Below are 56,142 nucleotides of genomic sequence, written 5' to 3'. Positions count from 1 at the left end.
TGTTGGTTCAACGCAACTTTTCGAGCATCTGGTAGTACCACATCCCCGCAGCCAGCATCGGGTTCCCGAGCAAATCGCCCATCGGTACACGAATGTGCTGGCAACCCGCAAACGTGTCGAACTGCTCCATCTGCCCGGTGATCGCGCGGCTCATGATTTCGCCCATGATGTGCGTGGTGGCGATGCCGTGGCCGGAGTAGCCCTGGCAGTACCAGACGTTGTCCGAGAGTTTGCCCAGTTGCGGGATGCGGTTGATGACGATGCCCATCGCGCAGCTCCACTGGTAATCGATCTGTACGCCTTTGAGCGCCGGGAAGGTTTGCTCGATGCACGGGCGCAGTTCGCCGGCGATGTCCCTTGAATCCTTGCCGCTGTAGTTGGCGCCGCCGCCGAACAGCAAGCGCCCGTCGGCGGTGAGGCGGTAGTAATCGAGAACAAAGCGGCAGTCGTAGACTGCGAGGTCTTCCGGGTTGATCTGTTTGGCCAGATCGCCGAGCGGCGCGGTGGTGACGATGCCGCCCATCGCCGGGAAAATCTTGCCCTTGAGCTTGCCCGGTTCGAGCTTGTGGTAGACGTCGCCGGCGAGCATGACTTGCTTGGCGTCGATCTGGCCGTGAGCGGTTCTTATACAAGGCTTGTCGCCATGAATGATCTCCAGCACTTCGCTGTTTTCGAAGATCAGCGCGCCGAGACTTTCCGCTGCCCGCGCTTCGCCGATGCACAGATTGAGCGGGTGCAGGTGCATGTTGCGAGTGTTCTTGATCGCGCCGTGATAGAGGTCGCTTTGCAGCAGGTCGCGCACCTGACTGCGATCAAGCAGGCTGACTTCATCGCCCAGTCCGCGCCGCACGGCTTCTTCGTAGTCGTTGCGCAGATCGGACATGTGGCTCGGCTTGTAGGCCGCGTGCAAATGACCGTGTTTGAGGTCGCACTGAATGGCGTATTTCGCCACGCGCTGCTTGATGATTTCGTGGCCGCGCCAACGCAGGTGCCAGATGAAATCGTCGACGTCATCGCCGAGTTTCGCGCGCATCTGTTTGCGCATCGCACCGTCGCCGGAGAGGCTGCCGGTGACTTGCCCGCCGTTACGCCCGGTGGCGCCCCAGCCGATTTTGTTGCTCTCGACAATGGCGACTTTCAGGCCTTTTTCGGCGAGCTCGACGGCGGTGGCGACACCCGTGAAGCCGCCACCGATGATCACCACATCGACGGAGTGCCGACCTTGCAGGGTCGGGTAGTCGGTGTCCTGGTTGAGGGTGGCGGTGTAATAGGAATTGCAGCGTTCGGTCATGTCAGTGTCCACAAATTTCAAGGTCGGTACGCGATCCCTTGTAGGAGTGAGCCTGCTCGCGAAAGCGGTGTGTCAGGCAAATCATTGTTAACTGACAGGTCGCTATCGCGAGCAGGCTCACTCCTACAGGGTTATGGGTGAGGCTTTAGGCTTCGGTCAGGTACCAACGCCAATCCTGCTCACCCACTTCAGCCATGAACTGCCGATATTCGGCGCGCTTCACCGCCAGATACACCCCAAGAAACTCCTGCCCCAAGGCATCCCGCGCCCATGCCGATTTCTCCAGCGCCTGCAACGACGTCAGCCAATCAGTCGGCAGCAATTCCTTCGCCTGCGCATAACCGTTGCCTTCAACCGGTGCGCCGGGATCAAGGTTTTCACTGATGCCGCGATGAATGCCGGCAAGGATCGCCGCCGCTGCCAGATACGGGTTGGCATCGGCGCCGCAAATGCGGTGTTCGATGTGGCGGGTATTTGCCGGGCCACCCGGTACGCGCAGGCTGACGGTGCGGTTGTCGACGCCCCAAGTCGGCGCCAACGGGGCGTAACTGTTGGCCTGAAAACGCCGGTACGAGTTGGCGTTCGGGCAGAACATCAGCAGCGTGTCGAGCAACGACGCGAGCATGCCGCCAATCGCCGTGCGCAGCAGCGGTGTGCCGGCCGGGTCTTCGGAAGCGAACAGATTGCGCCCCTCGGCATCCGCCAGACTGACGTGCATGTGCATGCCGGTGCCGGCCAGATCATCGAACGGTTTGGCCATGAACGTTGCTTGCATGCCGTGCTTGTGCGCGACCGCTTTGACCAGACGCTTGTAGCGCACCGCTTGATCCATCGCTTCCAGCGCATCGCCGTGTTCGAGGGTGATTTCCACCTGGCCCGGGGCGTATTCGGAGATCGCCGTGCGCGCCGGAATGCCGTGCAGTTTGCAGGCGCTGTAGAGGTCGGCGAGGAACGGTTCGATCTGTTCCAGTTCGCGTAAACCGTAGACCTGCGTGTGTCGCGGTCGCCCACCGTCGGCATCCAGTGCCGGTTGCGGACGACCGTTGTGATCGCGTTTGGCGTCGAGCAGATAGAACTCCAGCTCGCAGGCCATCACCGGGTGATAACCCTTGGCTTTGAGGCCGTCGATAACCTTGATCAGCAGGTGACGCGGGTCGGCGATGCTCGCTGGCATGCCTTCCTTCGGGTGCATGCTGACTTGCACGGCGGCGGTCGGAATCTGCCGCCACGGCAGGCGCACCAGGCTGCCTTCCAATGGATAAGCGCGGCAGTCGATATCGCCGACGTCCCAGACCAGACCGGAGTTTTCAACGTCTTCACCTTGCACGGTCAGACCGAGGATGGTGCTTGGCAGCGGCCGACCACTTTCGTAAACGGCGAGCAGTTCTTCACGGTGCAACAGCTTGCCGCGCGGCACTCCGTTGGCGTCGAGAATGAACAGCTCGATCATGTCGATATCAGGGTTTTGGTCGAGGAACAGGCGTGCGTCTTCAATCGCTGCGAATTTCATGGCAATCACTCAGAGTTGCGCCGCACAGGCGCGCAGATTCGGGCCAAGAGACAGTAATGGGCGAAAGCCCAGGTGTCCTGGCAGGGATATCGAAAGAGAAAAGGCCTACACGTTTTTCAGACGTGATCAGGCAGAAACGCAGACATCCGGCGGGCGTGCGGAGTGACGCAACTTGGAACGGCGCAGGGCCATGGGGAGATTGACGATACGATTCATGCGCGGCCCCTATGACAGAGGGCGCACACAGCGGAGACGTTCAACGATTTTAGTTGTTGTAGATACGTACTCATAACGCGTGTTTCCGTTGGCGGAAAACGTCGGAGACGGGACTGACCCGTCGACCGGTGTGCCCGGATAGTAAGGGGGAATCCGCGGGCGTGTAAACGATCAATGTGAAATATCTTGAACACCTGCTTCTGACAACCCCTCTTGTGCAGGTTTGCCAAAAACCCTGTGGTGAGGGGATTTATCCCCGACGGGTTGCGCAGCAGCCCCAAAAAATCTGGGCCTGCTGCGCAGTCCATCGGGGATAAATCCCCTCACCACAGGTTTTGTATTTGGCCTTGGGTCAGATGTGCACATCAGCCCTCAAGCATCTTCCGCGCTTCAGCAAAACACTTTTCAGCAATCGCCGAACGCGGTTCGGTCTTGCGCATCACCATCCCCAACGGTGCGAGCACGCTGGCGTCCGGCAGGGTCATGAACGACAGATGTTCAATCGGCTCCTCCATTCCGCTGTCCAGCGGCATGATTGCGCAGCAGAAACCCTGGTGAATCGCCTGTAACAACTGATAGGTCGAATCACTCTCCATGATCGGCTGCGGACTCAAGCCGCGACTGCGAAAACTCAGGTCGATGGATTTGCGGTAATGCATGCCGGTGGTGATCATGCCCAGCGGCAATTGCGCGGCTTCTTCCCAACTCATCTGAGTGCCTTCGAACTGGAAATGCCGGTTGTCGTAGAGCAATCCGACGCGGGTTTGACCGATCTCGAAAAACTCGAAATAGGCCGGATTGACGTGATCGAGATAGCACACGCCCAAGTCCAGCTGATTGTTGCCCAGACTGGCGATGATCTCGTCGGAGCTGAGCGAGGACAGGCTGAACTTCAACTCGGGATAAGACCCCGACAATCCCTGAATATAATCGACCGGATTGAAGCTGCTCAGCGGCACCAGGCCGAGGCGTAAACTGCCGACCAGTTGCCCGCGACAGGCCGCCGCTTCGGCGAACAAACCATCATGCGCCGCCAGCAACGTGCGGGCCCAGGCCAGTACGCGCTCGCCAGCCTCGGTGAACCCCTCAAAGCGCTGACCACGGTTGACCAGCACCAGATCCAGCTCCTCTTCGAGATTGCGCAGGCGCATCGACAGGGTCGGCTGAGTGATGTGGCAGCGGGCGGCGGCCTGACCGAAGTGACGGGTTTCGTCCAGTGCGATCAGGAATTTGAGTTGTTTGATGTCCACGACGGCACCTGCTCGATGGGATTTCTGGGTGGAGTATTGACGCAGATGCGTACCGCGCACCAAAGGTGCAGGGCGCGACGATCTCATTTGAGGGCGTATTCGTCCAATCGGAAGTGTTTAAAGGCTTATCGACCGCCGGCAAAGTGGCCGATGCGCAGCGTCTGGCGGACAGCGAACTCTTCAAAGCCCTGCAAAAAACACAACTGTAGGAGTGAGCCTGCTCGCGATAGCGGCAAGTCAGGCGACAACGATGTTGGCTGGCAATCCGCTTTCGCGAGCAGGCTTACTCCTACAAGGGTTTTGTGGTGCTCGTCTATATTGGGGGGGTGGGGAAATTTGGGGTCAGCTCAAGACATAGTCCACAGGCTTAAGCGCCGGCGGCATTTCTGCGCCGAGCTCCCAGAGAATATCGCGCTCCAGCGTGCGCACCAGCGCATCCGTGGGCAGATCGTTTTCATCGCGGCCAAAGGGGTCTTCCAGCTCATCGGCAATCGCATCGAGGCCGAAAAACGTGTAGCTGACAATCGCCGTGAACAGTGGCGTCAACCAGCCCAACGGTTCGGCCATGGCGAAGGGCAACAGGATGCAGAACAGATAAATCGTGCGATGCAGCAACAGCGTGTAGGGAAACGGCAGCGGCGTGGTTTTGATCCGGTCGCACACCGCCTGCGCTTGGGTCAGGCTGGTCAGGTGATTGGCGAGCAGCATGTAGCGCCACTCCGTCAGCCCACCGCTTTCATGCAGATCAGAGCACTGCTGGCCGACCGTTTGCAGAATTCGTCCGCTGTAATCGGGCGTCTGCGGATCCGGCTTGGGCATGACCCATTGGCTGCTGGCATCCGCTTCGCTTTCTTTGCGCAACCGGGCGTTCAGCGCATGGGCGAAGCCGCACAGATTAAGCAGCAACGGTTTGCGCTCGGCGGAGTCACGGATGACGTGGGTTTCGCGAATGATCGAGCGAATGTGCACGATCACCTCGCCCCACGCCTTGCGCGCTTCGTACCAGCGGTCATAACAGGCGTTGTTGCGAAAACTCATGAAGATCGACAGCGACAAACCGAGCAGCGTAAACGGCGTCGCGCTGACACTGGCGAAATAGCTCGGATGGAGGATTTCCACCAGCACAATGGCCGACGCCAACAGCGTGATCATCAGCGCGCGCAAGGCGATGCGTTTGGCGATCGAACCCTTGAGGGTGAACAGGATGGCAATGGGATGAATCTTGGGTCGGACGATCATGCTGTTCTGCCCTGGTTATGCATGGGGGCGTGGCGGATCAACGGGTTGTGCAGCGCTACGCCGATGAGTCTAGTTGGCTGCAATGGCGGCGCAGAGTAAGAGCGCCAGAAAGGCGCGTCCAATCAGTTTGAATGACCGCACGATTGATCAAATTGATGACCCCTGAACCCCCTGTAGGAGCAGAGCTTGCTCGCGAAGGCGTAAATACAGTCAATGCATATTTCGACTGGATAGACGCCTTCGCGAGCAAGCTCTGCTCCTACGGATTTTGCGGTGTTTGAGGACGCGGAGTTACTGCGCGCCGAACATGGCGGTCCAGTAGATGCCTGCGCTGCTTTTCGGGTCGGTGGCGTAGGCGGCGCCGAGTTCTTTGTATTGTGGGTTCATCAGGTTGGCGCAGTGGCCGGGGCTGGCGATCCAGCCGTCGACGACTTTGCGCACGGTGTCTTGCCCGGCGGCGATGTTTTCGCCGACCAGTTGACCGCTGTAACCGGCCAGTTCAGCGCGGTCGCCGGGGGTGCGGCCGTCGCGATCCTTATGGTCGAAATAATTGTTGTTGGCCATGTCGCGGCTGTGATCCTGGGAAATCGTGCCCAGCGCAGCATTCCAGGCCAACGGTGCGGCAGCGGCGAAGGCCTGACCACCGCACTGGCGCGGCTGACTGCGGGCGACGTTGAGTTGCTCCAGCAGTTTTTGCCCTTCACTTTGCGCATCGCCGAGTTTGGCCGACAACAGCGGTCGCGCCAGCACAATGCGCCAATCGCGATCGGCGCGGCTGACGCCGACATCAACGAACTGCGGGTCGAGCACCACCTGACAAAAACTTTCCTGAATCGCCTGCATCGCCGACGCCGCATCGCGCGGGCCATTCAGGGTAATCGCCTGCACATTGACCATCGGGTAACTGGCGCTGGCCATCGCTTGCTGCAAATCCACCGCGCCACTGGCCGGCAGGCGCAAGCGGGGCTCGGCCGACAGCGGCGGCAGCTCATTGGAGGCTTGCGAACCGCAGCGTTGCGGCTGGCTGCGGTAGCTGTTGATCGACTCGATCAGTTGCGATTCATCGCTGGCCAGCGCCGGGATGGCCAACACAACGCCAGCGGACAACGCGGCACAACGTAAAACGAATGGCATGAAGCGCATGGAAATCTCCCTTGAGCTGAATGCGCCCATGATGCGCGAAAGGCCCCCGGTGGGTGCAATGTCTTTTTCTTCATTCGACGGTTTTTTCTGCGCAACTTTGTCTGGCGTTTTGCCGTCTACACTCACCGAAGACCCCGGGAGCCGGGCGTCTCACCCACGCAACACGTTGCCCTTAGCGGGCGCTGCCGGAAGAACTGACATGGGATTGAAAGGCTTGGCTGGCTGTATGGTTTGCATCCTGTTGGCGGGCTCCGCATGGGCCACCGATCAGGCCCCGATCAAGGCGAAAGCTGAAGAAAAAGCGCAGGTGCTGGAGGAAAAAGCGGCGGACAAAGTCAGCAGCGCGCCGGCGCCGAAAGCCGAAGCGATTACCCCGACCGAAGCGCAAGCGGTCGACCCTGCCGGCGCTGCACCGCTGGATGATCCGCTGACCTGCCTGGCGCGCAGTATCTATTGGGAAGCCAAGGGCAAGGACACCCCGGAAATGGAAGCGGTGGCCAGCGTAGTGATGAATCGTCTCGGCCACGAAGGTTTTCCTGACACCGTATGCGCGGTGGTCAAGCAGGGTTCGGAAACCAAGAGCTGCCAGTTTTCCTGGTGGTGCGATGGCAAGGCGGATCAGGTCAAGGAGGACTCCGAATACGCGCTGGCCAAGGAAATCGCCGGCAAAGCGCTCAACCGTCAGCTCCCGGATCGCACCCGCGGCGCGCTGTACTTCCACGACCGCAACGTCCACCCGAGCTGGGCCAAGGAGTACCGCAAAACCGCCGAAACGAAAAAATTCCTCTTCTATAAACCGGCCGGTGGCGACGCGCGTTAGGCGCAGACCTGACGCACACAATCGCGCAACCAGCGGTGTGCCGGATCAGCGTCCATGCGCGGATGCCAAAGCATTGAGACGCTGATCGGCGGCATCTCGAAGGGCAGAGCGAAACTGTGCAGGCCGCTGCGCAGTTTGCTGGTGTGGCGCTCCGGAACGGTGGCGATCAAATCCGATTCGCGCACCAGCGTCAGCGCCGCCGAAAAACCGCCGAACGAGGTGACGATGTCCCGCGTCAGCCCGAGTGCGAGCAGCGCTTCGTCTACCGGGCCGCTGCTGCGCCCGCGTCGGGAAATCAGAATGTGCTCGCCACCGGCAAAACGCTTGCTGCTGACTTTTCCCGAACTCAAGGGATGCCCCTCACGCACCACACCGATCCAGTGATCCTGAAACAGAATGCGGCTGTGCAGCGTCGGGTCGGTGCTGTCGTCGATCACGCCGGTTTCAAGATCGACGCGGCCCTCGCGCAGCGGCGTGCTGTCCTTGTCGGCCTTCTGCACAAAGCGCAGGCGCACGCCGGGCGCTTCTTCAGCGATGCGTGCGAGCAGGGCGGCGGCGAAGGTTTCGACAAAACCGTCGGTGTTGCGCAGGGTAAAGGTGCGTTGCAATCGGCTCGGGTCGAGCACGTCGGCAGGGCGCAACACCGCCTCGGCTTCCTGCACCAGATGACTGACGCGTTCGCGCAACTCCAACGCACGCGGCGTCGGCACCAGACCGCGACCGGCCCGCACCAGCAGCGGATCGCCGGTGGTCTCGCGCAGACGGGCCAGGGCGCGACTCATCGCCGAAGGACTCAATCGCAGGCATTTGGCCGCGCGGGCGACGCTGCCTTCGCGCAGCAGCACGTCGAGGGTGATCAACAGGTTCAGATCGGGCGCAGACATGACATGGCGTTCCATGCAGGTATCGAGTGCAAAGCATGCGTCTTGTGCCTTGTATTGTCGAGGCACAGGCTATGCAGCATCACCTCTGCCAAGTGAGCGAAAGATGCCGCGAGAACCCCTGACCACTTCAGCCCGCTGGGCGCTGACCAGTCTGGCCCTGTCGATGTTGATGCCGTCGCTGGACACCAGCATTGCCAATGCCGGCTTACCGATACTTGCGACGGCGTTTGATGCGACGTTCCAACAGGTGCAGTGGATCGTTCTGGCTTACCTGCTGACAGTCACCACGCTGATTGTCAGCGTCGGGCGGCTGGGCGACGGCATCGGTCGGCGCCGATTGCTATTGATCGGCATCGGCATTTTCACCGCGGCCTCGTTGTGTTGTGCGTTGGCACCGGGACTGGGTTGGCTGATCGGCGCGCGAGCGGTGCAAGGCGTTGGCGCGGCGATCATGTTTGCCTTGACGGTCGCGTTGGTGGCCGATGCGGTGCCGAAGTCACGGGCGGGCAGTGCGATGGGTTTGTTGGCGACCATGTCAGCGACCGGCACCACCCTCGGGCCGTCGCTGGGCGGATTGTTGATGGCTCATCTCGGCTGGCATTCGATTTTTCTGCTCAACGTACCGCTGGGTTTGCTCAATGCGTGGTTGGTGTTCCGCTATCTGCCGGCAGATCGAGCGATCAGCACACGGGTTGCCTTTGATTATTTCGGCACCGGGGTGTTGGTGTTGACGCTGGCGGCTTATGCGCTGGCGATGACGCTGACAGGGCTGACCCTGCCGTTGTTGCTGGTCAGCGCGTGCGGCGCGGGGCTGTTTGTTTTTATCGAGATGAGGGTCAAGGCGCCGCTTATTCGCTTGTCGCTGTTTGCCGACCGGCGATTGAGCAGCAGCCTCTTGCTGACGTTACTGGTGACTACCGTGATGATGACCACATTGGTGGTTGGGCCGTTTTACTTGAGCCGGGGTTTGGGTTTGAGCAGCGCCATGGTTGGGCTGTTGTTGTCGGTCGGGCCGTTGTTGTCGGCGTTTGGCGGTGTGCCGGCCGGGCGTCTGGTGGATCGCTTTGGTGCGCGCCGGATCGTGCCGGGTGCGCTGCTGGGATTGGCTTGTGGTTGTGGACTATTGGCGTCGTTGCCGATGAGCCTTGGCGTGTTTGCGTACGTGTTGCCGATTGCGATGGTTGCGGTCAGCTATGCGTTGTTTCAGGCAGCCAATAACACCGGGTTGATGGCCGGCGTAAGTCAGGATCAGCGCGGAGTGGTCTCGGCGTTGCTGGGGCTGGCGCGTAATCTGGGATTGATCACCGGGGCGGCGGTGATGGGCGCGGTGTTTGCACTCGCGGCGGGGGATCCGACGGAGGCGCCGGCGACTGCAATCGCCAGTGGATTACACATCACCTTTGCGGTCGCCACGGCAATAGCGTTCATTGCATTGATCATAAGCCGAACGCAGTTCCCCTGTGGGAGCGAGCCTGCTCGCGAAGAGATTGGCACAATCAACATCTCCAGTGACTGACACATTGCCTTCGCGAGCAGGCTCGCTCCCACAGGGGAATGGCGGTGATCGTTAGTCTCGGGTTTGGCGAGCAGGGAAGAACAGTTCGAAACAGGTCACGCCATCCGCACTGCTGGCGCTGTACCGGCCCTGATGCAACTGCATAATCGTCGCAACAATCGACAGGCCTAATCCATTCGATTGTGCCGAACGCTCGCGCGATTGATCCACGCGATAAAAGCGCTCAAACAACCGCGCCAGATGCTCAGGCGCAATGGTCGCGCCGTGATTACGCACCCGCAGATAACTGCCCTCAGGCTCAGCAATGGCTTCAACCTGAAGCGTCGAATCCGCCGCACCGTACTTGATCGCATTCGCGCAAAGGTTCGCCAGCGCCCGCCGCAGCAACATCGGCTCGGCCCAGATCACACCGCTGCCACGCGCCTCAATGCACACGCCAACATCCGCCGCCAACCCTTCAAAATAATCAGCAATGCGCTGCATCTCGTCCGCCGCATCCAGTTCCTGACGCTGGCTCAGCGCACTCGCCGGATCAGTGCGCGCAAGAAACAGCATGTTGTCGAGCATCCGCGTCAGCCGTTCCAGCTCTTCGACATTGGAGGCGAGCAACTGCTGATAGGCTTCGATGCTGCGGTTCTGATGCAGGGCGACCTGGGTTTCGCCGAGCAGGTTATTGATCGGCGTGCGCAGTTCGTGAGCCATGTCGGTGGACACCTGGCTCAGTTGCGCAAAACCCTTGGCGAGGCGATCGAGCATGGCGTTGAACGCATCGATCATCGGCAGCAATTCCCGTGGCGCGCCCTGGCTGTCGAGGCGTTCGCCGAGATTGCCGACACCGATGCCATGAGCGTGTTTGGCCATTCGGCGCAATGGGAGCAAACCGCGATACACCAGCAAACAACCAATCACCGCGAGCAGCAGCGCCGCCAACGTCGCCAGGCCATAAACGCTCAAACGATAATTGGCGAGCATCGCCGTGCGTTCGCTCATCAGGCGTCCGGTTGTGACTTGCAGATTGCCCAGTTCACCAGAGTCGATCTCAGCCGCCACCGCCGAAAACGGTACGCCGTTAACGTTCGGCAGATGCTGTACATCGTTCAGCGTCATCGTGTGATTGATCGGCACCGCTGGCAATGTCGGCGTGGTCAGGTTGCCCGGATTGACCACCAGCAATGGCGGTTCACCCGGCGCGCCGATGGTCAGCAGTGCCTCGCGGTTGCCGAGCATGTTCTGGAACAGCGCCGGTTTGTTCTTGATCAGCTCGAGGGTGTTGCTGTCGTTAAGGAAGGTGCGCAACTGATCGACGCGGCTGACCAGCGAAATGTCGTCGCGGCGAATCAGCTGTTCTTCCAGCTCGCTGTACAACGCCGCGCCGAGCCCGGCCAGCGACGCGAAGGCGAGCAGGGCGAACACCAGCGCCAGGCGCAGGGTCAGGGAATACGCCCGGTTCGCGCTCATGGCTGCGTGTCGAAACGATAGCCGATGCCGCGCACGCTGTGGATCAGCTTGAGCTGGAACGGGTCATCGATTTTCGCCCGTAAGCGGCGTACGGCGACATCGACCACGTTGGTGTCGCTGTCGAAATTCATGTCCCACACCCGCGACGCGATCAGCGAACGGGCGAGCACTTGCCCGGTATGCGTGGCGAACAGTTGCAGCAGGGCGAACTCTTTATTGGTCAGGGTGATGCGCACTCCGCCGCGACTCACTCGGCGTTTGAGCACGTCGATTTGCAGGTCGGCGATTTGCAGTTGTTCATCTTCATGAATCGGCCCGCGCCGGGTCAGGGTGCGCAGACGCGCCACCAGTTCGGCGAAGGAAAACGGTTTGATCAGGTAATCGTCCGCGCCCAGTTCAAGGCCTTTGACGCGGTCGGCGATATCGTCGCGGGCAGTCAGGAACAGCACCGGCGTGTCGGCTTCCTTGCGCAGCCGGCGCAGGACTTCCCAGCCATCCATTTTCGGCATCATTACATCGAGCACGACCACGTCGAAGCTGTGTTCCAGCGCCAGGTGCAAACCGTCGGCGCCGTTGCGCGCCAGGCTTACGCTGTAGCCGAGTTCCTGCAAACCGTTGAGCAGGTAATTGCCGGCCTTGGGTTCGTCTTCGACAACCAGAATATTCATCGATCACTCTCAATGGTCATTGATGCAGCCGCTGCCTTGCACGTCATAGTTCAGCACATGTTCGCGGCCCTGATGGTCGAGGTAGTTGAGTTGCGCCGGAACCACACCGCAGGCCTGAGAAATATCGGTGCTGGAGAGTACTTTGTCGACATCCAGATTGACGTAGAAGGCGGATTTGTCATGGATGACGGCGGTGTCGGGCATGTTCGCGGCGAACACGGAGCCGGTGGCGAGGAGGGTGGTAAGGGCGAGCAGGAGGGTTTTCATGGTCAGTCACTCAGTGGTTGGTGTTGATCGGCGTTAGCGCCGGGACAACATCAGGCTACCGAGCGATCCGCACGGCAAACCGACAGCTGAATGACAAAGTTGTAATGAAACGAAGGTCTGTGCCTGACGCAAATCAAAATTGTGGGAGCGAGCTTGCTCGCGAATACGGTAGGTCAGTCACCAGATAGGTTGATTGTCCCACCGCATTCGCGAGCAAGCTCGCTCCCACAGAGTTTTGTGGTGCTTTGTTAGCTGGCGTGGGTGCTGAGGATGCTTGCCACCTGCTGCGGTTGGCAGTTGAGGTACGGCGAGGATTTCAGCCAACGCTGATCCGGGTACCAGGAAAACATGAACTGGCCATCCTTCAGTCGATCAATCACTTGCTTGGCAATCTGTGGCCGAACCGCCGGGCAACCCTGGCTGCGGCCGATGCGTCCTTGTTTCTTGCTCCACAACGGATTCACGTAACTGGCGGCGTGAATGACGATCGCGCGATCGCGGGCCATGTCATTGAAGCCCGGTTCCAGACCGTCCATGCGCAACGAATAACCGTGGGCGCCGCTGTAACTTTCCTGGGTGCGGAACAGACCGAGGCTGGATTGGTAACTGCCTTCACGGTTGGAAAACTGCGTGGCGAAGTTTTCGCCGGAATTGGAACCGTGCGCCACCAAGTCGCGTAGAACCAACTTCTGTTTGCTCAGGTCGAAAATCCACAAGCGGCGTTCTGTGGACGGTTGCGAATAATCGATGACGGCCAGATGGCGGGACGGCTTCGCCCCATTGTTGACCGCGCATTGCATGGCGCTTAATGCACCTTTCAGCGCCTGGGGATTGAGTTCTGGCGCGGCGTGGGCGAGGCTGTTGTAGAGAACCGGCGATGGTTTGCCGGCGGCAAAAACTGGACTGGTCACAGCGACAAGGGTCGCGGTGGACAGCAGAAGTCGGCGCAAAAACGTCAACATTTATAAAGTGTCCTCACTTGCTACTCATTTGGCACTTTGGCTCCTGACTCCCAGTCATAACCGCCACGCCCGAAGATCGAGCCTGACTGTTCAGCACACCTGTTGTAAGGTTGACCGTCATCTGGACGGCCATGGATTGGAGTAAAGCAGTTGTTCAAAAAGTACGCATGCTACTTGAGCATTTGTTTGCTCGCTGCGCCGTTTGTCGCTTGTGCCGATGAGCCGCTGCCGCCCTTGCAGACGCTGCCGACGCCACCGGCCGAGTTGCCGGTCGAACCGCAGAGTCCGTTGCAGGCTGTATTGATCAGTCTGCCGCAGGCCTGTCCGGCGATTGCTGCGCGGCTGAGCGTGGCGGCGTTGACCCAGTTGCAGGCGTTCTATGAACAGCAGGACTGGATGCCAGTGTGGGCCAGCGAATCCGGACGTTTGCAGGCTTTACAAGCGCAATTGCCGCTGTTGGCCGACGATGGCTTGAATCCAAAACGCTACCCAGTAGCGAGCATTGCTCCGCAGGACGGCGAACTCTGCGCCGACATCGACATCAGCCGCTACTACCTGCAAGCCCTGCAGGATCTGCATTACGGCAGCCTGTTGCAGTCGCACTTCGAACCGCTGTGGCATGCCGATGACACCCCGCGTGACCGTCAGGCGGAATTGTTGGCGATTGCCGTGCCGGGCATGCAGGACATTCCGGGCGCCTTCGATCGCGCGCGTCCACACCTCGCGCAATATCAGAGCCTGCGTCACCTCTACGCCGCACAACGTCTCAAGGCTTTGCCGCAGTGGCAATCGGTCGGTAATGGCCCGTTGCTGCGTCCAGACATGGAAGACAAACGCGTGCCGGAACTGGCGCAGCGTCTGTACAGCGAAGGCTATCTGGCCCACGCCGGCAGCACGCCGGGCAACGCTTACGAGGGTGTGCTGGTCGAGGCGGTGAAAAGTTTTCAGGCCAACCATTCGTTGCAGGCCGACGGCGTGGTCGGGCCGGGGACGATTGCCGAACTCAACATCAGCCCGCTGACGCGGCGCGAGCAGCTGCGGGTCAACCTCGAACGTTTCCGCTGGATGGCGCAGGACATGGAGCCCGACGGGTTGCTGGTCAACGTCGCCGCTGCTGAACTGACTCTGTATCAGGGCGGCCAACCGGTGTGGCAGACCCGCACCCAGGTCGGTCGTGCCGAACGGCAGACACCGCTGCTGAAATCCCGCGTCACGCGCCTGACCCTCAACCCGACCTGGACGGTGCCGCCGACCATCTGGAAAGAAGACAAACTGCCGGCGATCCGCAAGGATCAGACTTTCCTCAGCCGTCAGAATCTGCAAGTGCTCGATGCCAACGGCCAGCCTTTGGCCGCGGCGGATGTGGACTGGGACAATCCCGGCAACATCCTTTTGCGTCAGGACGCCGGCCCGCGCAATCCGCTGGGGCAGATGGTCATTCGTTTTCCCAATCCGTTCTCGGTGTACTTGCATGACACGCCGAGCAAGGCGCTGTTCGACAAGGGGCCGCGTGCGTTCAGCTCGGGTTGCGTGCGGGTCGAGCACCCAATGCAACTGCGGGATTTGTTGCTGAGCCCGGCGGAAAAGGCCCGTACCGAAACGCTGTTGGCGACTGGCACCACGCATGAATTTCGCCTCTCCGCGCCAGTGCCGATCCTGATGACCTACTGGACGGCGCAAGTCGGCAGCGACGGCCACGTGCGCTACGCGCCAGACATCTACAGCCGCGACAGCGCCTTGCTCGCCGGCCTCGACCGCGCACACTGACTCAACAATTCCCCCTGTAGGAGCTGCCGAAGGCTGCGATCTTTTGATCTTGTCTCTTAAAGGCAACATCAAAAGATCGCAGCCTGCGGCAGCTCCTACACGGGCAACTGTGATTTGATTTGCTCGCGCAGCGTCTAGCCCCAGTGTCCCCGCAATCCCATGGGGCGAGACTTCGGAACCCGGCATGCAAGCGCTGTTGAACGAGATCCTTGACGCTGTCCGTCCTCTGATCGGACAGGGCAAGGTGGCTGACTACATTCCCGCCCTCGGCACTGTGCCGTCCAATCAATTGGGCATCGCCGTGTACGGCAACGACGGCGAAATGTACTGCGCCGGCGACGCCGAAACGCCGTTTTCAGTGCAGAGTATTTCCAAGGTGTTCAGCCTGGTGCAGGCCATCGAACATTCCGGCGAAGCGATCTGGGAACGTCTCGGTCATGAGCCGTCAGGCCAGCCTTTCAACTCGCTGGTGCAGCTGGAATTCGAACGCGGCCGCCCGCGCAACCCGTTCATCAATGCCGGCGCGTTGGTAATCTGCGACATCAACCAATCACGCTTCGCCGCGCCGACCCTGTCGATGCGCGACTTCGTCCGGCGTCTTTCGGGCAATCCGCAGATCATGATCGACGGCAAAGTCGCCGAGTCCGAATACCAGCACCGCGCACGCAATGCGGCGATGGCGTATCTGATGCAATCGTTCGGCAACTTTCACAACGACGTTGAAGCAGTGCTGCGCAGTTACTTCAGCCACTGCGCACTGCGGATGAATTGCATCGATCTGGCGCGGGCGTTTTGCTTTTTGGCCAACGACGGTTTTTGCAAACACAGCGGCGAGCAGATTCTCGCGCGGCGGCAGACTCAGCAGGTCAACTCGATCATGGCCACCAGTGGGCTGTATGACGAGGCGGGCAATTTTGCTTATCGCGTGGGGTTGCCGGGCAAGAGCGGCGTCGGCGGCGGGATTGTCGCGGTGGTGCCGGGGCAGTTCACCGTGTGCGTGTGGTCGCCGGAGCTGAATGCTGCGGGTAACTCGCTGGCGGGGATGGCGGCGCTGGAGATGCTCAGCGCCAGAATTGGCTGGTCAGTGTTCTAACCCAAACACCTCAATCTGTAGGAGCAAAGCTTGCTCGCGAAAGCGTCCTGACATTCAACAAACCCGTTGCCTGACACGCCGTCTTCGCGAGCAAGCTCTGCTCCTACAAGGGTTTTGTGTTGCCTGCGGGGAGGGTGTTCCTATACATTTTCCGGCCGCTCCCTGCATGGTGAATCCGCTTCATGTCTCTTGCACTCGAACGTCTCGTCGCTGGCACCCCGATCCCTTTCGCTGGCAACCGCGTCACCGTGGTCAGCCCCGAACTGGCCGCGCGGTTTCAGCCCGGAGACCACCTGCTGGTCGAGCAGGTGAGTGGCGAGTTGCTGTTGATTCCCGTGGTTGATCAACAAGCCGCCTCGGTGGCGATCGAACGCGCGGCCTCGGCTTTCATTGCGTTGTCGGCAGTCTCTGATGAAGCCATCAGCCAGTTTTTCGACCTGTTCGCACAGCGTCTGGAAACCGCAGAGTGCTGGGCGCAGATCGAAGCGGCGAACCTGGCCGACATTGAACGTGCCAAGTCCCGCGGCCGTTCCACCACCCGATTGCTCGCCGACGAACGCATGCGCCGCGACATGATCGCCGGCCTGCGCGCCTGGCGTGATGCCGCCGCGACGCGCGGCAAAGTCATCAGCAGCGTCGAGCACGACGGCTGGAAAGTTGAGCAAGTGGTCTCACCGCTGGGCATCGTCGCGTTTGTCTTTGAAGGACGGCCGAACGTGTTCGCCGACGCAGCCGGCGTATTGCGCACCGGCAACACCGCCGTGCTGCGCATTGGCAGCGATGCCTTGGGCACCGCGCAAGCCATCGTCACCCACGCCTTGAATCCAGCGCTGGCCGAGGCAGGTTTGCCGGCCGGTGCGGTGTCGTTGGTGGAAAGCGTTAACCACGCCGCCGGTTGGGCGATGTTTGCCGACCGGCGTTTGTCGCTGGCCGTGGCGCGCGGTTCGGGTCGTGCGGTGAGTCAATTGGGCAGCATCGCCCAGCAGGCCGGCACCGCCGTCAGCCTGCACGGTACGGGCGGGGCGTGGCTGATTGCCGATCGTCACGCCGATGCCAAACGCTTCGCCGCGGTGGTGCGCAACTCGCTGGATCGCAAAGTGTGCAACACGCTGAACGTCTGCCTGATCCAGCGTGAGCGTGCGGCAGAATTGGTGCCGTTGTTTCTTGATGCGCTGCAGCAGGCCGGCACCGCACGCGGTCAGGGCTGCAAATTGCACATCGTCGAGGGCAGTGAAAGTTGCCTGCCGAGTGAATGGCAGAACGCGACGGTCGAGGTGTATCGCGCCGAGGGTTATCAGACTGAAGCCTTGGCTGAACCGCTGGCGCAATCGGCATTGGGCCGCGAGTGGGAATGGGAAGAAACCCCGGAAGTCAGCCTGATGATCGTTGACGATCTGGATCAGGCGATTGCGCTGTTCAACCGCTATAGCCCGCAGTTCACGGTGTCGTTGATCAGTGAAGATGCGGCGGTTCAAGAGCGTTTTTACAACGCGGTGAATGCGCCGTTTGTGGGCAATGGCATCACCCGTTGGGTCGACGGGCAGTACGCGCTGAACAAGCCAGAGCTGGGGCTTTCGAACTGGGAGAGCGGGCGCTTGTTCGCACGCAGCGCGATTCTTTCGGGGGATGGCGTGTTCACGGTGCGCAGCCGCATGAGCCAGATCGACCTGAGCGTAAAACGCTAACCCCCATCGACACGATTCGCTTCCTGTAGGCGCTGCCGAAGGCTGCGATCTTTTGATCTTGGTTTTCAAAATCAAAAGATCGCAGCCTTCGGCAGCTCCTACAGGGGTGTTTCAGGCTGCGTCAGCGCTGTTTGCGTAAACCGCACACGTCGCCGGCTGTTCCGCTAACGGCACAAACGTGCGCCGATCCGACGACAGCGCATCGATCGATCCCGTCTCGATGTCGTACACCCAGCCATGCAGATTCAGCAGGCCTTTCTCCTGGGCCAGGCGCACGCTCGGATGCGTCTGAATATTCGCCAGTTGCGCAATGACATTTTCGCGCACCATCGAACTCAACTTCGCCGCATCACTGGCATGCGCTCGCGCTTCATTCACCACTTTCGCCGACTCGGCATGCTGCAGCCAACCGCTGACGGCAGGTAGATGATCCATGCATTTGCACTGGGCGATCGCGGTCATCGCGCCGCAATCCGAATGCCCGCAAATCACAATGTCGGTCACACCCAGTACGGCAACCGCGTATTCCACCGTGGCCGAAACCCCGCCCGGATGCGGGCTGTAGGACGGCACGATATTGCCGGCGTTACGGATCACAAACAGCTCGCCGGGCTCTTGTTGGGTCAGCAATTCCGGCACGACTCGGCTGTCGGAACAGGTGATGAACAAGGTGCCGGGCTGTTGGGTGGTCGCCAGGTGTTTGAACAGTTCGCTGCGTTGCGGAAAGGCTTCGTGCTGGAATTTCAGGAAACCGTCGATCAGGGCTTTCATGTGCGTGTCCTCTTCAGGGGTGATCGGATGGCCCGCACGCGGGGTGCGGGCCGGGGCAGATCAGAACGGACGCAGCGGCAGGAATTTGCCGTCGAGGGTAACCACGGCGCGAGAACCGCCTTCCGGGTCTTCGACTTTTTTGATGTCGAGTTTGAAGTTGATTGCGCTGATGATGCCGTCGCCGAACTGCTCGTGAACCAACGCTTTGAGGGTGGTGCCGTAGATCTGAATCATCTCGTGGAAGCGGTAGATGGTCGGGTCGGTCGGCACGCCGCTGAGGCTGCCACGCAGCGGAATGATTTGCAGCGATGCAATCGCATCGGCGTCCAGCTCCAGTTTGTCGCCGACGACCTGAGCAGCATTTTCCGGTAGCGGATGCTGGCCGAGCAGGGCAGCGGTGACGTAGGCCAGGCTCAGACCAGTGCCGTCGGCAAGATCCTGCCATGAGAGATTTTTGCGCGCCTTGATGTCGAGAATGCGAGTGGTCAGGGCCAGGCTTGCGTCGTTGTAGGCGTGGGACTGTTGCATGGTGTCACTCCTTTCAGGGTTGGCTTGCTGTGTGGGAGCAATCTTCTGCCGATTGATCCATAGCGTCCAAGACCGATATACAATGCTTCGCATAAGTCCTGTCTATAGATGGTGTGCCCCCATGCTGCTGCGACATTTGCGATACCTGCTGGCCGTTGCCGATCACGGCGGCTTTACCCGTGCGGCCGAGGCGCTGCATGTGTCGCAGCCGACGCTGTCACAGCAAATCCGCCAGTTGGAGGAAACCCTTGGCGTGACGCTGTTCGATCGGACGTCGCGCACGGTCAAACCCACCGATGCCGGCGAGGCTTACATCGAATGCGCGCGGCGGGTGTTGGTTGAGCTGGAGGCAGGGCAGCGCGCGTTGCATGACGTGAAGGATCTGTCGCGCGGTAGCTTGCGCCTGGCGATGACGCCGACGTTTATGGCGTATCTGGTCGGGCCGTTGGTGCGCGACTTTACGGCGCGGTATCCGGGGGTTCATCTGCAGATTTTCGAATTGTCGATGGACGACATCGAGGCGGGATTGGTGGATGACTCGCTGGACATTGCGATTGCATTTACGCCGGTGCGCAGTCCGGATATCGAATGTATTCCGGCATTTACTGAGACGTTGGGGGTTATGGTCGGGCGTGAGCATCCGCTGTATGAGAGCACTGCGGTGCTGGCGCCGGATGATATTGCGCAGCTGGATTTTGCGTTGCTGGCGTCGGATTTCATCACGCGGTTATCGGTGGATGAGTATTTTCGTCAGCACGGGATTACGCCCAAAGTGCGAATCGAGGTGAATTCGGTGAGTACGTTGCTGGAAGTGGTTCGGCATTCACCGATGGCGACGATGTTGCCGGAGGCGATTGCCACGGAGGATCGAGCGCTACGCCGGTTGCGGGTGGCGAGTGAGGCGCCGCAGCGGGGCGCGGCGTTGTTGCGGCGACGGAATAATTATCACAGTGCGGCGGCGGTGGCGTTTGTTGAAATGGTGTTGGAGCGGGAGATACCCTCTCCCGGAGGGAGAGGGGACTGACCGAGGTGTTTGTGCAAGTTACGCCGACCTGAAAATGCTGTGCCGAACTCATATTTTGAAAGCACCACAAATCGGCTCCCTCTCCCTCGGGAGAGGGCTGGGGTGAGGGGCTACAATTCCAGTCAAGCCATATCAATAAAGCGAACAAAAAAGGGCCCGCTTCTTTATAAGGAAGCAGGCCCTTTCAATTATTAAAGTAGTGAATCAGCAGAACCGATCAATCACCCGAACTTCGTTCTTGTTCTGCATCGAGTCCCACGCCTGTTTCAGCGTTTGCAGAACATTACCGATGAAGTCCCGATCGGCCGCGGCTTTCTTGCCGACATAGCCGTGGCCGCGGCGGTACATCTTCAGGCGGGCCAACAGGTTCTGGTTGTTCTGGTCGAACTCTTCTTCACCAGCGTGGGGCGCCAGGCAGTCGATATGCACCTGACCCGATTTGCTGATCCACAGAATGTGGCTGTCGTGGCTGTCTTTTTGCGCAGCGAACATACGAGCCAGTTCTTCGATAGTAGGTTGATTGTTCAGATTCATAATGTTGCCCCTTGACCAGTCTGGTTATCTTTCAAAGTTGATTCGCTAATACAGGTAGCCCATCGGTTAGTTGATCCCTGGCACCGAAACCAGGACGTCAGCGCTCGCCCGTTGAAATGCGGGGTCGTGCATCTGTTGCATGTAGTCGTGTTGAATAACTGCTACGCAATAGCGTCACAACGAGGAGAAGCAGCGAAAACCGGGAGGCTCCTTGCCGACCTGTGCAGCGTCGACCACAAGCGTCTTGAGAATTTTCGCCAGCGCTTCTCGTCCTTGTACTGGACGTTCAGGCCAGGTCAGCTTCTTCAATCTGCCTTGTGGGCAGCGTGTATCCGGAAAAAACAACTCGGCGGTCAGACGAGTTTGCTCAAGCGTATTACCGATGTTCCCGATCGGGGAACGTCTTCATCATGCAAAAGCAAAACGACGCCGTCAACAGTTATGTAGTGATTATTTTTGGTCACTACATATTGTCGGACAAAGCTGTTTTGGAATGAGAAAGGATCCGTTCAAGCAACGGAAAAAGGCGAGCGCAGGACGTAGAAGGTGCACGGGTAACCGTCCACTTCGCGCTGCTGCCGGGTGAATTCACCGCCGCTCAATTGAGGGGTGAGCCCGGCCCAGAAGCGTTGTGCGGGCAGGTTGGTGTCTATGTGGAAAATTTGCCATTGCCCGGGGATCCGTCTCAAGAGGGTGGAGACGACAAACTGGGCGACACCTTGGCCACGCCAGCGTCGGGCGAGGAAGAAATAGCTGATGTTGTGTTCGGTGTCGGGGAGGTGGGTCTGGTTGTCGACGATGATGAAACCGGCGAGTTCGTCGTCGACGTGGATCAGGAAGGGTTGGGTGGCGGGGTGGCGCCAGTAGCTTTCTTCGAGTTGGTTGGGGAAGAAGCCGTGGTGGGCGAGTTTCAGTGGGAGCCATTCGCTGAGATCGTGCAGGTAGAACTGCATGAGATTGTTGACGGTGTCGAGGTCATCGCGTTGGGCGGGGTGGAGGGTGATGGTGGGCATGGCGTCAGCTCTCGGCAATGGCTTCCCATCAGTGTGGACTCTGGCCCCTGTGGCGAGGGGATTTATCCCCGATGGAGTGCGCAGCAGTCCCCAGCTTTTTCAAAGTCAAGAGAGGGGCTGCTGCGCAACCCATCGGGGATAAATCCCCTCGCCACAGGTTTTTTGCCAGGCTCGGTTATTTTGTGGTGGTTTTGGCTGTGCGCTTAGCCGGGCTGCGGGTGGATTTGCGCTTTTTCTTCCACGGTGTCGCCGCTTTGCCGGTCGGCGGTGGGCCGCTGATGGTCAGGCTCAGCGCGGAGCAGCGTGTCACTTGCTTGCTCATCCACGCCGCTTGTTTGGTGACGAATTCTTCCAGACTCATCTCGCCGCTTTGCACCATGTCCAGCGCCTGTTCCCAGATCGCCGTGGTGCCGGGGTCGGCAATCGCGCGGGGCACGGCGTCGATCAGGCTGTACGCGGCGGGTGTGGCGGCCAGCGCCTTGCCGTTCTTCACCAGATAACCACGATCGAGCAATCCCTGGATGATCGACGCGCGAGTAGCCTCGGTGCCAATCCCGGTGGTGTCCTTGAGTTTCTGCTTGAGCAGCGGATCTTCCACCAGTTTGGCGACGTTCTTCATCGCCTTGATCAGATCGCCCTCGGTGTAAGGCTTGGGCGGCTGCGTCCACAGATCCTTGAACTTCACGTCGGCCACCGCGCACTCAACACCTTGGCTCAGCGCTGGCAGGGTTTGCGGTGCTGGCGCCTCGCGTCCCTTGGCCGGTGCGAGCGCCTCAGGCAATGCACGCTTCCAGCCCGGCTCGATAATCTGCTTGCCCACCGCGCGCAGCGCTTCACCGGCGCAATCGAAATCGGCCTGAGTGCGATCGTATTCGTGATTAGGCAGGAACTGCGCCAGATAGCGCGCGCGAATCAACGTGTAGACCGCGCGATGTTTGCCGGTCAGGCGTTCAAGGTTCTTCGCTGCCGCTGTAGGAATGATGCCGTGGTGAGCGCTGACCTTGGCGTCGTTCCATGCGCGCGACTTACGCTGAGGCTCGAGAAAGCCGTTCAGCGCTTCAAGGCTCGGGTCGGCCTGGCGTAACGCCGCAAGAATCCCCGGCGCCTCGCTGTGCTGACTCAGCGGCAGGTAACCGCAATCACTGCGCGGGTAGGTGACGACTTTGTAGGTTTCGTAGAGTGCCTGGGCGATGTCGAGGGTTTCCTGCGCGCCGAGGCCGAGTTTCTTCGAGCAGACTTCTTGCAACGTGCCGAGATCGAAGGGCAGGGGCGCCACTTCGCGCATACGTTCGGTGCGCAGTTTGACCACTCGGGCAGTCGCCGCATTGCCGATGGCCGCCGCCGCTTGCTGAGCCAACGCTTGATTGAGGCAACGATCCTGATCATCACAAGCATCCGACTGTGCCCGCCACTGCGCGGTGAACGGCGTGCCGTTGTGCAGCAGATCCACGTCGATAGCCCAGAACGGCACCGGCACAAAATCGGCGATGCTGCGGTCGCGATCCACCACCAGACGCAGGGTCGGTGTCTGCACGCGGCCCACCGGCAATACGCCTTGATAACCCGACTGACGCCCCAGCAGCGTGAACAGCCGACTCATGTTCATGCCGATCAGCCAATCCGCCCGCGATCGCCCCAGCGCCGAGTGATACAGGCTGAAGGTTTCGGCACCCGGTTTCAGCGCGGCCAGCGCCTTGCGGATCGATGCTTCGTCCAGCGCCGACAGCCACAAGCGCCGAATCGGCCCGCGATAGCGGCAGTGCTCGACCAGTTCGCGGGCGATCATTTCGCCTTCACGGTCGGCATCGGTGGCGATGACCAGCTCGCTGGCCTCGCCGAGCAGACGCTTCACCGCTTTGTATTGGCTGGCGGTGCGCGGTTTGACGGTCATCTTCCATTTTTCCGGAATGATCGGCAGATCCGCCAGCACCCAGCGCTTGTAGCGCGCGTCATAGGCATCCGGCGGCGCGGTTTCCAGCAGATGACCGATGCACCAGGTCACTGTGACGTTCGTTCCCAGCCAGCAGCCGTCGCCCCGGCGCTTGGCACCGAGTACGGCCGCAATGTCTTTGGCCTGGGAAGGTTTTTCACAGAGGTACAGCCGCATAACCACCATCGTTGATCGTTGTTTGGGAGGTGCACAGGATGGCTTTTGTTGCGCTGGGGGGCAACTTTTATCTGTATGGATATACAGATAAAAGTTTGCTAATGATTTATTGAGCTTGCGCTGCACCTGTGGCGAGGGGCGCAGGTTTGGGGCTGCTTCGCAACCCATCGGGGATAAATCCCCTCGCCACAAATGTGTGCTCAGGCGATATTGATATCGTTATTTACTTTGATTCGTTGCCGTTCGGCCGTGAGTCGGGCGCAATTGGGAAGCATGAGTTATACCTGAACCGGTCTCTTCGCAGTCCTCAGGAGAAACCCCCATGAAAACCTCCGGCCCCAGCCCTGTCATCAACCTCGAACAACTCGTCGGTTGCCTGCTGGTGAAATTCCACGGCATCCAGGTCGCCGCTTCCTCACACGTGATGATCCTCAACGAAGCCAATTACCCGCCGGTCTATTACGTCCCCCGCGAAGACATCGACGAAAAATATTTCGCCCGCACCGACCACACCAGTTATTGCCCGTACAAGGGCGACGCCAGTTATTTCAGTCTGCAAATCCCCGGACACGAAGGCGCCAACGCCGTGTGGACATACGAAAACCCGAAAGTCTCGGTCGCGCCGATCCGCGATTACGTGGCGTTCTACCCCGATCAAGTGAAGTTCGAAGTGATCAAGGCCGAGCCCTAGTAGTTCAGGTCGATAAACGGCTGATCCAGTTTCGCATCGGGGCCGAGCCGCAGAATCGTCTTCAGCGTGGTTGTCATCGCGTTCAAGTCATTATCAAAACCACCGTGCGAGGTGTCTGCTTTGGTGCCCGGCCCATAGGTCATTTTCACGTCGTTGTAGAGGTGCAGGGTTTTCGCCGACTCTGCACTCAGGCCGTTGCCGGTCAGGGCAAAACCTGTGGGGATTTTGTTGCCCCAGTAGAAGTTGTTCCATAGCACGGTCATGTCCTGCGCGGCGATGTTCCACTCGCACAAATCAGGTTTGCTGAAGTCCTGATACGCGCCGTCGAGACTCTTGGCCATCCCCAACAACGGCATGCGCTGCAATTCCTCATAGGAGCGCGACACCAGATAGAGCAGCGACTTGTGATAGACGCCGATGACGTTGTCATCCTGCTCGCGGTTGTCCGACATCATGTGCAGGTGGAAGTCCTTGCGCTTGAGGCCGCCGCCCTCGATGACTTTGCGGAAGGTCGTGTTGGCGAAGTCGAGCGTGCAGGCCGGCGCGAGCAGCGTTGAGGTGGCAATCGGCAGGCCGCGGGCCCAGAGCAACTGGATCAGGTGGCCATTGATCAGCGAGCCGGCGGAGTGGCCGATCAGGTGCAATTCGATCTTGTCGGCGCCGACATCCGCCGTGAGTTTTTTCAGATTGTCGGCCGTTTCAATCAGCCCGCGTGGGGTGAATCCGGCCACCGACGCCGCTTCGGCGTTCTGCTTCATCTGGCTCCATTGATCGCCACCGAGTTTTTTAGTGGCCATTTCCACCGTGCGATCCAAACCTTCGGTAGCTTTGTCCTTGATCACTTTGAACACGTCGCCCAAGCCACCTGAATCTGGAAACAGGCCGGGCAGGGTATCTTTGACGATGTCGGTCAGCGTCTCCAGCACCCCAGTGCGCCAAGTGATGAACAGCGGATAGACGCCGTTTTCGAGGAAGTACGGCGCCATCGCGCAAATGCGTTTGATCGAATCCTGCTCCGAGTTGAGCCCGCCGTGGGCGTAGATCGCGATGCGCAGAATTTTCGGTTTTTGCCCGGCGGGGAGTTTGTCGAACCAGGCCTTGGGCGATTCGCGGACGATGCGCGCAACAGCGGCGCGCACGTTTTCCACATCGGTCAAGCGTGGGCCGATGCTGCCGTTGTTTTCCATGACGATGGTCAGCCCGTAAGCCTGATCGTTGGTCAGCGCGGCCGGGCCTTTGCGGGCGGCTGTCGGTGCTTCAGCGGAGAACAGCGAGACGCCTTCACGCTTGGCGCTGGAGGTCGGCAAGGCATCGCGGAACACCGATTCTCCCTGCGCTTTATCGGGCCGCGCATTGCGTGAAATCGCGCCGTGTCTGATTGGCACACCGAGGCCGACGGCCCAGGCATCGGTGCCGTTGGCCAGCCAGTCCTCGTAGGTGAGAATCGCAAAACCCGAGTAACCCCAATCGGTCGACCAGGAGTTCTGCACGATAAAACCATCATGGGTGTAGCCGATCAACGCGAAGGCGTGGCCGCCCTGAGGCTTGGCGTTCCATTTGATCACCGGCAATTGCGCGGTGCTCTGGAAGGCTTTGGTGTTGGCCTTGGGTTTCAGCGCCCAACCGGAATGGACATTGGCCGACACGTACAGCGCGCCGGTTTCGTAGAGCGCCGCCATCATCGACGTGATGTCGTCTTTTTCCACACGGTAATAAACCCCGAGCGGGCGAGTGACAGCGTCTTCCGCCCAGTTCGGCGCGGGGGCTTCAAAGTCCGGCACCGAGCCGTCGGCGGCGACGGTGTAGGGCCACAAACTTTTCTCGCAGACGCCGTGCTTGTGCCAGCCCTTGAGCGCGCCACGGCAACTGGAACCGGCGTAATCCTCGCCAGGCCATTCGTCGTAGAGCTTGGCCAAATGGTAGAGCTGACGCGGGCTGGTTTTCACCGAATCGCGATCGCGGCGCCACAGCAAATAGTTGATCACGGCGGACAGGCCGAAGCCGGTGCAGGCGCCTTCCTTGCCTTGGTACAGCACCATTTCGCGGCCGAGATAATCGGCCAGTTGGCTGCTGACTTCAGTGTCTGCCGGGAACGAGGCGGGCAGTGATTGCACGCGCGCGGTGAAGATCCGGTCGCGCAGGTCGAGGCGATCAGGACGGGCGTCGAGGGTGATGGTGGTTTGCGCGAGGGCGAAGCGGGAGGCGGGCATGATGGAGTGCTCGATTCGACCCCACGTCACCAACGCAGTCCTGCGCCGCAGGGATTAAAAAGGGTGAGGGTTATCGTAGACGAGATTTGGCGGGTGGGCGCGAAACGCGATGGCCGAGCTGAGCCCCTGTGGTGAGGGGATTCATCCCCGATGGGTTGCGAAGCAGCCCCAATGCCTTCAACTCGGTGTGTCAGGTACACCTTGGTTGCAGGTTTTTGGGGCTGCTTCGCAACCCAGCGGGGATAAATCCCCTCGCCACAGGTTTTCTTTCTACTGGGAAATAATGGGTGGAGTTAGTTTTTATCGAGGTCGATGTTTTTGGTCTCACGCAAAAAGATCATCCCCACCACCAGGCTCACGCCGGTAATCAACACCGGGTACCACAGCCCATAAAAGATATCCCCGGTGTACACCACCAACGCAAACGACACCGTCGGCAGAAACCCGCCGAACCAGCCATTGCCGATGTGATAAGGCAGCGACATCGAGGTGTAGCGGATGCGCGTCGGGAACAACTCAACCATCAGCGCCGCCAGCGGCCCGTAGCACATGGCCGAAATAATGATCAGCGCCACGATCAGCGCGACAATCATCGGCTTGTTGATCTGTTGCGCATCGGCCTGTTGCGGGTAGCCGGCGAGGGTGATCGCGCCGCGCAATGCCGCTTCATCGTAGCCGTCGAGCTTCACGTCACCGACGCTGATTTGTATCGCACTGCCAGCCGGCGCAGCGACGCTGGAGTAGGGCAGGCCTTGCTTGACCAGGAAGGTTTTCGCCTTGTCGCACGGACTGTCGAATTTCGCCTTGCCGACCGGATCGAACTGGAAGGTGCAGGTCGCCGGATCCGCCATCACCGTGATCGGCGCCTGACGGCTGGCCTGATCGATGGCCGGGTTGGCGTAGTGCGCCAGCGATTTGAAGATCGGGAAGTACAGCGCCGTCGCCAGCAGCAGGCCGAGCATCAGCACCGGTTTGCGTCCGACCTTGTCCGACAGCCAGCCGAAAATGATGAAGAACGGCGCACCGATCACCACGCTGATAATCAGCAAGGTGTTGGCCACCGCCGGATCCATTTTCAGGAACTGGGTGAGGAAGAACAGCACGTAGAACTGCGCCGCGTAGAAGGTCACCGCTTGCCCGGCGTTGATGCTGAACAGCGCGATCAACACGACTTTGAGGTTTTCCCATTTGCCGAAGGATTCGCGGATCGGCGCCTTGGAGGTTTTGCCTTCTTCTTTCATTTTCAGATAGGCCGGCGACTCGTGCAGGCTCAGGCGAATCCAGGTGGAAATGCCCAGCAGCACGATCGACAGCAGGAACGGAATGCGCCAGCCCCACACTTCAAACTGATCGCCAGTGAAGTAGCGGCAACCGAGCACGACGAGCAACGACAGCAACAGGCCGAGGGTCGCGGTGGACTGAATCCAGCTGGTGTGGAAACCGCGTTTGCCGATCGGCGCGTGTTCCGCCACGTAGGTCGCCGCGCCGCCGTATTCACCGCCGAGCGCCAGGCCCTGAAGCATACGCAGCACCACTAGAATGATCGGCGCGGCGATGCCGATGCTGGCGTAGGTCGGCAGCAGGCCGACGCAGAACGTCGCCACGCCCATCAGAATGATCGTCGCGAGGAAGGTGTATTTACGCCCGATCATGTCCCCCAACCGCCCGAACACCAGCGCCCCGAACGGCCGCACGATAAAGCCTGCGGCGAAAGCCATCAGCGCAAAGATGAACGCTGTGGTGTCGTTGACCCCGGCGAAAAACTGCTTGCTGATCACCGCCGCGAGGGCGCCGTAGAGGAAGAAGTCATACCACTCGAACACCGTCCCCAGTGATGAAGCGAAGATGACTTTTTGTGTGTCGTTGCTGGTTGTGGCGCTGCTCGCAGCGGCCAGCGGCTGAGCGTGTTCTGACATATCGGTATCCCTCACAGTGATTGTTTTTGTTGTTCCACTGATGCTCGATGTCCATGAATCAAACGCATATCCCTGTAGGAGCTGCCGCAGGCTGCGATCTTTTGATCTTGGTTTTGATTTCAAAAATTCAAAGTCAAAAGATCGCAGCCTTCGGCAGCTCCTACAGGGTTTGGGCCAGTTCCGGTTTTGCGGTGCTGCTCCTGGTGTTGGGGTTGAGAATGAGTTGTGCCGCTTTCTCGGCAATCATCAGCGTAGGCGAACAGGTGTTGCCCGAGGTGATGCGCGGCATGATCGAGGCGTCGGCGATGCGCAAACAGGGCACGCCGTGGACGCGTAGTTGCGCATCCACCACCGCGTCACCGTCATTGCCCATGCGGCACGTGCCGACCGGGTGGAAAATCGTCGTGCCAATCGTCGCCGCTGCCTGATGCAATTCCTCTTCACTTTGCAAACTCGCGCCGGGCAAATATTCCACCGGTTTGAACGCTTGCAGGGCCGGGGCGCTGACGATCCGCCGGGTCAGCCGAATCGCATCCGCCGCCACACGCAAATCCTCTGGATGACTAAGGTAGTTGGGTTGAATCAGCGGCGCTTCCTGCGGATCCGCCGAACGAATGTCGATGCGCCCACGACTCTGCGGACGCAGATCGCAGACAGAAGCAGTAAACGCGGGAAAGCTGTGCAACGGCTCGCCAAAGCGCTCCAGCGACAACGGTTGCACGTGATATTCCAGATTCGCCGAGGTCTGCTCCGGCCCCGAACGCGCAAACGCGCCCAACTGACTCGGCGCCATCGACAGCGGCCCACTGCGGTTATACAAATAACGCAGGCCCATGCCCATCTTGCCCCACACACTGCCGGCGATTTGATTCAGGGTGCGCGCGTTTTCCAGCTTGTAGATCAGCCGCAGTTGCAGGTGATCCTGCAGATTGCCGCCGACGCCCGGCAACTCATGAATCACGCCGATGCCAAGGCGTTCCAGCAGCGGTCGCGGGCCAATCCCGGAGCGCTGCAAAATGCTCGGCGACCCGACCGATCCGGCGCACAAGACGATCTCTTTGCGCGCCTTGAACTGTTTGACCTGACCTTCATGCCGCGCACTGACTTTTGAGGCGCGACCGTTCTCCAGCAGGACACGATCCACCTCAACCCCGGTCAGCACCGTCAGGTTCGCCCGATCACGCACCGGTTTCAGAAACGCCTTCGCCGCGTTCCAGCGCACACCGGATTTCTGATTGACCTGAAAGTAGCCGCAACCCTCGTTGTCGCCCTGATTGAAGTCATCGATGCTGGCGATGCCGCTCTGTTCGGCGGCACTGCGAAACGCATCGAGAATCGGCCACGACAAGCGCTGTTGTTCGACCCGCCATTCGCCCTTGGCACCGTGAAAATCAGCGGCGCCGGCAAAGTGGTTTTCGCTCTGTTTGAACAGCGGCAGCACGTCGTTCCAGGCCCAGCCCGGATTGCCCTCGGCCGCCCAGCCGTCGTAGTCGTTGGCCTGGCCGCGCATGTAGATCATGCCGTTGATCGAAGAACAGCCGCCCAGCACTTTGCCGCGCGGATAGCTCAGCGCGCGGCCATTGAGGCCGGCTTGTTGTTCGGTTTTGAAGCACCAGTCGGTGCGCGGATTACCGATGCAGAACAGGTAACCCACAGGAATGTGAATCCACGCATAGTTGTCGCGTCCACCGGCTTCGAGCAGCAACACGCGCTGCTGCGGATCGGCCGACAGCCGATTGGCCAGCAAGCACCCGGCGGGGCCGGCGCCGACCACGATGTAGTCGAACTCATCGAGGGAAGTCTGCATTCCCTGACCTCACTTATTGTTTTTGTTGTCGGACACTCTAGTTGTTAGCTTTCGTTAAAAGAATGTTAGTTTTTGCGCAGCCGCTGTGCGTTTTTAAACAGCCTCACTAGACAATAGCCGACAAGGACACAGCATGTTCGACTGGAACGACCTGCGGTTTTTTCTCGAACTGCAACGCAGCGGCCGCCTGCTCACCGCCGCCCGGCGCCTCAACACCACCCACGCCACCGTCGCCCGCCACATCGAAGCCATCGAAAAAAGCCTCGGCACTGCGTTGTTTGTCCAGCACGCGCAAGGTTATGAAATGACCCCGGCGGGGGAGGCGCTGCTCAAGCATGCGGAGGCGATGGAGAACGTGGCGTTGCTGGCGCAGGAAGAAATCACTCAATCGACGGCGCCGCTGGGCAAGATTCGCGTTGGCGTGACTGAGGGGCTCGGCATCAAATTCCTCGCCAGCCGCATGATCGGCTTGTTCGATCGCTATCCGGGACTGGAAGTGGAACTGGTCGCCGTGCCGCGTTTTGTCAGCATTCTCAATCGCGAAGCGGAGATCAGTATTCATCTGGAACGGCCGGCGGCGGACATGCTGGTCACACGCAAACTCACCGATTATCGATTGGCGCTCTATGCCAGCCAAAGCTACCTCGACAAAGCGCCGCCATTGAACAGCCGTGAGGATTTGGGCCGGCATGCGTGGATCGGTTATGTCGACGATTTGCTGTTCAGCCAGGAACTGATGTTCCTCAACAGCTTCTGCCGCAGCCCTCGGGTGGTGTTTCACAGCACCAGCGTCATCGCCCAGCAGGAAGCGGCGCGGTCGGGGTTGGGGATTGCGGTGTTGCCTTGCTACATGGCGGCGTCGGATCCTGATCTTGTGCCGTTACTGCCGGATGAAAGCATCGAGCGCAGCTACTGGATCAGCACACGGCGGGAGCTGCACAAGTCGGTGCGGCTGCGGGTGGTTTGGGACTATGTGGTGGGGTTGTGTGAGGCGGAGCAGGGGTTGTTGCTTAACCTTTGAAAATCAAAAGATCGCAGCCTGCGGCAGCTCCTACAGAGATCGGTGTAGGAGCTGCCGAAGGCTGCGATCTTTTGATCTGGGTTGATTAATATATGGGAATCCGTATATTCGGTTTTCCATATGTATCGAGCCCGCCCGATGATCACCCCCACCGAAGTCTTCAAAAGCCTGGCCGATGAAACCCGTGTCCGCGCCATTCTGCTGATCGCCAATCAAGGTGAGCTCTGCGTCTGCGAGCTGATGTGTGCGCTCGATGACAGCCAGCCCAAAATCAGCCGCCACCTCGCGCAACTGCGCAGCAACGGTCTGTTGCTCGATCGCCGTCAGGGCCAGTGGGTCTATTACCGCCTCAATCCGGATCTGCCGGCGTGGATTGGCGACATCCTGCAAGTGACGGCCAAGGCCAACACCGAGTGGCTCAAGGACAACGCCGCACGCCTGCACAACATGGATGGCCGTCCCGTGCGCGACGCCGCGTGCTGCTGAATCTTCTACCGGAGCAATCCATGCGAATCCTGTTTATGTGCACGGCCAACAGCTGCCGCAGCATCCTCTCAGAAGCCCTGTTCAATCACCTGGCACCCGTCGGATTCGCAGCCGTCAGCGCTGGCAGTTTCCCGAAAGGGCAGGTGCTGCCGCGCAGTCTGACCACGCTGCAACAGGCCGGCATCGCCATCGACGGCCTGCACAGCAAAGGCAACGACGCCTTCGAAGATAACCCGCCCGACATCGTCATCACCGTCTGCGACAAAGCTGCCGGCGAGACCTGTCCGGTGTACTTCGGCCCGGCCCTCAAAACCCATTGGGGACTGGAAGATCCGTCCGAAGTGAACGGCGACGAAGCCGCGATCAACGCCGCTTTCCACGCCACCCTCGCGCGCATCGAACTGCGCTGCCAAGCCTTCCTCGAATTGCCCTTCGCCCGACTCAGCCGCGAGCAACTGCAACGCGAGCTCGACCGCATCGGCGCGCTCTAAGGAGAACCCATGTCCGACCATTTGCCTAACCTCGACCCAAGCCTGTTCGACGACCTCAAACCCTCGACCCCGGGCGAACACAAGCCGCGCATCCTGCTGCTCTACGGCTCGACCCGCGAGCGCTCCTTCAGCCGCTTGCTGGTCGAAGAGGCCGCACGCCTGCTCGAACACTTCGGTGCCGAAACACGTATCTTCAATCCCTCCGGATTGCCGTTGCCCGATGACGTCCCCGTCGATCATCCGAAAGTACAAGAACTGCGTGATCTGGTGCTGTGGTCGGAAGGGCAGGTGTGGTGCTCGCCGGAACGTCACGGCGCCATGTCCGCCGTGTTCAAGGCACAGATCGACTGGATCCCGCTGGAACTCGGCGCCGTGCGCCCGACCCAAGGCAAAACCCTCGCGGTGATGCAAGTCTGCGGCGGTTCACAGTCGTTCAACGTGGTTAACCAATTGCGCGTGTTGGGCCGCTGGATGCGCATGTTCACCATCCCCAACCAATCCTCGGTGCCGAAGGCCTACATGGAATTCGACGACGCCGGGCGGATGAAACCTTCACCGTTCTACGACCGCGTCGTCGATGTGATGGAAGAACTGGTGAAATTCACGCTGTTGCTGCGTGGCCAGCAAATGCATCTGGTCGACCGCTATTCCGAACGCAAGGAAAGCGCCGAGCAACTCATGAATCGCGTGAATCAGCGTTCTATCTGAACTCGCCCGGCCGCCGGCCCATGCAACTAAGTTCTCGCGCCACAGGTCACTCACTCAGCGGAGGTTGATTCAATTCCCACGACCTCGAACATTGAAGACGCTGCCCGTGGCCACACACCTCGATCGTCGCAACAACCTGTCGCTCGACAGCCTCAACTTTTTCCTCGCGGACGTGCGCGACGGGCTCGGCCCTTATTTGGCGATTTACCTGCTGGCGGTGCATCACTGGGATCCGGCGAGCATCGGACTGGTCATGACCATCGCCGGCATCGCCGCGCTCGTCACGCAAACGCCGGCGGGTGCGCTGGTCGATAACACCCGGCGCAAACGGGCGATCATCGCCATTGCGGCGCTGCTGGTGACCGGCAGTTGTCTGCTGCTGCCGTTCGTGACGTCCTTCAGCCTGGTCGCGTTGACTCAAGCCCTCAGCGCCGTCGCCGCTTCGATTTTTGCCCCGGCCATTTCCGCGATCACCCTCGGCATTACCGGCCCGCGCGCCTTCACCAGACGCACCGGGCGCAACGAAACCTTCAACCACGCCGGCAACGCCTGCGCGGCATTGTTGGCCGGGGTGTTCGCCTACCTGTTCGGCCCGGTCGCGGTGTTCTATCTGATGGCGGCGATGGCGATTGCCAGCGTCATCGCCGTCTCTTTCGTTTCGCCCAAAGCTATCGACCACGACGTCGCACGGGGCCTCGATCCCGGCGGAGCAGGGCACGGCACACAACCGTCGGGGCTGGCGGTCTTGCTCAAGAACAGACCGCTGCTGTTGTTCGCCATTTGCTGCGCGTTGTTCCACTTGGCGAACGCGGCGATGCTGCCGCTAGTGAGCCAGAAACTCGCGCAGGCCAATCTGCAGATGGCCACGCCGTTGACCTCCGCCTGCATCGTCGCGGCGCAACTGGTCATGGTGCCGGTCGCGTTGCTGGTCGGGGCCAAGGCCGATGTCTGGGGACGCAAACCGCTGCTGCTCGCTGGCTTCATGATCTTGCCGTTGCGCGGCGTGCTCTACATCTTGTCCGACGACCCTTATTGGCTGGTTGCAGTGCAATTGCTCGACGGCATTGGCGCGGGGATTTTCGGCGCGCTGTTTCCGGTAGTGGTGAAGGACCTGACGTTGGGTACCGGGCACTTCAATGTCAGTCTGGGCGCGCTGTCGACCGTGTTTGGATTGGGCGCGGCCTTGAGTAATAGTTTGGCGGGGTTTGTGGTTCAGGCGGCGGGGTACAGTGCGGCGTTTTTGACGTTGGCGGGGGTGGCGGCGATGGCGTTGGTGTTGTTGTGGGTGGCGTTTCCGGAGACGTTGCAGCGTTCAACGGTTGAAACGAATGATCGGCAAAATGAGAGGCATCCAGCTACTGTGCCTTGAAGATCAAAAGATCGCAGCCTTCGGCAGCTCCTACATTGATCGTGTGCAGGAGCTGTTGAAGGCTGCGATCTTTTGATTCTGGCGGCCTGAAAGCGCCAGAATCAGGTAGATTCTTCGGCAGCTTTATTGATGAATATTCACAGGGAGGCACCACCATGAGCGAAGACAACAAAATAAAAGGCCCGGCGTCCTACTTCCCCTCCATCGAAAAGAACTACGGTCAGCCCATCGACCACTGGCTCAACCTGCTCGCCGGCCACACCGACAAAAAACACATGGAACTGGTCGCCTGGCTTAAGACCGAACACGGCATGGGCCACGGCCACGCCAACGCACTGGTCGCGCATCATCTGGCCAACAGCAAAAAGTGAGGGCAGTCCTCATTCACACGACACACAGCCAAGGCGCCACCGATGCCGCTCAGCTTCCATAAAATGCACGCCAACGGCGACGACTTCATCCTCGTCGACGCCCGTCACAGCGCCAACCCGATCACCAGCGCAATTGCCCAACGACTGGGCGACCGCCACCGAGGCATCGGCTTCAACCAACTCGCCGTGCTGCTCGACTGTGCGGACGCCGATGTACGGCTGGAATTCTGGAACGCCGATGGTTCGGTGCTCGACGTTTGCGGCAGCGCAACCCGTGGCGCTGCCGACCGATTGATGCGCGAGGCCAGCCGAAAATCGATCACCCTGCGCACAACGCGCGGCCTGCTCAATTGCGAACGCACATCCAGCGGATTGATCTCGGTTGATATGGGTGAGCCGCTTTTTCACTGGATGGACATTCCGCTGGCCGAGGAACACGACACGCTTGCATTGCCACTGCCCGGCAATCCGGTCGCGTGCAGCATGGGCAATCCGCATTGCACGTATTTCATTGACGACCTCAGTGGCCTCGACATCGCCGCGCTTGGCCCGGCGATTGAAAGCAATCCATTGTTTCCTCGCAAAACCAATGTGCACTTCGTGCAGGTGATTGATCGTCAGCACATTCGCTTACGGATCTGGGAGCGTAACGGGGGAGTTCCGCTGGGCTCCGGTTCATGCGCCTGCGGTGCCGCCGTCAATGGCATCCGCAAGGGGCTGCTCGATCACAACGTCGAAGTCGAATGCGACGGCGGCAGCGTTCACGTCCATTGGAACGGCAAAGGCAACGTCACCCTAAGCGGCCCGGTAGAACCGATCTACTCCGGCACAATTCCGGATAGCCAACTAAAACCCAACGCAACCCCACTGTAGGAGCTGCCGAAGGCTGCGATCTTTTGACCTAAACGCCGCCACATTCCCCCAATCCCAACACGTCACCAACCTTCAAACGAACACCCCGGTCAGTTCCTTCTCCCTCCGGGAGATGGCCAGGGTGAGGGCCATCCCAAACCATCCAAAATCCCCCAAAACACCGCGCACATCACCGTTCTAAACAACAAAAACCAAACCTGTTTAACCGAAGCCTCCAGTAACCACCCAAGCCCTACAACGCCTTGCGCCTTTGCCTACGACTAAGCCAGAATCGCCCGGCTTGTGCGTCTGGCGCTCACTCCGTACCTTGATTCCTGTCACTGCTCATCAGTGAACGGGTCTGCAAGCCCGCCGGAAAATCAGACGCATAGCCCTGCCAAAGGACGCGTGATCGTGTCCACTCAATGGCGGCTTTGTGCGGGAGACCTTCGGGTCTGCCGGGTTCCTGGTTTCCCGGTCTTGCAGACCCGCGCATAGCTGCCACCCATCATCTGCAAGTGATGCCGGTAGCTCCTAGTGAACAATCAGGAGTTTCACCATGTTCAAAGTAACCCCCAACCCTCCCGCAACCGACACCACATCCCCCTACGAATCCCTCGACTCGAAAAAACTCCACGAAGCCGCCGAACGCGCCCTCGACCACTACCTCGGTCCCGCCGACATCATGGCCAGCCCCCACGAACCCGAATCCATGTTCCTCGCCAACCCGGCGTACGACACCGAATCCCTGCTGGCCAACGCCAGCGAATCCCTCGGTAGCGCCACCACCATGCTCAACGACTTCGCAGCCGTGCTGAACACCTCGCATCGCAAGACATTGCTCGGCATCGCCCAGGTCGTGATGCTCGGCGAACTGGCCGTCAACCAGGCACTGGACAACGTCGAAATCGCTAAATAGCCAGCCATCCGGTCGAGGAGGAAACCCTCCTCGACACACGGTGTCTCACGGTGGCTGGCACAGGGCCACGCCTTGCGCCCCCCGGCCTCGACTGTCACCCTTCGGGCCGTTCTTCAAGGATCAGAACAAGGAATCATGGATGAGTGGATACGTTCCCAACCCGCCTAAAAACTACCGCTACGAAGAAGCCAAACCCGTCGATATTCATGCCCAGCGTTGGGCTGAGTATGAGAAATATGGGAAAGCGCCTGCGCCTGAACCTGAGAAAATCGGGATCGCGTTGAGGATTGGGGTTTTCTTTGATGGGACGGGTAATAACGCGAATAACACAGCGGCTGGTTTGCTGTGTGGCGCGCAGCATCCGATTGCGCCGCAGGATATTCCTGCGAGTTGCAAACCGTATATGGGGGATCCGGATAGCAGTTATGGTGCTGGCGCGACCAATGTTAAAAAATTGGCTGACATGTATTACGAAGCCCCGATTGCAGAAGGCGACGGGTCATTAAAAACTGTTTCTCGCCCCATTTATATCGAGGGTATTGGTACCCGTGCCAATGAAGAGGACAGCATGGTCGGACAGGGTACCGGCCGTGGTGAAACAGGAGTAGCCGGGCGCGTGCAGACTTCTTTCACCTTCATCAAGCAGATTGTTATTGACGCTATCCAAGAAAATCCAGGTAGCGAGATAGCGTCCATTACTTTTGATACGTTCGGTTTCAGCCGTGGCGCTGCAGCGGCTCGTCACTTTTCGAATGAAGTGGTAAGGGGAAAACAAGGGCCGCTGGCGGAACTGCTCATCAGTCACGAGGCTGATTTCAGCCGTACGTTTGTCGCCCAGTACGGAAGCGGCATCACAATGGGCTTTATAGGGCTGTTCGACACTGTTCCATCCATCGCAGGCTTTACCAATTTTGGGAGAGTGAAAAGCCCAATCGCTCCAGGTGTAAAACTGTACCTGGATCGGCGGTTCTTCAAAGATGTCGTTCACTTGGTGGCCCGAGATGAATGCCGGGCAAACTTCGCTTTGAGCCGAGTCAAACCTGATCATCCGGAGTATTCATGCCCCGGTGTCCATTCGGACATCGGTGGCAGCTACTTGGATCAGGTCGAAGAGTGCGTTTTGATCAGTCCCATGCAAACACTTGAGGTGTCGTTCAATACAGACGTCACATCCACCTCAATCTATCGAGACGCGGCCAAAGTAAAGAATCAATGGATAGCCAACGGATGGCCTGCCCATTTATTGGAAATTGTGACGCCGGAAGCATTCGACATTCCAATGGATCACCAGGACAGACTGGGGCCGAAGCAAAAACGTGTATACGCGGGGCTTCAGCTCAAGAGGCCCGTCAGTGGCAAGCTTTCTACGGTGTATCTGAAGTTGATGCACCAGCTAGCGAGGGAAAAAGGTGTTCCCTTTACCGATATACCTGCTAGAGCTGAGTATGCCGTGCCCAGCGAGCTACAAGGTCTCTACGACAAATTTTTAACGGGTAATTACGTCACTACTCCAGAAGAAGAGCAATTGCTTAGGCTGAAATACATCCATACCTCCGCTAATTGGAATCATCCTCTAGGTAGAAGAGATGGCAGCGGTCTTCGGGCCGTGTACATCAACGCCCCCACCGAAAATGGTGTCCGTGTACAACATCCTCACGTAGCTGATTGGAAACTCTGGTAAATGAGAATACTTGTAGCCCTGCTGGGCGCTTTACTTATCTCGGGATGTCAGGCCTCAAACTCACAATCGGGTGAAGATGACCCGAAATACGAGTGGTGGGAATTGGCATTCATCAAACCCAATTTTATGAATGTCTGGGTTGAAGACAGTGCCGTGGAAGACATCAACGGCAAAACTTATTTGCGGGCAGGGGGGGGGAACGCAAGTGGTGCCGAACCGAACGACGGCAAAGAGTCTGCGCGTGGATGGATCGGTGTGGGCGGCACTGGAAAACCGGTGATCGGCGCAGATCTTCCAAAACGTATTTTTGTGCGTTGGCAATCGATACCAGAGCGGAAGACCTATCGGGCATGGGTGGATATCCCTGAAGAGGCGAGGCAAGTGATGGTGACATCTACCCATCAACGTTGCCCGGAAACACCTGATAAAACTGCACGTTTCATGGCATCGGTCTATTTGGGATTGGCACCTGGTGGCGTTGTGCAGGTTTGGGTGAGGGATTTGTGTCGACGTCCGGTAAAAGTTGCTCGAGCACAAGCGGACTTAGAGCCGCTAGGGCCGGAGCAGGGTAAAAACGGGGGGCAGTATGCTTACCCTGTCAGCGAAAAGGCTCAGCTTTATATCGACAAGTACGGCATTCCATATGGGAGTTGGTAATCCGATTTCCTTTATCAGAAATGTCATCGTGGTGCTGTGCGTGTTGTTGACTAGTGGATGTCAGACTGCCGATCCACTTTCAGCGAAAAATGATCCTAAGTCCCCATGGTGGGAACTAGGCTTTACCGAGCCTTACTATATGAAGGTATGGGTCGAAGACAGTGCCGTAGAGGACATCAACGGCAAGGTATTCAGACGCACGGGCGGAGGTACTGCCGCAGGTGGGGAACCGGAAAACGGTAAAGAATCCGCACGAGGCTGGCACGCCGTGGGTGCTGCCACAAAAGCTGTGACTGGAGCCGATTTGCCCAAACGCATTTACGTGCGTTGGCAGTCCATCGTTGAGCCGCGAACCTATCAGGTTTGGGTAGATGTACCCGAAGAGGCAAGACAATTGATGGTTGCGTCGGTGAATCAACGATGCCCAGAAACGCCAACGCAACAGGCTAGCTACAGCGCCTCTATCTATTTGGGATTGGCTCCTGGGGGAGTCGTGCAGGTGTTTGTTCGTGACTCATGTCACCGTCCTGTCAAGGTAGCTAAAGCACAAGCCGAGATCGAACCTTTGGGGCCAAGTCTGGGAAAGAACCAAGGACGATACGCGTATCCGATTAGTGAAAAGTCAAAGAGTTACATTGAGAAGTACGGCATCCCGTATGGGAGTTGGTAATCCTTAGGTGGACATTAACGCGCCCACTCCGAATGGAATACGCGTACAACATCCCCACGTACCTGATTGGACGCTCTTGTGATGAAAGTTCTTTTGGCTCTGCTTTGTCTGACGTCTGTAGCGGGTTGTCATGCTGATCCTCTATCAGCAAAGAACGATCCGAAATCTCCATGGTGGGAGCTCGCCTTTACAGAACCTCGTTACATGAAAGTCTGGGTTGAGGACAGTGCCGTAGAAGACGTCAAAGGCCAGTTGTTCTCGCGCACTGGCGGAGGAACTGCGTCGGGAGGAGAGCCGGAAGACGGTACTGAATCTGCACGTGGCTGGCATGGCTTGGGTAGCTCCGCAAAAGCAGTGGTAGGTGCGGATCTACCGAAACGAATCTTTGTCCGTTGGCAATCCATCGTAGAACCGCAAACTTACAAAGTCTGGGTGGACATACCCGAAGAGGCGAGGAAGTTGATGTATACATCAGTGAATCAGCGCTGTGCAGAAACCCCGAATCAGACAACTAGTTTTATCGCGTCGATTTATTTGGGCTTGGCTCCTGGTGGGGTCGTACAAGTATGGGTTCGTGACTCGTGTCACCATCCGGTCAAAGTGGCTAGAGCTCAAGCTGAAATCGAACCTTTGGGGCCGAGTCAGGGTAAAAATCAAGGGCGGTATGCCTACCCTGTCAGTGAAAAGGCCAAGCGGTATATCGACAAGTACGGCGTCCCGTACGGGAGCTGGTAAGTAGCTGATGTCCCGATTGATTGTTTTGTGCGCTCTGTTCATTGCTGGTTGCCAGTCAAATGATGCGCAGTCCGCCAACAACGACCCTAAATCCCCATGGTGGGAACTCGGCTTTGTCGAACCTGATTACATGAAAGTCTGGGTTGAAGACACGGCAGTGGAGGACATCAAGGGAAAAACGTTACTGCGCACAGGCAGTGGATCTGCATCTGGTGGGCAACCAGAGGATGGAACCGATTCCGCCCGAGGTTGGGATGGTGTGGGCGCCTCTGCGAGACCAGTGGTTGGCGCCGATCTCCCGAAGCGAATCTACGTTCGCTGGCAATCCATCGTAGAACCTCAAACCTACCGCGCCTGGATTGATATACCCGAAAAAGCCAGGCAACTGATGTTTGCCTCAATTAACCAGCGTTGCGAAAAAACGCCGGATCAATCAGCCACCTATATATCTTCGGTCTATCTTGGCTTGGCTCCCGGGGGCGTTGTGCAAGTGTGGGTCAGAGATTCCTGCCTCCATCCAATCGAAGTGGCCAAGGCAAAAGCCGAGGTCGAACCGCTAGGGCCAAGTCAGGGAAAAACCGAAGGGCGTTACGCATACCCCATCAGTGAAAAATCCAAACGCTATATCGCAAAATTCGGGATTCCGTATGGGAGTTGGTAATCCGATTTCCTTTTTTAGGAACGTAGTATCCGTGCTGTGCGCGTTGTTGATTGGTGGGTGTCAGACCGCCGACCCACTTTCAGCGAAAAATGATCCCAAATCTCCATGGTGGGAAATGGGGTTCATTGAGCCCGATTACATGAAAGTCTGGGTAGAAGACAGCTCAGTTCTTGATATCAATAACAGGATGTTTTTCAGAGCGGGCGGAAGCTCAGCGGCTGGAGGTGAGCCGGAAGATGGCACGGAGTCTGCCCGTGGTTGGGGGCCTGTTAGCGGATCCGGGAAGTCAGTAACCGGCGCTCAGCTTCCGAAACTGATCTTTGTGCGATGGCAGTCCATCTCCGAGCAGAAAACCTATAAAGGATTCATAGAGATTCCAGAAGAAGCGAGGCAACTGATGGTGAAGTCAACACATCAGCGCTGCCCGAAAACACCAGAAAGAGACGCGCGGTACAAGGCAACGCTTTATGTAGGTCTAGCGCCGGGAGGAATACTTCAAGCTTGGGTCAGAGACTCGTGCCACCGTCCAGTCAAGGTGGCTAGAGCTCAAGGCGAAATTGAACCGCTAGGCCCCGAACAGGGGAAAAACGGTGGTCGCTACGCATATCCAGTGAGCGAAAAAGCCAAGCGTTATATCGACCAGTACGGCATCCCTTACGGGAGTTGGTGAGCGGACATTAATGAAGAAAATTATTTATCTGCTAGGTGCGATTTTCATTACTGGCTGCCAATCTGCTGATTCGCTTTCAGCGAAAAATGACCCGAAATCTGAATGGTGGGAGCTGGCGCTCATTGAACCGGACTATATGAAAGTCTGGGTAGAGAACAGCTCTGTGCAAGACATTAATGGCAAGATTTTCTTAAAGGTTGGCGGCGGCACCGCTGCGGGAGGAGAGCCTGAGGACGGAACCGAGTCGGCTCGGGGTTGGACTGGGGGAGTCGGGGGCAGTGGCAGGAGAGTAGTGGGGGCAGATTTGCCCGTTCGGATATGGGTTCGCTGGCAATCGATCGTCGAACAGAAAACGTGGCAAGTCTGGGTAGATATTCCAGAGCAGGCCAGGCAGTTGATGGTGCAATCCGTCAACCAACGTTGTCCGCAAGCCCCTGATCAAGAGGCCAGGTCTATGGCATCGGTCTACTTAGGTCTAGCACCCGGTGGTGTCGTGCAGGTTTGGGTAAGAGACTCTTGTAATCACCCGGTGAAAGTCGCGCGAGGGCAGGCCGAGATCGAGCCACTGGGGCCGAGCCAAGGAAAGAACGAAGGGCGTTATGCATACACGGTCAATGAAAAATCCAAACGCTATATCGAGAAGTTCGGCATTCCGTTTGGCAGTTGGTAATTAAGAAAACAGATTGGATGCTCTGGTAATGGAAGTAATCGTGCTGTTGCTGGGCGGATTATTGTTGGCGGGATGCCAAATTTAAGACTCCGCGTCTGGCGTAAATGACCTTCAATCGCCATGGTGAGAGCTCGGTTTTGCCGATTACATGAAAGTCTGGTTTGGAGACGAGGCGGAGGGGGTATCGATGAAAAGGTATTTGAGCACTCGCGGAGGATTCGTTTCGAATAAGAGATGGATCTGAATTCGCCCGAGGCTTGGATGGTTAACCACTTCCGTTCTCTGTAATGTTGCGTCATAGCACAGAATTAGACGGGGTTAACGGCGTCATCATGTCAGGATTTAGTACCGGAATTAACCGAGAAAGTTATCTTGTCTCCCCTGAGCAAAATGTAACGCCGGTTTTTAACTGGTCACTAAAGGCAGGTGAAAAGCTGAGTCGCCGTTAATTGCGCGTATAACTGAGCTGGTATTGAAACTTTCACCAAATTGTGGTGAAGATGTATGGTTAATAAAAAAACGAATGGACTTGAAAAGTCCAAACATCTTTTTGCTAATCCATAAATTCGACAAGAAGATCCCCTAATATTACATCATCCAACAAACACCACCGAGTGAACGCTGAGAACGGAGCCGATTTGTGAATTAGTTTTTTCATTCGTTCCAAGCTCAGTTTTTTTTCATCGTCGGTCGCTAAGGGGTCATAGTACGAATTGATTTGATCCAGTAGTGAATTATACTGAGCAAATATCTTGTGACGAAGAAAGCCTCCTGAAATTTTTTTGTTTATTGTGTGGTCGCTATTATATATTCTCTCCAATAGATTTCTAGTCAGATCAACTCTTGCATTTGCGACCATGGCCACCAATTGTACGGTTCTAGCATAAGGTGTGATTGGTGGAACGTGCCTGATTGCCCGAAACACATCAAGCGATGGATCACAGCAGTCAAGAATGCCATCAAACTCTGCGAGCTTTATGTTGTTGCATCGACTACACGCTAAGTAAAGATTATTCCAATCAAATTTTTTTTTCTTGTCTCCCTTATGAGGGGTAAAATGCTCAACGTTTATATCATGAGGTTCTTTAGCTTCGCAAATATAGCATTTGTTATAAAAAATCTCGCATAGCGATTTGTATACATCGCTATCATCATATCTTCGGTGCGCGCTCAGGGAGGCAGGAATTTCTGGAGGCCTAATAGTGTTGAACATTACTTCCCCTCCAATTTTTTCTTGTTAACTAAGATCCTAGCCTTTTTGACGTAAAAAGCTGATTCGCTATCCAGATGTCTTTCATGCTCACCTATCTCACGAATATAGCGCTCAAGCTTTATAATATCTATGTCTTTGGATGTCATTATGTCTCCTATCTCTATTACCATTTCCCTCACTACTTCCGAAATAGGTGCAGTATTAAACAGTCCTGACAAAATAGATTCGTATGAATACATCGAAAGGTCTTCAACTTGCTCAAAAGTTGATAAATCATAGATAACGGCATCTTTCACAGACGATACGACAAATGGTGAATGTGTAGTTACAATAAACTGAATTTTAGGGAAGGAGGCGGTTAAGAAAGAGAGGATTTTTCGTTGCAGAGTTACGTGGAGGTGAGCATCGATTTCATCGATAAGTACAACCCCATAAATTTCATCAGCAGCAAAGGAGCTCAGTTGGATCCTTGTTAAAAGAGTAGCATAAATGGAAAAAATTGATGAGAAGCCAGACGATAACTGCTGAAGTCGATATTTCGATTTTCCGTCCTGCTTAATATAGAATGACTGCGATTCATATTGGAAAACTAGCTTTAGAGTGTTGTCTTCGAACAGTTCTTGTAGATCATTTTCCAATTTTTCAAACCACAACCCAATCGATTTAGCCTTTTTTGGATTGTTGCCTATGCTGGGCGACTCAGCGAAAGCTTGTGCAGTTTTTTGGCTGACCAGATAGTCCTCAAATAGTGAAGCCGCATCGTGGCCTGAAAGCAGATCTTCTCTCAGGTAATCAATACTCTTAGAGGAGTCGGATGGTCTTATATTAACTTGGCGTGTGGCTTCAAACTTTAAAAGCACAGCCTTGTGGTTGTGGTAGTCAATAGTAAATAACTCATAATCATCAATTAAGACGGGCGGAGATTGAGCTTCTGCGATATCCGCCTTGTGCTTATTAACTAACCCTAAAAAAGTCTGGTAGCTTGAGTCGGCTTTGCTCATATTTGAAAGCTGATGGCTGTAGTAATCTAAAGTCTGTTGTAGTTGTTGTAGTGGGGTGTTTTGTTTGTGGATGATGCGTCTTGTTAGATATTCAAATAATCCGTCGATAAATTGAGTTTTGCCGCAACCATTCACTCCTGTAATTATTAGGTTTCGCTGATTTAAGTCTATCGACGCTGTTTTTCCAGAGCTTTGAATCAGTGCTTTTATTTGGCGCACATTATTAGGCATTAGCTTCGTCTCTATATTGCGAGAAGTTGTTTGGAAATTGGCCTATTGATCCGCCATTGTTCGGTGGTCATTCGGCCAAAATCACAGCATTAAAATCGCGGGCATCTGGCTCGAAAACTAGCACAGTGGGAGCGTAGGATGCCGAAAATATTCTCTTTGAGCTTATGAAGAGTACGGTGGCTAAAGCGTTAGGCTTTGTAGTGATGCCATGCGTAATCGTAGGTGCACAGGTACTTTCTGGTTGTGCGGCCGGCAGGAAATGATGATGGCAACCCTCGAACGCGAATATATGTTTCCGATAACTGTCCATTTTGCCTAGCCGCGTCTGGTCGCAATCAGACCAACATTCCGATCCATCCACACCCCCGATTACTTGGTTAATGACGAGCCTCTAAATAATCCTCAAACAAGGATATCAAACTCAGCCCCACCCAAAACCACCCCATTAACCATCACCCAAACCCCATGCACCCCACCATAATGCTTCCGCGTCGTAAAATCCTTTATCACCTGCCTTCTACCCACAACCACCTCCCCAAACCCCACCAAATCCACCACCTTCAACTTAAAAACCTTCCGCGAAACCCCGCCATTCGCCTTCACATAGTCAATCGCATAATCAATCACCAGCCGCTGTTCATGTGCCACCGTCGACTTCACCGAAAACGATAAACCAATCGCATCCCCCAACCGCACCACCCCCGGCTCAACCCGCACATCCACCAACTCAACCTCAGCCTTTTTCCCCGCACCAATCACCGCCAACGCGCGCATATCCCCCTGCTTAATCAAACTCCTTAACGCATGCTTGGCAATCCAGGCCGTATGCTTTTCCTCCAGCGACCACCCCTCAATCACATCCAATACCCAACCCGGATGTTCCTTCGTTACATCATTCAAATGATTTGCCACGGACTTGCGCACGTACAAACTCTCGTCCGCCTTCAACCGATCCAATATCCCCGCCGCTAAATTCGGATTCGCCTGCACCGCTTCCAGTCGAAACGACCAAGGCAGGCGAGGGCGGCTGCCTTCGCTGGCAAGCCGGCGTACATGGTGATTCTCATCCAGCGCCCAGTCATGCATCAGTTCCAGCGAGCGTTCCAGGTCACTGCGCAGAAAGTGGCGGATGGCGAATTCAGAAGAACCAAACGTGGTGAAGTACTTCAGCGCCTCCATCGAGGTATCGAACGCATGTCCGCCGCCATAGCTGGCGACATAGTGCGGCAGGCACATGCTGACGAATCCGCTGTTGAGCCTCGGAGCAAGTTCAAACAACACTTCGAGGGAATCTTCATACGCGAGCGGCAAAACAGCGTGCAGGCTTTCGCTGACGCGGGCCATGCGTTGCATCACCGATAGCTCGGCGAGTCCTTCATTGGCATGTTTGAGAAACGCTTTGGCCTTGAACGCGGGGTACACCGCGCTCATTTCGTCGGCGATGTGTTGCAGGCGTTCGGCGTTGAAGATTTCTTTGAGCGCGGGTGCGGCGGTGTCGGTTGTGCTCATGGTCAGGTCATCGGGGTGTTGATGAAGGCTTCGAGGCTTTCCGCGTAGGCGGTGTATTGGGCGATGCGCGGGTAGCGGTGGTTGTCGATCTGGTCGGGCACGACGAGGCCGGTGAAGCTCCACGCGACCGCGAGGCTGATGCCGTCCTGGGCGAGCGTGCCATCGGTGGGCAGGATGTAGCTGTCGAGTTGTTTTTCGAGGGCGGTGAAGGCGGCGGCGAGTTGGCTTTCGACGCGTTCGACCCACGGTTGGTATTGGATGTCGGCCGGGCGCAGATTGCGTTCGTAGTAGAGCTGCACGGCTTTTTCGCAAGCGGCGAGGCTGAGGCCGATCAGGCGCAGGGCTTGGGCGCGTTGGCTCAGGCCTTTCGGCAGCAGGGTTTTGCCGGTGGCGGCTTCGAGGTAGTCGAGGATGAGCGTGGAGTCCATCAGTACGACGCCGTCGTCGAGGATCAGTGTCGGCGCTTTGACCACCGGGTTGATCTGCTGGAATTGTTCGAAGTGGCGGAACACCGAGACCGACTCGTGTTCGAGGGCGATGCCCAGGCGCTTGGCGGAGATCGCCACGCGCCGCACGTAAGGGGAGTCGAGCATGCCGATCAGTTTCATGACGCGTTCCTTCAAGTCGAACCGGTGGGAAGGCATAACCTAGCCGAGCTTGAAGCAATTGTCAGTTGTCGAAGCCGACCTGTTGGTGAATTTCGTCGACCCTGATCCGCTCGCTCTGCGGGCGCCTGTCGCTGGCGATGCGTTTGGTGCAGATATGTACTGGACATGGGTAATCCTTCAGATCTTTTCTTTTATATGGACGGCAGCGCCCCTGAATCCGGGGGGATGCGAAGGCTCCAGGGCAGTTCTGAATGAAAACTCGGGCGGCCGAGAGTCATCGGTCGCAGGTCTTCGTTAGCCGTTTGTCTTCTATATACAGCCGCTCGATTGAATTTCTTGCTATAAACGCACTCCGAGTACCGCCATGAAGCCTGTGTCAGAGCAGTTTCCGGGCTTTGTCGGACGAATTCGCTGGATTTTCTGTTGCTGAGGTCGCAAGTCGGCCTTAGACTGCCGCCCCTCGTAAATTGAGTGCCGGGTGGCATTTGCAATAAACGATGCCTTTTCGACAGCCGCACGCGGTTTGCCGAAACGCTCCCTAATTCGCCTTAATGCACGTTTTTTTATAGAGATATCAATGACAAAGGACAAGTTGCTGGCCATGCCGGCAGATGACTACATGAATGCCGAGCAGCACGCTTTTTTCTCTGAGCTGTTGCAGAACATGAAAGTCGAAACCCACGAGCGCATTGAGCAAAATCGCATCGCCATCGAGAGCCTGGACACTCCGGCTGATCCGGCGGACGCGGCTTCGGTTGAAGAAGAGCGCACTTGGCTGGTGAACGCGATCGATCGCGACCAGCGCATGCTGCCGCAACTGGAACAAGCCCTTGAGCGCATCAAGGAAGACAGTTTTGGCTGGTGCGACGACAGCGGCGAGGCCATTGGCCTGAAGCGTCTGCTGATCAGCCCGACCACCAAGTACTGCATCGAAGCTCAAGAGCGTCACGAGCAGATCGACAAGCACCAGCGTCAGGCTTGATGCTGTGCGGTGACCCATGAATGTGGGTCGCCAGCAAAAGATCGCAGCCTTCGGCAGCTCCTACACGGAGATGTCGGGGCTGCGATCTTTGCTTTTGCTCGTCTGCAACATTTCCCGCCGATTCATTGACCTGCTGCAAGACCCCACGACTAACGGACCATAGATAATGGCGTTGTAGTGGCGTTTAATGCAGTTACAACAATGAAAACAAGCGTGGGGTGATGATATGACGAGAGATGGATCTCTGGTTGGGGCTCTGCCTGCACCAGTGCTGTTGCCGAAAAACCGCTGGCTCGCACCGACCCTGCAAAGCATCGCCCTGATGCTGTTGTTGGCCGGCATGACCCTGGGTGAGTGGTCGCTGTACCTCGCAATGCCATTGGCGGTGTTGATTGTCTGGCTGCCGCGCCTGCGTTCCCGAGCCGTCCCCGCTGCACAGCCTGCCGATTCCGGCAGCGCTATTTCTGAACTGACCCGCGACCTTTCCTACACGACCAGCCATAACGCCTTGTCGGCGGCCGGCGTAGCCTTTTCGGTGAAAGAGCTGGCGAGCAAGCTCGAATCGCAACTGAATGCCGCCGCGCAAATCGTCAGCAACGCCGAAGTGATGATCGCCACTGAACACGCGACCTCGCAACTCAGCCGCGAAGCACTCAGCGCTGCCAGCGAAGCCCATCACAGCAGTGCGGCCGGGCGCACGCAATTGCTCGATTCGATCTCGCGCATGCACCAACTCAGTCAACGCGCCAACGCCAGCCGCGAGCTGATCGAAGCCTTGAGCGTGCGCAGCGATGATATCCAGCGAGTGACGCTGGTGATTCAATCCATCGCCAGCCAGACCAATCTGTTGGCACTCAACGCTGCCATCGAAGCAGCCCGTGCTGGCGAACACGGGCGCGGTTTTGCCGTGGTCGCCGATGAGGTGCGTGGTTTGGCCGCGCGAACCGCATCGGCGACCGGCGAAGTCGGCGAGATGGTTGCCGACATTCAGCAACGCACCGTGCAAGTGGTCGAGCAGATTCGCGAGCTGTCCAGCGACCTGCACACCGGCGTAGAGCAGGTCGAGCACACCGGTCAGCACCTGGAAAACATCGCGCGACTGGCCGCTGGCGTGGAAACCCAGGTCGGCGAAATCGCCCGGGGCGCGGAAACCAACCGCGAGCAACTCGACAGTTTGTTCAAAGCCATCGAGCAGATGCGCAGCGATCTGGCGATCAGCGATCAGCAAACCCGCCGCCTCGCCGACGCCGCCGTGCAGATGGAAGGGCAAGCGGAAACCATCAGCGAACGGCTCGCCGAAGTCGGCCTCGATGACTATCACCAGCGTATCTACGACCTCGCGCGTGAAGGTGCCAATCGGATTGCTACGCAGTTTGAAGCCGATATAGATCAGGGACGGGTCAGTCTGGAGGATCTGTTTGATCGCCAGTACCAACCGATCCCGAATACTCAACCGGCGAAATTTCAGACCCGTTTCGATCGCTACACCGATCAGGTGCTGCCCGCGATTCAGGAGCCGTTGCTGCCGCGTCACGAAGGGCTGGTCTTCGCCATTGCCTGCACGCAACAGGGCTATGTGCCGACGCACAATCAGGCATTCAGCAAGCCGTTAACTGGCGATGCGCAGGTCGATGCGCTGAACAATCGCACCAAACGCAAGTTTGCCGATCGCACCGGGATTCGCTGCGGTAGCCATCAGCAACCGGTGCTGTTGCAGACCTATACCCGCGACACCGGTGAGTTGATGCATGACCTGTCGGTGCCGATCATGATCAAGGGCCGGCATTGGGGCGGTTTGCGTCTGGGCTATAAACCCGAAGGTGCGCGCTGAGCGATTGTTACCTTTGCTGCAATGAATCTGTGCACGGCCGTTGCTGTTTCCTCCCGTAGAAAACCATTAATCTAACTACGTAGTTAGCTAGCTAATGATTTTGGGAGGTCAGCATGCAGTGCAGAGTTGATGTCGCCGTGATGATCGGCAGCGGTGTCCCCGAGGGTTTGCGCGCGATGGGGCAGAGCGTCTGCTGGGTGGTGTTATTGAATGGAGAGCGGCGCGGCACCGCGTTCGCCAGTCGCGATGAGGCGGAAGAGTGCAAGGCCGCATGGCTTGCAGAATTACAAGCCAAGGCGGGTGACAGCCTGCACTGATCGGTTTTACTTGCCGCGGTGCAGGCGTACGTTCAACTCATCGACCATGACCGCTTCATCGCCGTCGGCACGTAACCATTCTTTGAGCAATTGCGCTTGTTGTGGCGACCAGAAGTCGGCGTCGATCAATTTGACGTCCGCAGGCAGCGGATGGGCCTCGATGAAATCGTCGATAGCGGAGCCTTCCGAAGGCAATCCCAGTTGGTCGAACAGGGTCGTCAGATTGTTTGCTGTCAGTTCCATCGTATGCTCCTTGGTGTGGGCGCCGGGTTGACGCGATCGAACACTCTCTTTATCTGAGGCAGCCGTTCGCCAGGAGTTCGATTTTCGATTCAAGTGATCGGGCTAGCGCACAGGCTTCGTTATGGTCTTCGCGGAAACCTCTTACACGACCCGTCGATTTTTCCTTGATGTGAAAAAACGAGTTGCCGGCCGGTACCACTTGAAAACGAGGTGTCTGATCATCTGGTGTGGCGATACGCAGGATCAGCGGCGATGTGGTGCGTGCATCAGAGGGCAGGGCAAAGTGGGTTAGAGTGCACATATGAAGTCCTTTTCATCGTTCGACCCCTATTTACAGGTCGTTTCGGGTAGTCGTAATGAGCATTGCTGCTCTAGAATCGCCAATACCTGTTGACGACGGGGCTTATCTAAAGCAATTTTTCAGTTGCGATATGTCGGAAAAGTGCTTTTTTTCGTGAGAATTTTCCCTAAAGTTCGTAGTCAGTTTTATCTGTCGGCCACTGAGGATTTTTCCTTCAAGCTCTGGCGACAGTTGAGGCAAGTTTCGCGAGTGACATTCCAGTAGTCTAAGAACCTCGCGAACGATGAGCTGTCTGCTCGCTTCGGACTTTTATTTGAGTTATTTGGCAACACTGTCGGCCTGGCCGTTTTTTTGCCGTGCGCGTTTTCCGTGTGCGGCTTTTTCAGATGTGGGGATGTTTCTTTGGCAGTCAGTAACCTCGATATGCATGCTTTGTTCGTGCTGGGTGATTTGCGCGCGAAGCTGGTCAAGCTGTTTCAATCGCGTTTTGTTTACATCACCGAGCAGAGCGCCGAAGGCATTTACGTCGCCGAAATCGACACCGAAAGTGCCTTGGTGGTCGATGACAAACCCGGGCTCAAGCTCAAGGTTGGCGATCATTTCAGTGCGTCGGTCTTGCCCAGCCGTGAAGGCGGCAAGATGGACATCCGTTTTCGCGAAATCAAACTGACGGTCTATGGCCTGGGCGATTACGCCTTTGTAACGACGGCCGATGGCCAGGCAATTCTGTTCAAGGAAGGCCACAGCGTAGTCACGGTGTTCGCCGCCAATGAGCAACTGCAGGAAGGCCTGACCAAAACGCTGAAAGCCGTCACCGCCAAAGCCGCCAAGTGGCGCAAGGGCGAACTGGTGACGTTCAAGGCCAGCGAGTGAGTCGGGCGGATTTCCACTCGCAGAACCTCGACACGGCGCGCGAGGAGGCCCAGCGCTTGTACGCCGCCAAGGCGCCAATGCAGGGCGCGTGGCTGGGCTGGGTGGCGTCGCAGATCTACACCTTGCGGCCGGCGGAATACGCCGCCATGGTCAGACGCGAGCTACAAAGCTTGCAGGAAAAATCTGAAACATAACCTCGACCGGATCATCTACCTGAAAACACTGGAACCTCGGCTACAGTCAGTTGACTGAGTATTCAGAGGCTTGCGGTCTTCTGTCAGGCCATCCTGCCAATGCTGTGAACAGCACGAGGGGTAATAGATGAACGGATTTCGACGGTTATTGGCCGCCAGCGTGGCGACATTCGGGATGCTGACGTCGGCGCAAGCGGTGATGGCGGCCGAGACGCCAATCCATTTCGCTGACCTGAACTGGGAAAGCGGCAGCCTGATCACCGATGTGTTGCGCATCATCGTCGAGAAGGGCTACGGGCTGCCGACCGACACGCTGCCCGGCACCACCATCACGCTGGAAACCGCGCTGGCCAACAATGACATTCAGGTCATTGGCGAGGAGTGGGCCGGGCGCAGTCCGGTGTGGGTCAAGGCTGAGGCGGAAGGCAAAGTGGTCAGCGTCGGCGATACCGTCAAAGGCGCCACCGAAGGCTGGTGGGTGCCGGAATACGTGATCAAGGGTGATCCGGCCAAAGGCATCAAGCCGCTGGCGCCGGACTTGCGCAGTGTCAGTGACCTGAAGAAATACAAGGACGTGTTCAAGGATGCGGAAAACCCGAGCAAGGGCAGATTCCTCAACAGCCCGATCGGCTGGACCTCGGAAGTGGTCAACAAACAGAAGCTGACGGCGTACGGGTTGCAGGACGACTACACCAATTTCCGCAGTGGTTCGGGCGCGGCGCTGGATGCCGAAATCAGTTCATCGATTCGTCGCGGCAAACCGGTGTTGTTCTATTACTGGTCGCCGACGCCGCTGTTGGGCAAGTTCAAACTGGTGCAGCTGGAAGAGCCGGCGTTTGATGCCGAAGCGTGGAAGACGCTGACAGACGCCGATAATCCCAACCCAAAACCGACCCGTTCGCTGGCTTCGAAGCTGTCGATTGGCGTGTCGACGCCGTTCCAGAAACAGTATCCGCAGATTACCGAGTTCTTCAGCAAGGTCGATTTCCCGATTGAGCCGTTGAACAAGGCGTTGGCCGAGATGAGCGAGAAGCACACGGCGCCACGGGAAGCGGCGGTGGCGTTTATGAAGGCGCATCCGGATGTGTGGCAGGCTTGGTTGCCGAAGGATGTGGCGGACAAAGTATCCGCAGGTCTATAGCCGACCCGATCCTGTAGGAGCTGCCGAAGGCTGCGATCTTTTGATTTTGATTGTTTTAAAAGCAAGATCAAAAGATCGCAGCCTTCGGCAGCTCCTACAGGTTTTTTTTAGAATTTCGTAGCGACCGCCAATTCAAAGGTACGCGGCGTCCCGAGGTAATATGCCGGCGACACATGCGCAAACTCGGCATACACCTCATTGGTCAAATTGCGCACCCGCCCGGTCACGGTCGTGTGCGAATCGACCTTGTAGCTGAGGAAGCTGCCAAACAACGTGTACGACGGCACTGTCATCGTATTGGCCGTATCGGCAAACACCGACGCCACATAGCGCGCATCAACCCCTCCTTGCCATTGCGGCGAAAAATCATAAGTCAGCCACAGATTGCCGACCCGATCCGGCACGTTGGTCGGCGTGTTGCCCTTGCGCGACACCACCACGCCGGCAGCGTTTTTCTCGGTGAAATCGTCGTACTGCGCATCGACCCAGGCGAAGTTGCCTTCGGCCAATAACTGGTCGGTGATCCGCAGCGAACTGGCGATCTCAATGCCTTTCGACGTTTGCTGGCCCACCGGAATGCTGCTGGTCGGATCCAGCGGATCGGTCACGGCGAAGTCTTTGCGCTCAATCGTATACGCCGCCAACGTCGCCGAACCGCGCCCGTTCAGATAATCGAACTTGCTGCCGATCTCCCATTGCTTGCCCGTCGAGACGTCGAAGTCCTGGGTGCCGTTCGGTTGCTCGGCGGCGGTGCTGTATTGCACGTAAACGTTGGCCGACGGGATGAACTGGTACGTCAGGCCGGCGCGTCCGGTGAGCGGTTCCCAGCTGCGTTTAAGGTGCTTGGGATTAGCGGCGGTCACCACTCGGTGGTTGGTCACGTCGAGGTCGATATCGTCATAACGCAAACCGGTGAGCAGCGACAGTTTGTCGGTCAACGCCAAGCGGTTTTCCATGAACAGCGCTTTGGTGGTGACCTCGTTGGTCTTGTCGCTGATCAACGCCGGATTGGTGCCGGGTATGTCGTAGAAATGCCCCGGCCGGTAATGGTTCGGATCAACCGTGCTGGCGCCTTTGACGTTCAGGGGATAGTTGGTGGTCTGGTTGACCTTGTATTCGAAACCACCCGACCACGTCGTCTCAAGTCCCAACAGCGTGTTGTCGTGGCGCAGTTCGAACTGGTTGCCGTTCTGCTCGCCCTGATGGCGCACTTGATACGCGGTTGAGCGGTTCACCGCCGTGTTGTCGGCGTTGTACTGGTAGGTTTCGAGGTTGCGGTAATCGCGCTGGCTGTCGAGGTGATACAGCGTGTTGCGCAGGGTGGTGCTGTCGTTGATGCGGTAGTCGATGATCGAGCGCACCCAGATGGTTCGTTGCTCGTAGCGACCGTCTTCGACGTTGTAGTTGTTGAAGCGGTTGTGTTTGTCGATCTTCAGCTCGCCGGCCTTGGGATTGAGCACTGGGGTTCCCCAATACGGACTGTCCTCGTGCTCGTCCTGGTATTCCAGCGCCAACGTATGTGACAGATCGGGCGTCAGGTCGCTGAGCAACGAGAACGCCACGCTCCAGGCATCGCGTTCCTGGCGGTCGATGTAGCCGTTGCTGGTGTTGTGGCTGACGTCGAGTCGCGCATAGTGCTGGATGTCGGCGCTCGGGGCGGTCAGCGCATGGTTGAGGCCGAACGCGGTTTCGGTGGTGTCGTAAGTGCCGTAGCTGACCCGGCCTTCGATGGCTTGTTCATCGCGCGTGGCGAGTTTGGTCACGTAGTTCAGCGAACCGCCGACCGAGCCTGCGCCGTTGATCAGCGACGACGGGCCGCCGACCAGTTCCACCCGGTCGTAGATCCACGCGTCCACCGGTCGGGCGAGTCCGCCGGAGACGTTGATGCCGTTGAACATCTGGGTGATCTGGCTGCTGGTGAAGCCGCGATAAGAGACGAAGCCGCCGAAACCCGGCGGTGCGCTGGCATTGACGCCGGGCAGGGTGTTGGCGGCGTCCTGGAAGTTCTGCGCGCCGTGGCGCTCGATGTCGTTGCGGTTGGCGATGGCCACCGAGGCCGGCGTGTCGCGCACGCTTAGACCGAGGCGCGAGGCCATGCCGCTGGACTGGTCGAGGCTCAGGCCCGGTTCGGCGCCGGATTCGCCATCGATGGTGATGGGCGCCAGATCCACGGTGGATTGCGCCCAGACGTTGACGGACAGGCAGCCGCACAGGCTCGCCAGCAAAGTGAGTTGTTTCATCATTGAATCCTGAATGCTTGTCTAGGCGTCAGCGCACAGGCACACGCCGCGCGTTGGCGCAGTGGGCTGACAGATCAAAAAAGGCAGAAACACTCAGGCGAGCGGTGGGGCGCGAGGGTTGGCCGAGGGCCAGGTGAAGCGGGCAGGGAGGTCGGCACTGCCGATGGGTGCCAGCGGCGGGCTGTGTTGCTCCGGCAGAACGGCGAGGGTCAGGCTGGAGTTGAACGCCGGGCCCATGCCGCCGCCGACCGAGCACAGCGGACAACCGAACGCCTTGGACAGGGTCGGCAGTTTTTCTTCGGTGGGGTTGTTGGCGATCGGCGCTTGGGTGGCCGGGTCGACCGTACAGAACTGGCCGCCGATACCGTTCAGCTGCATGCCGACCATTTGTCCGTGACCGATGCTGCAGGCGAACACGTTGAACAGGACGCAGCAATAGAGCATCCAGGCCAGCAGTGAGCGATCGGTACGGGAGAATTTCATGGGGCGGCACTTTACCGTACCGCCGATCGGTCGTGCACTTCAAAAAATGCCAACTAGGATGATTTGTTCAAATCCCTTTCCAAGGATTCTCGACCATGACCTTTGTGTTGGCTCAATGGCTGGTGACGGTTTTTGCGGTGATCGCCCTGGTGCATGTGTACTGGGCGCTGGGCGGACAATGGGCGGCGGTGGCGGCCGTACCGCAAGTGCCGGTGCAAGGTTTGGTGGCGACGGTGCGCCCGGCGTTCAAACCTTCCGGCTGGATCACGTTGCTGGTCGCGGCGGCGCTGTTGGTGATTGCGGCGCTGGTGTGTATGCGCGTGGGTTGGGGCTTCGCGCCGGTGCATCACTGGTCGCTGCAATGGGGGATCAGCGCGATTGCGCTGCTGCTGTTCGCCCGGGCGATTGGTGATTCGAACCTGGTGGGGTTTTTCAAAGAGGTCAAAGGCTCACGGTTTTCACGGCTTGATACGTGGGTGTATTCGCCGTTGTGCGTGGTGTTGGGCGCGGGATTGCTGGCTGTTGCCTGGGTGTGAGCAGACGCCCACCCAGAGGCCGAACTCTCATTTCCACTGTAGGAGCTGTCGAGTGCAACGAGGCTGCGATCTTTTGGCTTTTAAAAGATCAGGATCAAAAGATCGCAG

General features: G+C 58.0%; 55 protein-coding genes. 29 read left to right on the top strand and 26 right to left on the bottom strand.

Features of this window, described 5'->3' with window-relative positions:
* Positions 1-7 precede the first annotated feature (7 nt).
* From AD669_RS14880 to AD669_RS14860, 5 genes are all read right to left on the bottom strand, one after another.
* Complete coding sequence (locus tag AD669_RS14880; RefSeq protein ID WP_053121056.1) at positions 8-1,291, bottom strand: FAD-binding oxidoreductase; 1,284 nt, start codon at positions 1,289-1,291, stop codon at positions 8-10.
* Between the two features lie 145 nt (positions 1,292-1,436).
* Positions 1,437-2,801, bottom strand: a complete 1,365-nt coding sequence (locus AD669_RS14875) for a glutamine synthetase family protein (RefSeq protein WP_053121054.1) — start codon at positions 2,799-2,801, stop codon at positions 1,437-1,439.
* 581 nt (positions 2,802-3,382) lie between these two features.
* Positions 3,383-4,267, bottom strand: coding sequence for a LysR family transcriptional regulator (locus AD669_RS14870; protein ID WP_053121111.1), 885 nt, complete (start codon positions 4,265-4,267; stop codon positions 3,383-3,385).
* 342 nt (positions 4,268-4,609) lie between these two features.
* Entirely contained in the window at positions 4,610-5,506 is an 897-nt protein-coding gene (locus AD669_RS14865) for a bestrophin family protein (protein WP_053121052.1), read from the bottom strand.
* A gap of 291 nt (positions 5,507-5,797) precedes the next feature.
* Positions 5,798-6,640, bottom strand: coding sequence for a CAP domain-containing protein (locus AD669_RS14860; protein ID WP_371262379.1), 843 nt, complete (start codon positions 6,638-6,640; stop codon positions 5,798-5,800).
* Positions 6,641-6,848: 208 nt separating this feature from the next.
* Between AD669_RS14860 and AD669_RS14855 the strand changes: the two genes are divergently transcribed.
* Complete coding sequence (locus AD669_RS14855) at positions 6,849-7,469, top strand: cell wall hydrolase (protein ID WP_053121048.1); 621 nt, start codon at positions 6,849-6,851, stop codon at positions 7,467-7,469.
* On the opposite strand, the gene AD669_RS14850 is transcribed toward AD669_RS14855, so the two are convergent.
* Complete coding sequence (locus AD669_RS14850; RefSeq protein ID WP_053121041.1) at positions 7,466-8,353, bottom strand: LysR family transcriptional regulator; 888 nt, start codon at positions 8,351-8,353, stop codon at positions 7,466-7,468. The two genes, AD669_RS14855 and AD669_RS14850, sit on opposite strands and share 4 nt — an antisense overlap.
* Positions 8,354-8,456: 103 nt before the next feature.
* Between AD669_RS14850 and AD669_RS14845 the strand changes: the two genes are divergently transcribed.
* A complete protein-coding gene (locus tag AD669_RS14845; RefSeq protein WP_082341451.1) occupies positions 8,457-9,869 on the top strand; it encodes an MFS transporter in 1,413 nt (470 codons plus the stop codon).
* Positions 9,870-9,920: 51 nt separating this feature from the next.
* Here the strand turns inward: AD669_RS14845 and AD669_RS14840 are convergent, their stop codons facing one another.
* The 4 genes from AD669_RS14840 to AD669_RS14825 all read right to left on the bottom strand — a co-directional run bounded on the left by AD669_RS14840 (position 9,921) and on the right by AD669_RS14825 (position 13,224).
* Entirely contained in the window at positions 9,921-11,327 is a 1,407-nt protein-coding gene (locus AD669_RS14840; RefSeq protein ID WP_053121039.1) for a heavy metal sensor histidine kinase, read from the bottom strand.
* Positions 11,324-11,995 (bottom strand): heavy metal response regulator transcription factor, encoded by a 672-nt coding sequence (locus tag AD669_RS14835; RefSeq protein ID WP_053121037.1) that lies wholly within the window; start codon positions 11,993-11,995, stop codon positions 11,324-11,326. Before AD669_RS14835 ends, AD669_RS14840 begins: the two co-directional genes overlap by 4 nt.
* Positions 11,996-12,004: 9 nt before the next feature.
* Positions 12,005-12,262 (bottom strand): DUF2790 domain-containing protein, encoded by a 258-nt coding sequence (locus AD669_RS14830; RefSeq protein ID WP_053121035.1) that lies wholly within the window; start codon positions 12,260-12,262, stop codon positions 12,005-12,007.
* Between the two features lie 248 nt (positions 12,263-12,510).
* Positions 12,511-13,224 (bottom strand): murein L,D-transpeptidase catalytic domain family protein, encoded by a 714-nt coding sequence (locus tag AD669_RS14825; protein ID WP_053121034.1) that lies wholly within the window; start codon positions 13,222-13,224, stop codon positions 12,511-12,513.
* Positions 13,225-13,374: 150 nt separating this feature from the next.
* On the opposite strand from AD669_RS14825, the gene AD669_RS14820 reads away from it, so the two are divergent.
* The 3 genes from AD669_RS14820 (at position 13,375) to AD669_RS14810 (ending at position 17,769) form a co-directional block, all read left to right on the top strand.
* Positions 13,375-14,991 carry a murein L,D-transpeptidase gene (locus AD669_RS14820; RefSeq protein WP_053121033.1) on the top strand — a complete coding sequence of 539 codons (1,617 nt, stop codon included), beginning with the start codon at positions 13,375-13,377 and terminating at the stop codon, positions 14,989-14,991.
* Positions 14,992-15,175: 184 nt separating this feature from the next.
* Positions 15,176-16,084, top strand: coding sequence for a glutaminase B (glsB, locus tag AD669_RS14815; RefSeq protein ID WP_053121031.1), 909 nt, complete (start codon positions 15,176-15,178; stop codon positions 16,082-16,084).
* Between the two features lie 182 nt (positions 16,085-16,266).
* Entirely contained in the window at positions 16,267-17,769 is a 1,503-nt protein-coding gene (locus AD669_RS14810; RefSeq protein ID WP_053121029.1) for an aldehyde dehydrogenase family protein, read from the top strand.
* Positions 17,770-17,880: 111 nt separating this feature from the next.
* Here AD669_RS14810 and AD669_RS14805 read toward each other — a convergent pair whose 3' ends face one another.
* On the bottom strand, positions 17,881-18,540 hold the full coding sequence (locus tag AD669_RS14805) for a carbonic anhydrase (protein ID WP_053121028.1): 660 nt from the start codon (positions 18,538-18,540) through the stop codon (positions 17,881-17,883).
* 60 nt (positions 18,541-18,600) lie between these two features.
* On the bottom strand, positions 18,601-19,068 hold the full coding sequence (gene cynS / locus AD669_RS14800; protein WP_053121026.1) for a cyanase: 468 nt from the start codon (positions 19,066-19,068) through the stop codon (positions 18,601-18,603).
* A 121-nt stretch (positions 19,069-19,189) separates the two neighbouring features.
* Here cynS and cynR point away from each other — a divergent pair, with 121 nt between their 5' ends.
* On the top strand, positions 19,190-20,092 hold the full coding sequence (gene cynR, locus AD669_RS14795) for a transcriptional regulator CynR (protein WP_053121024.1): 903 nt from the start codon (positions 19,190-19,192) through the stop codon (positions 20,090-20,092).
* Between the two features lie 204 nt (positions 20,093-20,296).
* Here the strand turns inward: cynR and AD669_RS14790 are convergent, their stop codons facing one another.
* From AD669_RS14790 to AD669_RS14780, 3 genes are all read right to left on the bottom strand, one after another.
* On the bottom strand, positions 20,297-20,626 hold the full coding sequence (locus tag AD669_RS14790) for a hypothetical protein (protein ID WP_053121022.1): 330 nt from the start codon (positions 20,624-20,626) through the stop codon (positions 20,297-20,299).
* 509 nt (positions 20,627-21,135) lie between these two features.
* Positions 21,136-21,639 (bottom strand): GNAT family N-acetyltransferase, encoded by a 504-nt coding sequence (locus AD669_RS14785; RefSeq protein ID WP_053121020.1) that lies wholly within the window; start codon positions 21,637-21,639, stop codon positions 21,136-21,138.
* A 175-nt stretch (positions 21,640-21,814) separates the two neighbouring features.
* The gene (locus tag AD669_RS14780; protein ID WP_053121018.1) at positions 21,815-23,746 is read right to left on the bottom strand and encodes a DNA topoisomerase III; all 1,932 of its coding nucleotides are present in this window, start codon (positions 23,744-23,746) and stop codon (positions 21,815-21,817) included.
* 322 nt (positions 23,747-24,068) lie between these two features.
* Between AD669_RS14780 and AD669_RS14775 the strand changes: the two genes are divergently transcribed.
* The gene (locus AD669_RS14775; protein WP_053121016.1) at positions 24,069-24,437 is read left to right on the top strand and encodes a DUF427 domain-containing protein; all 369 of its coding nucleotides are present in this window, start codon (positions 24,069-24,071) and stop codon (positions 24,435-24,437) included.
* On the opposite strand, the gene AD669_RS14770 is transcribed toward AD669_RS14775, so the two are convergent.
* The 3 genes from AD669_RS14770 to AD669_RS14760 form a co-directional block, all read right to left on the bottom strand.
* On the bottom strand, positions 24,434-26,647 hold the full coding sequence (locus AD669_RS14770) for a C1 family peptidase (RefSeq protein ID WP_053121014.1): 2,214 nt from the start codon (positions 26,645-26,647) through the stop codon (positions 24,434-24,436). The two genes, AD669_RS14775 and AD669_RS14770, sit on opposite strands and share 4 nt — an antisense overlap.
* A gap of 293 nt (positions 26,648-26,940) precedes the next feature.
* Positions 26,941-28,563: an MFS transporter gene (locus AD669_RS14765; protein ID WP_053121012.1), complete on the bottom strand. Its 1,623-nt coding sequence runs from the start codon at positions 28,561-28,563 to the stop codon at positions 26,941-26,943.
* A gap of 160 nt (positions 28,564-28,723) precedes the next feature.
* Positions 28,724-30,370, bottom strand: a complete 1,647-nt coding sequence (locus AD669_RS14760; RefSeq protein WP_053121010.1) for a GMC family oxidoreductase — start codon at positions 30,368-30,370, stop codon at positions 28,724-28,726.
* Positions 30,371-30,503: 133 nt separating this feature from the next.
* Between AD669_RS14760 and AD669_RS14755 the strand changes: the two genes are divergently transcribed.
* The 15 genes from AD669_RS14755 to AD669_RS14685 all read left to right on the top strand — a co-directional run bounded on the left by AD669_RS14755 (position 30,504) and on the right by AD669_RS14685 (position 42,331).
* On the top strand, positions 30,504-31,391 hold the full coding sequence (locus AD669_RS14755; protein ID WP_053121008.1) for a LysR family transcriptional regulator: 888 nt from the start codon (positions 30,504-30,506) through the stop codon (positions 31,389-31,391).
* Between the two features lie 138 nt (positions 31,392-31,529).
* Positions 31,530-31,877 (top strand): metalloregulator ArsR/SmtB family transcription factor, encoded by a 348-nt coding sequence (locus AD669_RS14750; RefSeq protein WP_053121007.1) that lies wholly within the window; start codon positions 31,530-31,532, stop codon positions 31,875-31,877.
* Positions 31,878-31,897: 20 nt separating this feature from the next.
* Positions 31,898-32,368 carry an arsenate reductase ArsC gene (locus AD669_RS14745; RefSeq protein WP_053121005.1) on the top strand — a complete coding sequence of 157 codons (471 nt, stop codon included), beginning with the start codon at positions 31,898-31,900 and terminating at the stop codon, positions 32,366-32,368.
* A 9-nt stretch (positions 32,369-32,377) separates the two neighbouring features.
* Positions 32,378-33,076, top strand: coding sequence for an arsenical resistance protein ArsH (arsH, locus tag AD669_RS14740; RefSeq protein ID WP_053121003.1), 699 nt, complete (start codon positions 32,378-32,380; stop codon positions 33,074-33,076).
* Positions 33,077-33,182: 106 nt separating this feature from the next.
* A complete protein-coding gene (locus AD669_RS14735; protein ID WP_053121001.1) occupies positions 33,183-34,445 on the top strand; it encodes an MFS transporter in 1,263 nt (420 codons plus the stop codon).
* Between the two features lie 155 nt (positions 34,446-34,600).
* Positions 34,601-34,816, top strand: coding sequence for a DUF4287 domain-containing protein (locus tag AD669_RS14730; protein ID WP_053120998.1), 216 nt, complete (start codon positions 34,601-34,603; stop codon positions 34,814-34,816).
* Positions 34,817-34,858: 42 nt separating this feature from the next.
* Positions 34,859-35,689, top strand: a complete 831-nt coding sequence (gene dapF, locus AD669_RS14725; RefSeq protein WP_053120996.1) for a diaminopimelate epimerase — start codon at positions 34,859-34,861, stop codon at positions 35,687-35,689.
* Between the two features lie 538 nt (positions 35,690-36,227).
* A complete protein-coding gene (locus AD669_RS14720) occupies positions 36,228-36,587 on the top strand; it encodes a DUF6124 family protein (protein ID WP_053120994.1) in 360 nt (119 codons plus the stop codon).
* 139 nt (positions 36,588-36,726) lie between these two features.
* On the top strand, positions 36,727-38,268 hold the full coding sequence (locus tag AD669_RS14715) for a DUF2235 domain-containing protein (RefSeq protein ID WP_053120993.1): 1,542 nt from the start codon (positions 36,727-36,729) through the stop codon (positions 38,266-38,268).
* Positions 38,269-38,925, top strand: a complete 657-nt coding sequence (locus AD669_RS14710; protein ID WP_053120992.1) for a DUF2931 family protein — start codon at positions 38,269-38,271, stop codon at positions 38,923-38,925.
* On the top strand, positions 38,912-39,595 hold the full coding sequence (locus AD669_RS14705) for a DUF2931 family protein (protein WP_053120990.1): 684 nt from the start codon (positions 38,912-38,914) through the stop codon (positions 39,593-39,595). Before AD669_RS14710 ends, AD669_RS14705 begins: the two co-directional genes overlap by 14 nt.
* A gap of 81 nt (positions 39,596-39,676) precedes the next feature.
* The gene (locus AD669_RS14700) at positions 39,677-40,330 is read left to right on the top strand and encodes a DUF2931 family protein (protein ID WP_053121109.1); all 654 of its coding nucleotides are present in this window, start codon (positions 39,677-39,679) and stop codon (positions 40,328-40,330) included.
* Positions 40,331-40,337: 7 nt separating this feature from the next.
* Positions 40,338-40,991 (top strand): DUF2931 family protein, encoded by a 654-nt coding sequence (locus AD669_RS14695; RefSeq protein ID WP_053120988.1) that lies wholly within the window; start codon positions 40,338-40,340, stop codon positions 40,989-40,991.
* A complete protein-coding gene (locus AD669_RS14690; RefSeq protein ID WP_053120986.1) occupies positions 40,978-41,661 on the top strand; it encodes a DUF2931 family protein in 684 nt (227 codons plus the stop codon). The genes AD669_RS14695 and AD669_RS14690 overlap by 14 nt, the downstream gene beginning before the upstream one ends.
* A 10-nt stretch (positions 41,662-41,671) precedes the next feature.
* Entirely contained in the window at positions 41,672-42,331 is a 660-nt protein-coding gene (locus AD669_RS14685) for a DUF2931 family protein (RefSeq protein WP_053120984.1), read from the top strand.
* A gap of 553 nt (positions 42,332-42,884) precedes the next feature.
* Here AD669_RS14685 and AD669_RS14680 read toward each other — a convergent pair.
* From AD669_RS14680 to AD669_RS14665, 4 genes are all read right to left on the bottom strand, one after another.
* Positions 42,885-43,544, bottom strand: a complete 660-nt coding sequence (locus AD669_RS14680; RefSeq protein WP_053120982.1) for an HNH endonuclease — start codon at positions 43,542-43,544, stop codon at positions 42,885-42,887.
* On the bottom strand, positions 43,544-44,776 hold the full coding sequence (locus AD669_RS14675; RefSeq protein WP_156316161.1) for an AAA family ATPase: 1,233 nt from the start codon (positions 44,774-44,776) through the stop codon (positions 43,544-43,546). The genes AD669_RS14680 and AD669_RS14675 overlap by 1 nt, the downstream gene beginning before the upstream one ends.
* 402 nt (positions 44,777-45,178) lie before the next feature.
* Positions 45,179-46,285: a DNA alkylation repair protein gene (locus AD669_RS14670; protein WP_053120980.1), complete on the bottom strand. Its 1,107-nt coding sequence runs from the start codon at positions 46,283-46,285 to the stop codon at positions 45,179-45,181.
* A gap of 2 nt (positions 46,286-46,287) precedes the next feature.
* Positions 46,288-46,893 carry a glutathione S-transferase gene (locus AD669_RS14665; protein ID WP_053120978.1) on the bottom strand — a complete coding sequence of 202 codons (606 nt, stop codon included), beginning with the start codon at positions 46,891-46,893 and terminating at the stop codon, positions 46,288-46,290.
* Between the two features lie 577 nt (positions 46,894-47,470).
* Between AD669_RS14665 and AD669_RS14660 the strand changes: the two genes are divergently transcribed.
* The 3 genes from AD669_RS14660 (at position 47,471) to AD669_RS14650 (ending at position 50,023) form a co-directional block, all read left to right on the top strand.
* On the top strand, positions 47,471-47,875 hold the full coding sequence (locus AD669_RS14660; protein WP_007907888.1) for a TraR/DksA family transcriptional regulator: 405 nt from the start codon (positions 47,471-47,473) through the stop codon (positions 47,873-47,875).
* 226 nt (positions 47,876-48,101) lie between these two features.
* The gene (locus AD669_RS14655) at positions 48,102-49,706 is read left to right on the top strand and encodes a methyl-accepting chemotaxis protein (RefSeq protein WP_053120976.1); all 1,605 of its coding nucleotides are present in this window, start codon (positions 48,102-48,104) and stop codon (positions 49,704-49,706) included.
* A 113-nt stretch (positions 49,707-49,819) separates the two neighbouring features.
* Positions 49,820-50,023, top strand: coding sequence for a hypothetical protein (locus AD669_RS14650; RefSeq protein WP_053120974.1), 204 nt, complete (start codon positions 49,820-49,822; stop codon positions 50,021-50,023).
* Between the two features lie 6 nt (positions 50,024-50,029).
* On the opposite strand, the gene AD669_RS14645 is transcribed toward AD669_RS14650, so the two are convergent.
* A complete protein-coding gene (locus tag AD669_RS14645; RefSeq protein WP_053120972.1) occupies positions 50,030-50,266 on the bottom strand; it encodes a DUF2789 family protein in 237 nt (78 codons plus the stop codon).
* Between the two features lie 49 nt (positions 50,267-50,315).
* Positions 50,316-50,567 carry a hypothetical protein gene (locus AD669_RS28130; RefSeq protein ID WP_082341449.1) on the bottom strand — a complete coding sequence of 84 codons (252 nt, stop codon included), beginning with the start codon at positions 50,565-50,567 and terminating at the stop codon, positions 50,316-50,318.
* Positions 50,568-50,990: 423 nt separating this feature from the next.
* Here AD669_RS28130 and AD669_RS14640 point away from each other — a divergent pair, with 423 nt between their 5' ends.
* From AD669_RS14640 to AD669_RS14630, 3 genes are all read left to right on the top strand, one after another.
* Positions 50,991-51,440 carry a hypothetical protein gene (locus AD669_RS14640; protein WP_053120970.1) on the top strand — a complete coding sequence of 150 codons (450 nt, stop codon included), beginning with the start codon at positions 50,991-50,993 and terminating at the stop codon, positions 51,438-51,440.
* On the top strand, positions 51,437-51,634 hold the full coding sequence (locus tag AD669_RS14635; protein ID WP_053120968.1) for a hypothetical protein: 198 nt from the start codon (positions 51,437-51,439) through the stop codon (positions 51,632-51,634). Before AD669_RS14640 ends, AD669_RS14635 begins: the two co-directional genes overlap by 4 nt.
* 127 nt (positions 51,635-51,761) lie before the next feature.
* Positions 51,762-52,775: an ABC transporter substrate-binding protein gene (locus AD669_RS14630; RefSeq protein ID WP_053120966.1), complete on the top strand. Its 1,014-nt coding sequence runs from the start codon at positions 51,762-51,764 to the stop codon at positions 52,773-52,775.
* A gap of 107 nt (positions 52,776-52,882) precedes the next feature.
* On the opposite strand, the gene AD669_RS14625 is transcribed toward AD669_RS14630, so the two are convergent.
* The gene (locus tag AD669_RS14625) at positions 52,883-55,015 is read right to left on the bottom strand and encodes a TonB-dependent siderophore receptor (protein WP_053120964.1); all 2,133 of its coding nucleotides are present in this window, start codon (positions 55,013-55,015) and stop codon (positions 52,883-52,885) included.
* Positions 55,016-55,108: 93 nt separating this feature from the next.
* Complete coding sequence (locus AD669_RS14620; protein WP_053120962.1) at positions 55,109-55,498, bottom strand: DUF2946 domain-containing protein; 390 nt, start codon at positions 55,496-55,498, stop codon at positions 55,109-55,111.
* 95 nt (positions 55,499-55,593) lie between these two features.
* On the opposite strand from AD669_RS14620, the gene AD669_RS14615 reads away from it, so the two are divergent.
* The gene (locus AD669_RS14615) at positions 55,594-56,034 is read left to right on the top strand and encodes a DUF3995 domain-containing protein (protein WP_053120960.1); all 441 of its coding nucleotides are present in this window, start codon (positions 55,594-55,596) and stop codon (positions 56,032-56,034) included.
* The last annotated feature ends 108 nt before the right edge of the window (positions 56,035-56,142 follow it).

Origin of the sequence: Pseudomonas sp. P1.31 (assembly GCF_001269815.1) — a bacterium.
GTDB classification, from domain to species: Bacteria; Pseudomonadota; Gammaproteobacteria; order Pseudomonadales; family Pseudomonadaceae; genus Aquipseudomonas; species Aquipseudomonas rustica.
This window is presented reverse-complemented; position numbering and strand designations above follow the sequence as displayed.

Coding starts and splice junctions, on each gene's coding strand:
- AD669_RS14880 (WP_053121056.1), bottom strand. CDS start 1,291: ATGACCGAACGCTGCAATTCCTATTACACCGCCACCCTCAACCAGGAC.
- AD669_RS14875 (WP_053121054.1), bottom strand. CDS start 2,801: ATGAAATTCGCAGCGATTGAAGACGCACGCCTGTTCCTCGACCAAAAC.
- AD669_RS14865 (WP_053121052.1), bottom strand. CDS start 5,506: ATGATCGTCCGACCCAAGATTCATCCCATTGCCATCCTGTTCACCCTC.
- AD669_RS14860 (WP_371262379.1), bottom strand. CDS start 6,640: ATGCCATTCGTTTTACGTTGTGCCGCGTTGTCCGCTGGCGTTGTGTTG.
- AD669_RS14855 (WP_053121048.1), top strand. CDS start 6,849: ATGGGATTGAAAGGCTTGGCTGGCTGTATGGTTTGCATCCTGTTGGCG.
- AD669_RS14850 (WP_053121041.1), bottom strand. CDS start 8,353: ATGTCTGCGCCCGATCTGAACCTGTTGATCACCCTCGACGTGCTGCTG.
- AD669_RS14845 (WP_082341451.1), top strand. CDS start 8,457: ATGCCGCGAGAACCCCTGACCACTTCAGCCCGCTGGGCGCTGACCAGT.
- AD669_RS14840 (WP_053121039.1), bottom strand. CDS start 11,327: ATGAGCGCGAACCGGGCGTATTCCCTGACCCTGCGCCTGGCGCTGGTG.
- AD669_RS14835 (WP_053121037.1), bottom strand. CDS start 11,995: ATGAATATTCTGGTTGTCGAAGACGAACCCAAGGCCGGCAATTACCTG.
- AD669_RS14830 (WP_053121035.1), bottom strand. CDS start 12,262: ATGAAAACCCTCCTGCTCGCCCTTACCACCCTCCTCGCCACCGGCTCC.
- AD669_RS14825 (WP_053121034.1), bottom strand. CDS start 13,224: ATGTTGACGTTTTTGCGCCGACTTCTGCTGTCCACCGCGACCCTTGTC.
- glsB (WP_053121031.1), top strand. CDS start 15,176: ATGCAAGCGCTGTTGAACGAGATCCTTGACGCTGTCCGTCCTCTGATC.
- AD669_RS14810 (WP_053121029.1), top strand. CDS start 16,267: ATGTCTCTTGCACTCGAACGTCTCGTCGCTGGCACCCCGATCCCTTTC.
- AD669_RS14805 (WP_053121028.1), bottom strand. CDS start 18,540: ATGAAAGCCCTGATCGACGGTTTCCTGAAATTCCAGCACGAAGCCTTT.
- cynS (WP_053121026.1), bottom strand. CDS start 19,068: ATGCAACAGTCCCACGCCTACAACGACGCAAGCCTGGCCCTGACCACT.
- cynR (WP_053121024.1), top strand. CDS start 19,190: ATGCTGCTGCGACATTTGCGATACCTGCTGGCCGTTGCCGATCACGGC.
- AD669_RS14790 (WP_053121022.1), bottom strand. CDS start 20,626: ATGAATCTGAACAATCAACCTACTATCGAAGAACTGGCTCGTATGTTC.
- AD669_RS14785 (WP_053121020.1), bottom strand. CDS start 21,639: ATGCCCACCATCACCCTCCACCCCGCCCAACGCGATGACCTCGACACC.
- AD669_RS14780 (WP_053121018.1), bottom strand. CDS start 23,746: ATGCGGCTGTACCTCTGTGAAAAACCTTCCCAGGCCAAAGACATTGCG.
- AD669_RS14775 (WP_053121016.1), top strand. CDS start 24,069: ATGAAAACCTCCGGCCCCAGCCCTGTCATCAACCTCGAACAACTCGTC.
- AD669_RS14770 (WP_053121014.1), bottom strand. CDS start 26,647: ATGCCCGCCTCCCGCTTCGCCCTCGCGCAAACCACCATCACCCTCGAC.
- AD669_RS14765 (WP_053121012.1), bottom strand. CDS start 28,563: ATGTCAGAACACGCTCAGCCGCTGGCCGCTGCGAGCAGCGCCACAACC.
- AD669_RS14760 (WP_053121010.1), bottom strand. CDS start 30,370: ATGCAGACTTCCCTCGATGAGTTCGACTACATCGTGGTCGGCGCCGGC.
- AD669_RS14755 (WP_053121008.1), top strand. CDS start 30,504: ATGTTCGACTGGAACGACCTGCGGTTTTTTCTCGAACTGCAACGCAGC.
- AD669_RS14750 (WP_053121007.1), top strand. CDS start 31,530: ATGATCACCCCCACCGAAGTCTTCAAAAGCCTGGCCGATGAAACCCGT.
- AD669_RS14745 (WP_053121005.1), top strand. CDS start 31,898: ATGCGAATCCTGTTTATGTGCACGGCCAACAGCTGCCGCAGCATCCTC.
- arsH (WP_053121003.1), top strand. CDS start 32,378: ATGTCCGACCATTTGCCTAACCTCGACCCAAGCCTGTTCGACGACCTC.
- AD669_RS14730 (WP_053120998.1), top strand. CDS start 34,601: ATGAGCGAAGACAACAAAATAAAAGGCCCGGCGTCCTACTTCCCCTCC.
- dapF (WP_053120996.1), top strand. CDS start 34,859: ATGCCGCTCAGCTTCCATAAAATGCACGCCAACGGCGACGACTTCATC.
- AD669_RS14720 (WP_053120994.1), top strand. CDS start 36,228: ATGTTCAAAGTAACCCCCAACCCTCCCGCAACCGACACCACATCCCCC.
- AD669_RS14715 (WP_053120993.1), top strand. CDS start 36,727: ATGAGTGGATACGTTCCCAACCCGCCTAAAAACTACCGCTACGAAGAA.
- AD669_RS14710 (WP_053120992.1), top strand. CDS start 38,269: ATGAGAATACTTGTAGCCCTGCTGGGCGCTTTACTTATCTCGGGATGT.
- AD669_RS14705 (WP_053120990.1), top strand. CDS start 38,912: ATGGGAGTTGGTAATCCGATTTCCTTTATCAGAAATGTCATCGTGGTG.
- AD669_RS14700 (WP_053121109.1), top strand. CDS start 39,677: ATGAAAGTTCTTTTGGCTCTGCTTTGTCTGACGTCTGTAGCGGGTTGT.
- AD669_RS14695 (WP_053120988.1), top strand. CDS start 40,338: ATGTCCCGATTGATTGTTTTGTGCGCTCTGTTCATTGCTGGTTGCCAG.
- AD669_RS14690 (WP_053120986.1), top strand. CDS start 40,978: ATGGGAGTTGGTAATCCGATTTCCTTTTTTAGGAACGTAGTATCCGTG.
- AD669_RS14685 (WP_053120984.1), top strand. CDS start 41,672: ATGAAGAAAATTATTTATCTGCTAGGTGCGATTTTCATTACTGGCTGC.
- AD669_RS14680 (WP_053120982.1), bottom strand. CDS start 43,544: ATGTTCAACACTATTAGGCCTCCAGAAATTCCTGCCTCCCTGAGCGCG.
- AD669_RS14675 (WP_156316161.1), bottom strand. CDS start 44,776: ATGCCTAATAATGTGCGCCAAATAAAAGCACTGATTCAAAGCTCTGGA.
- AD669_RS14670 (WP_053120980.1), bottom strand. CDS start 46,285: ATGAGCACAACCGACACCGCCGCACCCGCGCTCAAAGAAATCTTCAAC.
- AD669_RS14665 (WP_053120978.1), bottom strand. CDS start 46,893: ATGAAACTGATCGGCATGCTCGACTCCCCTTACGTGCGGCGCGTGGCG.
- AD669_RS14660 (WP_007907888.1), top strand. CDS start 47,471: ATGACAAAGGACAAGTTGCTGGCCATGCCGGCAGATGACTACATGAAT.
- AD669_RS14655 (WP_053120976.1), top strand. CDS start 48,102: ATGACGAGAGATGGATCTCTGGTTGGGGCTCTGCCTGCACCAGTGCTG.
- AD669_RS14650 (WP_053120974.1), top strand. CDS start 49,820: ATGCAGTGCAGAGTTGATGTCGCCGTGATGATCGGCAGCGGTGTCCCC.
- AD669_RS14645 (WP_053120972.1), bottom strand. CDS start 50,266: ATGGAACTGACAGCAAACAATCTGACGACCCTGTTCGACCAACTGGGA.
- AD669_RS28130 (WP_082341449.1), bottom strand. CDS start 50,567: ATGTGCACTCTAACCCACTTTGCCCTGCCCTCTGATGCACGCACCACA.
- AD669_RS14640 (WP_053120970.1), top strand. CDS start 50,991: ATGCATGCTTTGTTCGTGCTGGGTGATTTGCGCGCGAAGCTGGTCAAG.
- AD669_RS14630 (WP_053120966.1), top strand. CDS start 51,762: ATGAACGGATTTCGACGGTTATTGGCCGCCAGCGTGGCGACATTCGGG.
- AD669_RS14625 (WP_053120964.1), bottom strand. CDS start 55,015: ATGAAACAACTCACTTTGCTGGCGAGCCTGTGCGGCTGCCTGTCCGTC.
- AD669_RS14620 (WP_053120962.1), bottom strand. CDS start 55,498: ATGAAATTCTCCCGTACCGATCGCTCACTGCTGGCCTGGATGCTCTAT.
- AD669_RS14615 (WP_053120960.1), top strand. CDS start 55,594: ATGACCTTTGTGTTGGCTCAATGGCTGGTGACGGTTTTTGCGGTGATC.